At 53.9% G+C, this 57,671-nt stretch carries 50 protein-coding genes (2 of these 50 running past the window's edge); 21 read left to right on the forward strand and 29 right to left on the reverse strand.

Annotation, left to right across the window (positions count from 1 at the left end; translation table 11 throughout):
- Positions 1 to 266 carry the beginning of a tRNA (N6-isopentenyl adenosine(37)-C2)-methylthiotransferase MiaB gene (gene miaB, locus NST26_RS17905; RefSeq protein ID WP_339310055.1) on the reverse strand. 1,285 nt of this gene lie to the left of the window's left edge, so the window shows 266 of its 1,551 coding nt (coding positions 1-266); its start codon is at positions 264 to 266; the stop codon falls past the left edge of the window.
- 168 nt (positions 267 to 434) lie between these two features.
- Here miaB and NST26_RS17910 point away from each other — a divergent pair, with 168 nt between their 5' ends.
- Together NST26_RS17910 and NST26_RS17915 are read left to right on the forward strand one after the other, a co-directional pair.
- Positions 435 to 1,220, forward strand: a complete 786-nt coding sequence (locus NST26_RS17910) for a MerR family transcriptional regulator (protein ID WP_340958038.1) — start codon at positions 435 to 437, stop codon at positions 1,218 to 1,220.
- Entirely contained in the window at positions 1,213 to 1,689 is a 477-nt protein-coding gene (locus NST26_RS17915; RefSeq protein ID WP_340952260.1) for a hypothetical protein, read from the forward strand. The genes NST26_RS17910 and NST26_RS17915 overlap by 8 nt, the downstream gene beginning before the upstream one ends.
- Before the next feature lie 526 nt (positions 1,690 to 2,215).
- Here the strand turns inward: NST26_RS17915 and NST26_RS17920 are convergent.
- From NST26_RS17920 to NST26_RS17945, 6 genes are all read right to left on the reverse strand, one after another.
- On the reverse strand, positions 2,216 to 3,196 hold the full coding sequence (locus tag NST26_RS17920; protein WP_340952257.1) for a BclA C-terminal domain-containing protein: 981 nt from the start codon (positions 3,194 to 3,196) through the stop codon (positions 2,216 to 2,218).
- A 225-nt stretch (positions 3,197 to 3,421) separates the two neighbouring features.
- Positions 3,422 to 4,516 carry an NADH:flavin oxidoreductase gene (locus NST26_RS17925; protein ID WP_340952254.1) on the reverse strand — a complete coding sequence of 365 codons (1,095 nt, stop codon included), beginning with the start codon at positions 4,514 to 4,516 and terminating at the stop codon, positions 3,422 to 3,424.
- A 121-nt stretch (positions 4,517 to 4,637) separates the two neighbouring features.
- On the reverse strand, positions 4,638 to 5,483 hold the full coding sequence (gene rhaD, locus NST26_RS17930; RefSeq protein ID WP_339248978.1) for a rhamnulose-1-phosphate aldolase: 846 nt from the start codon (positions 5,481 to 5,483) through the stop codon (positions 4,638 to 4,640).
- An 87-nt stretch (positions 5,484 to 5,570) separates the two neighbouring features.
- On the reverse strand, positions 5,571 to 6,827 hold the full coding sequence (rhaA, locus tag NST26_RS17935) for an L-rhamnose isomerase (RefSeq protein WP_340952252.1): 1,257 nt from the start codon (positions 6,825 to 6,827) through the stop codon (positions 5,571 to 5,573).
- 11 nt (positions 6,828 to 6,838) lie between these two features.
- A complete protein-coding gene (gene rhaB / locus NST26_RS17940; protein ID WP_340952250.1) occupies positions 6,839 to 8,314 on the reverse strand; it encodes a rhamnulokinase in 1,476 nt (491 codons plus the stop codon).
- Between the two features lie 29 nt (positions 8,315 to 8,343).
- Positions 8,344 to 9,495 (reverse strand): iron-containing alcohol dehydrogenase, encoded by a 1,152-nt coding sequence (locus tag NST26_RS17945; protein ID WP_340952248.1) that lies wholly within the window; start codon positions 9,493 to 9,495, stop codon positions 8,344 to 8,346.
- 264 nt (positions 9,496 to 9,759) lie between these two features.
- Here NST26_RS17945 and NST26_RS17950 point away from each other — a divergent pair, with 264 nt between their 5' ends.
- Both NST26_RS17950 and NST26_RS17955 read left to right on the forward strand, forming a co-directional pair.
- The gene (locus NST26_RS17950) at positions 9,760 to 10,515 is read left to right on the forward strand and encodes a DeoR/GlpR family DNA-binding transcription regulator (RefSeq protein WP_340952247.1); all 756 of its coding nucleotides are present in this window, start codon (positions 9,760 to 9,762) and stop codon (positions 10,513 to 10,515) included.
- A 38-nt stretch (positions 10,516 to 10,553) separates the two neighbouring features.
- Positions 10,554 to 11,609 (forward strand): ankyrin repeat domain-containing protein, encoded by a 1,056-nt coding sequence (locus NST26_RS17955; protein WP_340952245.1) that lies wholly within the window; start codon positions 10,554 to 10,556, stop codon positions 11,607 to 11,609.
- Between the two features lie 31 nt (positions 11,610 to 11,640).
- Here the strand turns inward: NST26_RS17955 and NST26_RS17960 are convergent, their stop codons facing one another.
- The 7 genes from NST26_RS17960 to NST26_RS17990 all read right to left on the reverse strand — a co-directional run bounded on the left by NST26_RS17960 (position 11,641) and on the right by NST26_RS17990 (position 19,101).
- Positions 11,641 to 12,933, reverse strand: a complete 1,293-nt coding sequence (locus NST26_RS17960) for an L-cysteine desulfidase family protein (RefSeq protein WP_340952242.1) — start codon at positions 12,931 to 12,933, stop codon at positions 11,641 to 11,643.
- Between the two features lie 99 nt (positions 12,934 to 13,032).
- Entirely contained in the window at positions 13,033 to 13,227 is a 195-nt protein-coding gene (locus tag NST26_RS17965; protein WP_036724838.1) for a hypothetical protein, read from the reverse strand.
- A gap of 216 nt (positions 13,228 to 13,443) precedes the next feature.
- A complete protein-coding gene (gnd, locus tag NST26_RS17970) occupies positions 13,444 to 14,337 on the reverse strand; it encodes a phosphogluconate dehydrogenase (NAD(+)-dependent, decarboxylating) (protein ID WP_036724835.1) in 894 nt (297 codons plus the stop codon).
- Between the two features lie 68 nt (positions 14,338 to 14,405).
- Positions 14,406 to 15,944: a glucose-6-phosphate dehydrogenase gene (zwf, locus tag NST26_RS17975; protein ID WP_051477972.1), complete on the reverse strand. Its 1,539-nt coding sequence runs from the start codon at positions 15,942 to 15,944 to the stop codon at positions 14,406 to 14,408.
- 186 nt (positions 15,945 to 16,130) lie between these two features.
- A complete protein-coding gene (locus NST26_RS17980) occupies positions 16,131 to 16,361 on the reverse strand; it encodes a hypothetical protein (protein ID WP_235191856.1) in 231 nt (76 codons plus the stop codon).
- A gap of 6 nt (positions 16,362 to 16,367) precedes the next feature.
- Positions 16,368 to 17,591, reverse strand: coding sequence for a Ger(x)C family spore germination protein (locus NST26_RS17985; RefSeq protein ID WP_339248989.1), 1,224 nt, complete (start codon positions 17,589 to 17,591; stop codon positions 16,368 to 16,370).
- Position 17,592: 1 nt separating this feature from the next.
- The gene (locus tag NST26_RS17990; protein WP_340952238.1) at positions 17,593 to 19,101 is read right to left on the reverse strand and encodes a spore germination protein; all 1,509 of its coding nucleotides are present in this window, start codon (positions 19,099 to 19,101) and stop codon (positions 17,593 to 17,595) included.
- A 177-nt stretch (positions 19,102 to 19,278) separates the two neighbouring features.
- Here NST26_RS17990 and NST26_RS17995 point away from each other — a divergent pair, with 177 nt between their 5' ends.
- The 3 genes from NST26_RS17995 to NST26_RS18005 all read left to right on the forward strand — a co-directional run bounded on the left by NST26_RS17995 (position 19,279) and on the right by NST26_RS18005 (position 22,575).
- Positions 19,279 to 20,379, forward strand: a complete 1,101-nt coding sequence (locus NST26_RS17995) for a GerAB/ArcD/ProY family transporter (protein WP_340952236.1) — start codon at positions 19,279 to 19,281, stop codon at positions 20,377 to 20,379.
- 112 nt (positions 20,380 to 20,491) lie between these two features.
- Positions 20,492 to 21,349 (forward strand): AraC family transcriptional regulator, encoded by an 858-nt coding sequence (locus tag NST26_RS18000; RefSeq protein ID WP_340952233.1) that lies wholly within the window; start codon positions 20,492 to 20,494, stop codon positions 21,347 to 21,349.
- 119 nt (positions 21,350 to 21,468) lie between these two features.
- Positions 21,469 to 22,575, forward strand: a complete 1,107-nt coding sequence (locus NST26_RS18005) for a glycoside hydrolase family 88 protein (RefSeq protein ID WP_036724826.1) — start codon at positions 21,469 to 21,471, stop codon at positions 22,573 to 22,575.
- A 259-nt stretch (positions 22,576 to 22,834) separates the two neighbouring features.
- On the opposite strand, the gene NST26_RS18010 is transcribed toward NST26_RS18005, so the two are convergent.
- Positions 22,835 to 24,952, reverse strand: a complete 2,118-nt coding sequence (locus tag NST26_RS18010) for a glycoside hydrolase family 52 protein (RefSeq protein ID WP_339248993.1) — start codon at positions 24,950 to 24,952, stop codon at positions 22,835 to 22,837.
- A gap of 175 nt (positions 24,953 to 25,127) precedes the next feature.
- Here NST26_RS18010 and NST26_RS18015 point away from each other — a divergent pair, with 175 nt between their 5' ends.
- The 4 genes from NST26_RS18015 (at position 25,128) to NST26_RS18030 (ending at position 28,472) form a co-directional block, all read left to right on the forward strand.
- A complete protein-coding gene (locus tag NST26_RS18015; protein ID WP_051477971.1) occupies positions 25,128 to 26,093 on the forward strand; it encodes a helix-turn-helix domain-containing protein in 966 nt (321 codons plus the stop codon).
- A gap of 13 nt (positions 26,094 to 26,106) precedes the next feature.
- Positions 26,107 to 26,457: a cupin gene (locus NST26_RS18020; RefSeq protein ID WP_036724822.1), complete on the forward strand. Its 351-nt coding sequence runs from the start codon at positions 26,107 to 26,109 to the stop codon at positions 26,455 to 26,457.
- Positions 26,458 to 26,852: 395 nt separating this feature from the next.
- Positions 26,853 to 27,605, forward strand: a complete 753-nt coding sequence (locus tag NST26_RS18025; RefSeq protein ID WP_339314894.1) for a YdcF family protein — start codon at positions 26,853 to 26,855, stop codon at positions 27,603 to 27,605.
- A 51-nt stretch (positions 27,606 to 27,656) separates the two neighbouring features.
- Positions 27,657 to 28,472 carry an aminoglycoside phosphotransferase family protein gene (locus NST26_RS18030; protein ID WP_340952224.1) on the forward strand — a complete coding sequence of 272 codons (816 nt, stop codon included), beginning with the start codon at positions 27,657 to 27,659 and terminating at the stop codon, positions 28,470 to 28,472.
- A 52-nt stretch (positions 28,473 to 28,524) separates the two neighbouring features.
- Here the strand turns inward: NST26_RS18030 and ybaK are convergent, their stop codons facing one another.
- The 4 genes from ybaK to NST26_RS18050 all read right to left on the reverse strand — a co-directional run bounded on the left by ybaK (position 28,525) and on the right by NST26_RS18050 (position 32,703).
- Positions 28,525 to 28,995 (reverse strand): Cys-tRNA(Pro) deacylase, encoded by a 471-nt coding sequence (gene ybaK / locus NST26_RS18035; protein WP_340952223.1) that lies wholly within the window; start codon positions 28,993 to 28,995, stop codon positions 28,525 to 28,527.
- A 12-nt stretch (positions 28,996 to 29,007) separates the two neighbouring features.
- Positions 29,008 to 29,280, reverse strand: a complete 273-nt coding sequence (locus NST26_RS18040) for a YolD-like family protein (RefSeq protein ID WP_268748447.1) — start codon at positions 29,278 to 29,280, stop codon at positions 29,008 to 29,010.
- 85 nt (positions 29,281 to 29,365) lie between these two features.
- Positions 29,366 to 30,790: an aspartate ammonia-lyase gene (gene aspA, locus NST26_RS18045; protein ID WP_036724812.1), complete on the reverse strand. Its 1,425-nt coding sequence runs from the start codon at positions 30,788 to 30,790 to the stop codon at positions 29,366 to 29,368.
- A 239-nt stretch (positions 30,791 to 31,029) separates the two neighbouring features.
- The gene (locus NST26_RS18050) at positions 31,030 to 32,703 is read right to left on the reverse strand and encodes a hypothetical protein (protein WP_051477970.1); all 1,674 of its coding nucleotides are present in this window, start codon (positions 32,701 to 32,703) and stop codon (positions 31,030 to 31,032) included.
- A gap of 225 nt (positions 32,704 to 32,928) precedes the next feature.
- On the opposite strand from NST26_RS18050, the gene kduI reads away from it, so the two are divergent.
- The 4 genes from kduI (at position 32,929) to NST26_RS18070 (ending at position 36,334) form a co-directional block, all read left to right on the forward strand.
- Positions 32,929 to 33,762: a 5-dehydro-4-deoxy-D-glucuronate isomerase gene (kduI, locus tag NST26_RS18055; RefSeq protein ID WP_340952221.1), complete on the forward strand. Its 834-nt coding sequence runs from the start codon at positions 32,929 to 32,931 to the stop codon at positions 33,760 to 33,762.
- Positions 33,763 to 33,796: 34 nt separating this feature from the next.
- Positions 33,797 to 34,552 (forward strand): DeoR/GlpR family DNA-binding transcription regulator, encoded by a 756-nt coding sequence (locus NST26_RS18060; protein WP_340952219.1) that lies wholly within the window; start codon positions 33,797 to 33,799, stop codon positions 34,550 to 34,552.
- 38 nt (positions 34,553 to 34,590) lie between these two features.
- The gene (gene kduD / locus NST26_RS18065; RefSeq protein WP_036724808.1) at positions 34,591 to 35,346 is read left to right on the forward strand and encodes a 2-dehydro-3-deoxy-D-gluconate 5-dehydrogenase KduD; all 756 of its coding nucleotides are present in this window, start codon (positions 34,591 to 34,593) and stop codon (positions 35,344 to 35,346) included.
- Between the two features lie 352 nt (positions 35,347 to 35,698).
- Positions 35,699 to 36,334, forward strand: a complete 636-nt coding sequence (locus tag NST26_RS18070) for an NUDIX hydrolase (RefSeq protein WP_340952217.1) — start codon at positions 35,699 to 35,701, stop codon at positions 36,332 to 36,334.
- Between the two features lie 106 nt (positions 36,335 to 36,440).
- Here NST26_RS18070 and NST26_RS18075 read toward each other — a convergent pair whose 3' ends face one another.
- Positions 36,441 to 38,519 carry a beta-galactosidase gene (locus NST26_RS18075; RefSeq protein ID WP_340952216.1) on the reverse strand — a complete coding sequence of 693 codons (2,079 nt, stop codon included), beginning with the start codon at positions 38,517 to 38,519 and terminating at the stop codon, positions 36,441 to 36,443.
- Positions 38,520 to 38,709: 190 nt separating this feature from the next.
- On the opposite strand from NST26_RS18075, the gene NST26_RS18080 reads away from it, so the two are divergent.
- Positions 38,710 to 39,582 carry an AraC family transcriptional regulator gene (locus tag NST26_RS18080; protein WP_340952215.1) on the forward strand — a complete coding sequence of 291 codons (873 nt, stop codon included), beginning with the start codon at positions 38,710 to 38,712 and terminating at the stop codon, positions 39,580 to 39,582.
- 80 nt (positions 39,583 to 39,662) lie between these two features.
- On the opposite strand, the gene NST26_RS18085 is transcribed toward NST26_RS18080, so the two are convergent.
- The 3 genes from NST26_RS18085 to NST26_RS18095 all read right to left on the reverse strand — a co-directional run bounded on the left by NST26_RS18085 (position 39,663) and on the right by NST26_RS18095 (position 44,384).
- A complete protein-coding gene (locus NST26_RS18085) occupies positions 39,663 to 41,402 on the reverse strand; it encodes an ABC transporter ATP-binding protein (RefSeq protein ID WP_209879558.1) in 1,740 nt (579 codons plus the stop codon).
- The gene (locus NST26_RS18090; RefSeq protein WP_340952213.1) at positions 41,399 to 43,138 is read right to left on the reverse strand and encodes an ABC transporter ATP-binding protein; all 1,740 of its coding nucleotides are present in this window, start codon (positions 43,136 to 43,138) and stop codon (positions 41,399 to 41,401) included. The genes NST26_RS18085 and NST26_RS18090 overlap by 4 nt, the downstream gene beginning before the upstream one ends.
- A 157-nt stretch (positions 43,139 to 43,295) precedes the next feature.
- Positions 43,296 to 44,384: an RNA-guided endonuclease InsQ/TnpB family protein gene (locus tag NST26_RS18095; RefSeq protein ID WP_340952210.1), complete on the reverse strand. Its 1,089-nt coding sequence runs from the start codon at positions 44,382 to 44,384 to the stop codon at positions 43,296 to 43,298.
- Between the two features lie 141 nt (positions 44,385 to 44,525).
- Here NST26_RS18095 and NST26_RS18100 point away from each other — a divergent pair, with 141 nt between their 5' ends.
- Complete coding sequence (locus NST26_RS18100) at positions 44,526 to 45,395, forward strand: LysR family transcriptional regulator (protein WP_339310111.1); 870 nt, start codon at positions 44,526 to 44,528, stop codon at positions 45,393 to 45,395.
- A 198-nt stretch (positions 45,396 to 45,593) separates the two neighbouring features.
- Here the strand turns inward: NST26_RS18100 and htpG are convergent, their stop codons facing one another.
- On the reverse strand, positions 45,594 to 47,477 hold the full coding sequence (gene htpG / locus NST26_RS18105) for a molecular chaperone HtpG (protein WP_036724793.1): 1,884 nt from the start codon (positions 47,475 to 47,477) through the stop codon (positions 45,594 to 45,596).
- 228 nt (positions 47,478 to 47,705) lie between these two features.
- On the opposite strand from htpG, the gene NST26_RS18110 reads away from it, so the two are divergent.
- Positions 47,706 to 48,164, forward strand: a complete 459-nt coding sequence (locus NST26_RS18110; protein ID WP_340952207.1) for an AraC family transcriptional regulator — start codon at positions 47,706 to 47,708, stop codon at positions 48,162 to 48,164.
- A gap of 901 nt (positions 48,165 to 49,065) precedes the next feature.
- On the opposite strand, the gene NST26_RS18115 is transcribed toward NST26_RS18110, so the two are convergent.
- The 4 genes from NST26_RS18115 to NST26_RS18130 are packed head-to-tail and all read right to left on the reverse strand — an operon-like array spanning position 49,066 to position 54,235.
- The gene (locus NST26_RS18115; protein WP_340952205.1) at positions 49,066 to 50,436 is read right to left on the reverse strand and encodes an MBL fold metallo-hydrolase; all 1,371 of its coding nucleotides are present in this window, start codon (positions 50,434 to 50,436) and stop codon (positions 49,066 to 49,068) included.
- A complete protein-coding gene (locus NST26_RS18120) occupies positions 50,433 to 52,118 on the reverse strand; it encodes an ABC transporter permease (protein ID WP_340952203.1) in 1,686 nt (561 codons plus the stop codon). Before NST26_RS18120 ends, NST26_RS18115 begins: the two co-directional genes overlap by 4 nt.
- A gap of 24 nt (positions 52,119 to 52,142) precedes the next feature.
- Positions 52,143 to 53,228, reverse strand: a complete 1,086-nt coding sequence (locus NST26_RS18125; RefSeq protein ID WP_340952201.1) for an ABC transporter substrate-binding protein — start codon at positions 53,226 to 53,228, stop codon at positions 52,143 to 52,145.
- Positions 53,229 to 53,230: 2 nt separating this feature from the next.
- Positions 53,231 to 54,235 (reverse strand): ABC transporter ATP-binding protein, encoded by a 1,005-nt coding sequence (locus NST26_RS18130; protein ID WP_340952199.1) that lies wholly within the window; start codon positions 54,233 to 54,235, stop codon positions 53,231 to 53,233.
- Positions 54,236 to 54,404: 169 nt separating this feature from the next.
- On the opposite strand from NST26_RS18130, the gene NST26_RS18135 reads away from it, so the two are divergent.
- Both NST26_RS18135 and NST26_RS18140 read left to right on the forward strand, forming a co-directional pair.
- On the forward strand, positions 54,405 to 55,295 hold the full coding sequence (locus NST26_RS18135) for a LysR family transcriptional regulator (protein WP_340952197.1): 891 nt from the start codon (positions 54,405 to 54,407) through the stop codon (positions 55,293 to 55,295).
- Between the two features lie 119 nt (positions 55,296 to 55,414).
- A complete protein-coding gene (locus NST26_RS18140) occupies positions 55,415 to 56,284 on the forward strand; it encodes a hypothetical protein (RefSeq protein WP_340952194.1) in 870 nt (289 codons plus the stop codon).
- A 130-nt stretch (positions 56,285 to 56,414) separates the two neighbouring features.
- On the opposite strand, the gene NST26_RS18145 is transcribed toward NST26_RS18140, so the two are convergent.
- Positions 56,415 to 57,311, reverse strand: coding sequence for a LysR family transcriptional regulator (locus tag NST26_RS18145; RefSeq protein WP_209879570.1), 897 nt, complete (start codon positions 57,309 to 57,311; stop codon positions 56,415 to 56,417).
- 119 nt (positions 57,312 to 57,430) lie between these two features.
- Here NST26_RS18145 and dapA point away from each other — a divergent pair, with 119 nt between their 5' ends.
- On the forward strand, positions 57,431 to 57,671 hold the 5' portion of the coding sequence (gene dapA, locus NST26_RS18150) for a 4-hydroxy-tetrahydrodipicolinate synthase (RefSeq protein ID WP_340952192.1). The gene runs 665 nt beyond the window's last position; the window shows 241 of its 906 coding nt (coding positions 1-241); the start codon lies at positions 57,431 to 57,433; the stop codon falls past the right edge of the window.

Consider the following 57,671-nt stretch of genomic DNA (forward strand, 5'->3'; position numbering starts at 1 on the left):
TCATGCTCATTCATCTGGCAGCCGTAGGTGGTAATATGATAGCTCTTGCCTGCACCGAAATCCGCCATCTCCGGCGGAATGTCGAAATGATACAGCACTTCAATCTCTTCCTTGCCCCGCCGCTTGCCTTCCTTGTAATCGGGCTGGCTATTGATCTGCACGTTCCTGCCTTTGATCCGGTAAGTGGTCTTGCCTTCAGTCTCGCTGACGATCTTGGCATCCGTGAAATCGAAATACTGCCCGTAATCCTTGCTCCCCTTCGCCATGCTAAAGTCACATCCTCTGCTGATGTCCCCATATTTTCCGTGCTTTCTAATGTAAAATTATATCATACCGCTCCCAAGATAATCCATTCTGAACATTTCAGGAGCTAGGGGCTTTACTGTAACGTATACGTTATCGTTTATAGTGATGATAAGGAGGGAGTCGTGACTATGATCCGTATTGGCGATTTAGCGAAGACAGCGAATATCAGCAAAAGAACCTTATACCACTATGAGCATATTGCACTGCTGCAGCCCACAAGGGTCTCTGAGAACGGTTACCGCTTCTACGATAACCAAGCTGTAATCCGGCTTCAAAAAATTCTGTTATTGAAATCGATCGGCTACACCTTAGAGCAAATAAAAGAGCTGTTACAGAATCAGAGCCCTGCGGATGAACATGACCATTGGATAGCATCATTGCATGAGCAGATCGAGCTGATCGAACAAAAAAAAGAAGAGTTAAGCCGCAAGCAGTATTATCTCAGGTCTACTCTTCATACCGTCCGGCTCAAAGGTACAGAGCATCTGCAAGATTTAATGCAGGTCCTTGCGGCTATGAATGACCGTCCTCTAAGCGATGGAATCATTCCAGCCGAATTCAGGGAGGAGCCGTCACTAACTGTTGAGGAGGTTGAGCTGCTTAAGCGTCTCCCTATCCTGGGCGGCGGCAGCAACAAAGCGGAGGAGCTTGTACGCCTTTTAGAGCAAGCCGTATCGTTGATGGCCTCGTCCCCCTATTCTTCAGAAGCTCAAATGCTGGCTGGCCGTTTATATAACATGGCGCTGGACCTTTTTGAAGGTAATGAGACGCTGCTGGATAGATATTGGGAAATGATCCGGCCCGCTGATGGTGCGACTCCTGTCGTGATGGGCATGGATAGCGCAATGATGTCTTTTATAGATGAGATGATCGGATATTATCTTGGGCATAGAGAGGAGAACCGGCATGAATAGAGGGCTACAATCACTGGGCATTCTTAAGAATCTTTGGATGCTGGCTGTACTGGCAGGAGTAGTGATCCTATTGTCAGCCTGTGGAACAGCTACAGATCCAATACCTGAAAAGAAAGCTGAGGAGTCAATAGCAACGGTTGAACCGGAAGCGGACGCTATACTCGTAGAGGTGCTAATTGAAAGTGATAGTGATGCAGCACTTAATCTGGAGGTGGAAGTCAATGCCCGTGACCATCCGCAGAGTGTGTATTTCGATTCTATCCAACTCCCTTACAGAGAGGAATTCGCTGTCCCCAAAGACACGTTCATACCGTTAACCTCTACTAGGGTACAAGCTGAAAAGGATGCCGATGCCACTTGGATAAGCTGCACAATCCTGTATGACGGGGAGGTAGTGGCGACCCACAAATCCCGAGGGGATAGCGCAATGTCTGTATGCGAGAAGAAGTTCCTCCTGGGGCCGGGATAAGGAGTACGATCGGGAAATCCGGTCCTACCGCGCGGCGGCAGGAAGAGAGGGCAAGTCAGTAGTCCGACTATTGCTTCTTGTATAGCATCAGATTTAAAATAACTTCATTGCTTAGAGCTTCAGTATGAGGCACGCAACTCAGGAGTATCTCCAGCGCAAGTGGAAACGCTTTGCCGTCCTTTTAAAGGACGGTACCGTTTCAGCGAGAAATGTGCTGCGCGCTAGCAAATGTATGCTGTTTTTCACATACATTCGGACCATCAGCCTACACGCCAGCAAATGTATGCTGTTTTCCGCATACATTCGGGCCACCAGCCTGCGCGCCAGCAAATGTATGCTGTTTTCCGCATACATTTTGAGCTCCTCATATACTCATGCGGCCTCCGGATCATTCAAAGAGTACTTCTTCCCACGCTATGCCTCTTATCCACAACAGACGGATAATATAAGTTCCTATACGACAAAAAAGCCCGGCCTATGTAAGGTCCCGGACTTATTTATTACAACCAGCTTGCCTCCGGACGTTTTAACCCCCAAGCCTATAGATCAAAATCGATGCGTTGGAGTTGATCTGCGTTCCTCCGGCTAAGGTCTGTAAATTGATTGCAGCGGCACTGGAATGGTTCCTTAAAGTGATTACATCGCCGGGGACTACAGAGATAATAACCATCCCGGGGTTAGGCTGTGTTCCCGCTCCTGAACCATAGACGCTGCCACCTACAGGTGCACCGTTCAGATACAAAGTGAACTGATTCGGTTCCACTGCGGTGATAATGAAGATTACCGCATAATCTCCTGCGTTCTCAACATTAATCTGAGCTGTATTAGGGGTATGCGAGAAGCCGACAAGACTCTCATTGCTGTCAAAAGTAACATCCGCTTCGGTAGCCACGGTCTGAGCCGCCGTATTGAAAATATAAGCATAAGATGACGCCAGTACGCCTGTGACTCCCGTTACACCAGTCACACCTGTTGCACCCGTTACTCCAGTGGCACCCGTTACCCCCGTTACCCCCGTCACACCCGTCACACCCATCGCACCCGTCGCACCCGTTACTCCCGTCACACCCGTTGCACCCGTCACACCTGTGGCTCCCGTTACTCCTGTGGCTCCCGTTACTCCTGTGGCTCCGGTGACTCCTGTTGCCTCTTCTCCCAGCAACTCCTGCGAGACCAGACGGTGTGCTGTCACCAGCTGCCCGCTGGCATTTTGGCCCCATAGGGATACCTGCGCCTCGGAGACTGCTGTTCCTGTCGTGTTGAACACGAATTCAAAAGCATCCAGGTCCGCATAGTAAATTTTGGTAACCACTTGGGAGGGGGCCACACTGATCTCCTCCTGCACATATAAGGTGCGTATGCCGTTCAGGGTATAACCCAAAATAAGAATATCGAAGAATCCGGTTATATTACGGCCGTCTATTTTGAGTGTTACCCTTTGAGTCGGGCGGGTCCCCGTATTGCTTGCAATATTATTCTCAATCGGTCCTGTAGATAAAATGGCCATTTTCCAGCTCCCCTCTCAAGCTAAATCCAGCTATATTAATAGCAGTATTCGAGAGAAAACAGAAGAGTGTTGGCATATTGACATTATTATAAGAAACAGTAACAATCAGTACATCTTCAAAGATTCACCCGCAAAAAAACACCCCATGCAGGCAGCCATGAGCTGATAGACTTGAAGTCTAACCTAATGGCTTGGCACAGGGTGTTACAGATCAAGCTCTATTGATTAATACAATGTCTTGGTAGACTCCGAGGTGAACGGAATAATCTCGTTAATCTTGCCTGCCTGTACCTTGGCAGGCCAAGCCGGATCGCTGATCAAGGCTCTGCCTACCGCCACCAGATCGAACTCTCCCTTATCCAGCCGGAGCAGCAGCCGCTCAAGGTTGTTATCCTCATTCTTCTCCATAACCGCACTGGTGAATGCGCTGTCCAGGCCGACAGAGCCCACTGTAATCGCTGGTTTGCCCGTAATTTTCTTCGTCCAGCCCGCCAGATTCAGCTCAGAGCCTGCAAATTCAGGCTCCCAGAACCGCCGGGTGGAGCAATGGAAGATATCTACCCCGGCATTGCTGAGCGGGGTCAGGAAACGGGCCAGATCCTCCGGCGTCTCCGCCAGCTTAGCGTCATAGGCCCCGCTCTTCCACTGCGAGAAGCGGAGTACGATCGGGAAATCCGGTCCTACCGCACGGCGGCAGGCATCGATCACTTCCACCGCGAAGGTGGTGCGCGCTTCCAGATCGCCGCCGTATTCATCGGTCCGGCGGTTGGTCTTCTCCCAGAAGAACTGGTCGATCAGATAGCCGTGGGCACCGTGCAGCTCAATGCCGTCGAAGCCAATGGCTTTGGCCGCCTTCGCTGCCTTGGCAAAAGCACTGACGATGGCCTGAATCTCGCTCTTAGTCATCGGCTCTGTGACTTGCTCTCCGGCCAGATTCAGCCCGGACGGACCGATCGGCAGCGCCGAAGCATTAGGCCCCTCACCGATCTTGCGGGCCATGCCGACATGCCAGAGCTGAGGCATAATCTTGCCTCCGGCAGCATGCACCTCATGCACGACCTGCGCCCATCCCGCAAGGGAGGCTTCGCCATGGAAGTTCGGGATATCCTGATGGCTGACTGCCGCCGGATGATCAATGGCCGTGCCTTCGGTAATGATCAGACCCACCCCGCCTTCCGCGCGGCGGCGGTAATACGCCGCCACTTCAGGGCCAGGTACGCCCTCAGGAGAATGCACCCGGGTCATCGGCGCCATCACCACACGGTTACTGAGGGACAAGCCTCCGTATTCAAAAGGTTCAAACAATGCAGCAGCATTCATAATTCACTAGCCTCCATTTCATACGATGATTACTTACTTGATGATTACTTTAAGTAAGCATAGTATGACGGTTCCCGGCGGCAAATGCAAATGACTGCCAGTTCAAGAGATTTGAAAAGTCTTATAAGTCCAGCACTCCGGCTTTTGGAGTCACCCGGAAGGCTGCAGCCAGATCTGCCAGCTGCTGATCGGTGATCTTCTGCCGAATCTCTCTTCCGCCGATCAGGTTATAGACAATCGCAGCCTTTTCAATCGTTTCAACCAGTCCGAAGGTGGCATCCATCGTCGCACCAGTAACAAATATCCCATGCTGCGGCCAGATGACCACGCGGTATTCCTTCATCCGGTCAGCGGTGGCCCGGCCGATCTCGCTGCTCCCCGGCACCATCCAGGGAATGACGCTGACGCCATCCGGGAAGACCACCAGACATTCTGTGCACATCTCCCACAGCGTCTTGGTGAATTTCAGCTCATCCAGATCATGGGTGAAGGTCATGGCAATTACATTTGTTGCATGGGTATGCAGCACAATCCGGTGCGCCGGATCTACCTTCAGCCGTTCGATATGGCTCATGAAGTGGGAAGCCAGCTCACTGGTCGGAACAGCGCCATTACGCAATCCCCATAACACCTCCACACTCTCGCCGCTGCTGCTGACACGCAGCACACCCAGATTGGCCTCCGGGTCCTTGATCACATTACGGAAATACTTGCCTGATCCGGTAACGATGAAGTATTTGCCCGCCAGCTCGGCTACAGGGAAGGTAAGGCTGATCGTGCGCAGCGGCTCGCGGATATTGATATACTTGGCTACCTCTTCTTCATCCAGGAGGTAACTGACGTTGCCCCCGTTCAGCTCATCCCAGCCCAGCGACCACATGTGATGGGTAATTTCGGACATTTCCTCGATAAAAGGCGCGGTGACGCCGGATATATACCCTTTGGATTCAATTACGGAAGTACTCATATGCTCTCTCCTTCTATATGCACCCTAAGCGTGCGGGTACTTGTTATTTATTATTTCAGCAGTCATTGTGATTTCAGCAGCCTGATCTTATCTTAAAGCCAATACATCCTGTTCATAGCGCTTCACTTCAGCCAGCCACCCCTCGCGGACCGGGGTCCCCTGCGAAGCGCAGTAGTAATCCCAGACAGCACCGAACGGGTAGGACTTGAATTCTTCCACCAGGGCCAGCCGTGAGGTATAATCTCCGGCCCGCTCAATGGCACGAAGCTCCTCTACCGGCTCCAGCATAGCGCGCAGCAGCGCCTTGATCGTATTGCGCGTGCCGATTACCCAAGCCGCCAGGTGATTGATACTGCCGTCGAAGAAGTCGAGGCCGATATGCGTACGCGGCAGCAGATCCCCGCGAACCAGCTCGCGGGCAATCTCCAGCAGCTCATCGTCCATCGTGACCACATGATCGCTATCCCAGCGGACCGGTCTGCTGACATGCAGCAGCAGCTGCTCGCTGAACATCAGGATAGAGCTGAGCTTGTTCGAGATCACTTCCGTCGGATGGAAATGCCCGGCATCCAGGCAGATGGCCTTACCGCGTGTCAGGCCGTAGCCCATGTAGAACTCATGCGAACCGACAACGTAGCTCTCCGAGCCGATACCGAACAGCTTGCTCTCCACGGCATCGATAGTGTACTGCGGATCCATCTCCTCGCTGAAGATTTCGTCCAGCGATTCCTTCAGTCGCATGCGCGGTGCCAGCCGGTCTACCGGAGTATCCTTGTAGCCGTCAGGCACCCAGAAATTCGTCACACACGGCTGGCCCAGCTCGCGGCCGAAGTGCTCGGCAATGCTGCGGGAAGCCTTGCAATGCTTAATCCAGAAGCTGCGGATCTCTTCGTCCGCATGGCTGAGGGTGAAGCCGTCAGCCGCCTTCGGATGCGAGAAGCAAGTCGGATTGAAATCAAGGCCTAAGCCCTGCTCCTTGGCCCATTCCACCCAGTTGGCGAAATGGCGCGGCGCCAGCTCATCCAGATCCACCTGCTCCTTCGTATCGGCATAGATCGCATGCAGATTGACCTTATGCTTGCCGGGAATCAGCGAGAGGGCCTTCTCCAGATCCTGACGCAGCTCATCCGGTGTACCGGCCCGTCCGGGGTAGCTGCCGGTCACGGCAATGCCGCCGCTCAGCTCTTTATCCTTGAACAAAAAGCCCCGTACATCATCGCCCTGCCAGCAGTGCAGCGATACTTTGATCTGCGCCAGCTTCTCCAGTACCTCATCCGTTTGAATTCCATGGGCTGCATATAATTTTTTGGCTTCGTTGTAGCTGTTAATGATGCTCTGATCCATGCTGTTGCCTCCTAATACGTATTGTGAACATCCGCTCCCGGATGAAGCTGCTCCCAGCGGACCAGCAGCTCCGCCAGCTGAGGAACCGGCTGTGGAAGATAAGACTGAATCGCGAAGGACTGTGAGATGATCTGCCGGGCTTCATGGATATCTGCCATGCGCCCCGCCTCAATCATCTGCACAGCCAGATTACCCAGGGCTGTGGATTCGGTCGGTCCGGCCAGCACCTCCCTGCCGGTAACATCTGCCGTCAACTGGCATAGCAGCCCATTGTTAGCGCCGCCGCCGACAATCTGCAGCACTTGAGTTAGCTCCCCGGTGAGTTCTTCCAGCTCAGCCAGATGACTGCGGTAGGATAACGCCAGACTGTCAAAGATACAGCGGGCCAGCTCGCCCGTAGTCTGCGGCACAGGCTGGCCGCTCTCCAGGCAGGCCTGTCGGATCTCCTGAATCATATCGTCCGGGTTCAAAAACCGCGGATGATTGCAGGGAATCAGGCTGCGGAAGCCTGGGCATTCACCGGCCTGCTCTGCTAGTTCCGCGAAGCTAAATCTTCCGCCGTCAAGTCTGCGCACTTCCTGAATCAGCCAGAGGCCCATAATATTCTTCAGGAACCGGTAAGTCCCGTAAGCGCCCCACTCGTTGGTATAATTAGCGGCCATCGCTCTGCTGTTATTGATCGGGTGATCCAGCTCTACTCCCAGCAGAGACCAGGTTCCGCTGCTAAGATAGGCTGACGCACGGTCCTTCTGAGCAGGCACACCGAGTACCGCAGATGCTGTGTCATGCGTAGCCACGCAGATCAGGCGGCATTCCGGCAGATCATACTCCGCGCGCAGCTCCTGCGTAATGAAGCCGAGATCCTCCCCAGGCTCGGTTAACGGAGCGAACTGTTCACGCCGCAGACCCAGGAATTCCAGCAGCTCGGCATCGAAATCACGGGCCGCAAGATCCAATAGCTGCGTCGTGGATGCATTGGTAACCTCGTTCATCTTACGTCCGCCGAGCCGGTAGTAGAGATAATCCGGCACCAGCAGAATCTGATCGGCCGCCTTCAGTTCTTCCCGGTCATGCGCATATAGCTGATACAGCGTATTGAAGGGAAGCTGCTGAATGCCCGTTTTGGCGTAGACCTTCTCGGGCGGAAGGAGCCGCCCGACTTCTTCCATCACCCCGTCGGTCCGGTGGTCACGGTAGGCATAGACCCGGCTTATCTGCTTGCCTTCGGCATCCAGCAGCACATAATCTACCGCCCAGGTATCAATGCCGAGGGTGCATTCGTGAATGCCTCTTAGCTTCGCCTGCTGCAGACCGTTAATAATTTCATTCAATAAATAATCCATATCCCAGAAGCAGGAGCCTTCCTGCTCCGTGAAGCCATTGCTGAAACGGTGAATCTCCTCCAGTTGGAGGCTCCCGTCCACGAGCTGTCCGAGCACCAGCCGTCCGCTGGAGGCGCCGATATCGACGGCGATATGATAGGTCATAGGGAATCTCCTATTCTATGGGAGGTGATTTACAGAATTTTGCGGAATAACGCGATTACTTCATCTTTGGTAGGAATAAAAGGATTACCGGGCGCGCAGGCATCCTTCATGGCGTTCTCAGCCAGCAGATCGAGATCTACTTCCGCTACACCCAGCTCGGACAGCTTGGCAGGAATGCCAACCTCTTTGGACAAGGCCTTGATCGCCTCAATGACGTAATCCGCACATTCCTTGTCGCTGCGTCCTTCAGTCTGCATACCGGCCGCTCTGGCAATTGCTCTGAACTTCTCCGGCACATGCTTGGCATTCTCTTCTTCCACGTAAGGCAGCAGCATTGCATTGCACACGCCGTGCGGCAGATCATACACCCCGCCAAGCTGATGGGCCATGGCATGCACATAGCCTAAGCCTGCATTATTGAAGGCAAGGCCGCCGAGGAAGATCGCATAGACCATCTGCTCACGCGCTTCAATATCCTGTCCGTTCGTTACCGTCCGCGCCAGATTGCCGAAGATCAGCTCCACCGCAGCCAGTGCCGTAGCATCGGTTACCGGATATGCGCCTGGAGTGACCAGCGCTTCAATCGCATGCGTCAGTGCATCCATGCCCGTAGCCGCCGTCAGCGCAGCAGGCTTATCGACCATCAGCTCCGGATCATTCACCGAGATGGTGGCGATACTGTTCTTGTCTACCATGACCATCTTGATCTTGCGCTCTTCATCTGTAATCACGTAGTTGATCGTCACTTCACTTGAAGTCCCGGCCGTCGTGTTCACCGCGACAATCGGCAGAGATTTATTCTTGGATTTGTGAACGCCTTCATAATCGGCAATATGCCCCCCGTTGGTGGCAACAATGCCGATGGCCTTAGCCGTATCCTGCGGCGAGCCGCCGCCGATGGAGATCAGATAGTCACATTCGTGCTGCTTCAGGAAATCTACGCCGTCATGAACATTTTTGCAGGTAGGGTTCGGCTTCACTTCATCATATACCACATACTGAATCCCCGCCTCCTCCAGCACAGCCAGCAGCCTTCCGGCGATTCCGCTCTTCATCAGGAACTTGTCTGTGACCACAAGCGCCTTGTTCAGCTTCAGCTCTTGAATGTACGGGGCGATGTCCTTCAGACAGCCCTTCCCCATCATGTTAATCGACGGCACATAATAGACATGAGTACTCATTGCTTAACCAGCCTCCCGGGCACGTAAATAGTTAATGAACACTGTAAGCGCACATCTCCCTGTTGACCTTCTCATCGTATCGCCGTTAATCTGTGTTGTCAACACTTTAAACACTAAATAAGTTGTTTTTATTTGTTTATTGTTTGTTTTACGGGAAATAAGCAATCATTATTGTGGGTTTCAGAGCAAATCAGGTGAATTGTGTTGTACAACACAGAAATAACAGGCTATATTAAGACTATCAACTCTGGAAAGGTGATACGTATGCTCGCTGCCGAAAGACGCAAAAAAATAATCGACCTTGTCCATCAGGACAAGCGTGTGCTGGTGTCCGATCTGAGCCGGATGTTCGAGGTGACAGAGGAGACGATCCGCAGAGATCTGGAGAAGCTGGAGAAGGATGGCATTGTAAGCCGGACCTACGGCGGAGCCATGCTGAACAGGCATACCAATGAGGACCTGCCTTTTCTGACCCGGGGAGCACTCAATACGGATATCAAACGCGCAATAGCGATCCAGGCGCTGGATCTGATTAATGACGGGGATACGCTGATGGTCGACCCCAGCTCGACTTCGTTTGAATTCCTGAAGCTGCTGGGTAATAAAAGTAATCTGATGATCATCACCAATTCGATCAACATTCTCCATGAGTTCGCAAGTTCGAGCCACAGCATTATTTCTACAGGCGGCTCACTCCGCCACCGTTCCCTGTCGCTTGTCGGCCCCGTAGCCCATGAGACCATTCAGCGCTACAATGTGGACACCGCCGTAATCAGCTGCAAGGCCCTCGATATGGACCGCGGGGTCACCGATTCCAATGAACCGGAATGTGAGCTGAAGAAATATATGCTGCGCCAGGCACATAAGGTTGTGCTGCTCGCGGACCATACCAAGTTCGACCAGACGGCCTTCGCGAGGCTCGCAGAGCTAAGCCGGATCGATGTGCTGATTACCGACCGCAAGCCTTCGGAGGCGTGGCTGAAGCTGTTGTCCGAGAAGAATGTGGAAGTGCTGTACTAAGTTCATGGGAAATCATTTTAGGGAGGAGAAATGGGCAAATGGGCAAAAAGAGAAAAACCTTACCCGCCGACTTCGGCGAGCTGGTTAAATCAGGGGATGTCGATGCACTAAAGGCTGTTTTTGAAAAATGTGATTGGGATGCAACCTTGGGATATTACAAAGAACCCGCGCTCAGCATGCGGCAGATTCCGGATGAGCTGGTCCGCTGGCTGGTGGAGCAGGGTGCCGATATTAATGCGAGGGACAAATACCAGCGTACCCCGCTGTATTCCCAGGCTGGAACCTGGTCCGGCAATATTCCATTATTCCTGGAGCTTGGTGCAGAGCTGGAAGCCCTGGATTATCAGAACCAGACCCCGCTGCACGCTGCGGTTAACTATTACCGGACTCAGGCGGTACGGGATCTGGTGGCCCATGGCGCAAATGTCCATGCGGTAAATAAGTCGGGGAACACCCCGCTGTCCAAAGCTTTATTACAATGCCGGAATAGCGATATCGATAGCATGCTGGAAATCTCGCAGATCCTGCTTGATGCCGGAGCGGAGATCACACCGGAGATGAAGGAATCCGTGAGTAAGATCGGCAAAGCATTTGAATTCGCCAGATCCAATTTCAATAAAGAGCGCTTGAGTGAAACCGCAGATGCACTCGAATCCCTGTACAAGCTATTCGATGTGGAGCCTGTAGCAGCGCGGGTGATGCATGACGGCGTTTCCAAGATCGGGGTAAACAGCACAAGATGGCAGGATCAGCACCAGGAGCTGTGGGAATTACTAATCCCGGCGTCAGGACATGCGCTCACCGTGCAGGGAGAGGTCATTCGCATCACCGGCCGGATCTCACATGAAATCATGAATAACGGCGGAGGCAACTGGGATGCCGATTTCCGTAAAATGCTGAATGCGCTGCTCCGGCACTTCGCCTCGGGCACACCTCTGGACCCTGCGCACCTCAAGGAAGCGGCGGAATTAGCCGGTTACCTGCGCCATGGCAACGGCAATGATGAGCCGGCCAGATTATGCGAATTGGCCGTGAATTGGGTACTTGCCAATCCACAGCCCGTTTCGTTGCCGCAGCCGGATTACAAACGCTAAATGCTGAGACATCCAGCACTTGTCCTGCTCCCTATGAAGAAGCGGCTCCCTTGGAGAGCATAATATTCAGAATCGCCTGGTCTGTGGCGGCAAGCCCTTCCTGGACCAGGGTCTCCATATTCTTGATCGTATCCTCCACCTTCTCGAAAATGACACCATCACTCGGACTCGCGGAGATATTGTTCATGGCGAGAGTAGCAGACTGGATGGCCGCGTTGGTGGCCGTTGAGATTTTGAGCGCACAGGTTGGCTTGGCACCATCGCAGATCATGCCGGAAGTAGAGGCAATCGTATTCTGGATGGAGTGCTTGATCTGCGCCAGCGTCCCGCCCATCAGATAGACAATGCCGCTGCCCGCCCCCACTCCACCGGCAATGCCTGAGCCGCAGAGCGGGGACAGACGGCCAATGTAATGCTTCACATGGATGGTAATCAGATTGCTGAGCGCCATCGCTCTTGCCAGGGTCTCCTCATCCTTGCCGAGCAGCTCGGCCAGGGCAATGACCGGCATGGTACAGGCAATCCCCTGATTGCCGCTGCCCGCCGTCGTCATTACCGGCATGGCACTGCCGTCCATCCGTGCATCGGATGCGGCTGCCGTTGCGGCAATGATCCGGTTCGCCACATCCGCGCCGAACAGATTGAGGGCGGATTGCTGACTCATTTTCCGGCCCACCTGGAGACCATACTCCCCGCGCAGCCCTTCCTCCGAGATCGCCTTATTCATAACCGCTCCCTCCAGCAGGAAGCGAAGATCCCCGAATGGTGTATTCTGAACGAAGGCATAGATATCTTCGAGTGAGACCGAGTATACCTCGGGGTCCAGACTAAGCGGGTCTCCGCAGTCGGCCTTGTCCATTTTCGGCTCAAGCCGCTGGCCATCCTTCGCCAGATACTGCACATTCGTGTGCTCTTTTACCAGGATCGCTGTGGCGGTATGGTTCTTGCTGTGTACTCTCGCTTCTATATATAGCTTCTCCGGCGTATCCTTCAGCTCAACCTCCAGCAGCTTACGCTCCAGCAGTCCCTCTGCACTTGCCAGCTCCGCCGGGGTCAGCCCGGACAGAATCTCCAGCTTCCGCTCCGAGCGGCGCACCACCGCACCCAGGGCAGCCGCTATCGGCAAGCCCGTCTGGCCTGTACCAGGAATCCCCACACCCATCGCATTCTTGATGATATTGCCGCTGAGGAACAGCTCGATTCCTGTAATCTCTTCCTCAACCAGCTCAGCCGCCAACGAGACGGCATAAGCTACCGCAATCGGTTCAGTGCAGCCTTCTGCCGGCATAATTTCTTTGTGTAATACTTCCAGTAGGTTAACCATCTGTGCATCACCATTCCCTCTGTCTGTCTATCTATGTCTAATCTGTTTCTATATATAGTACATCAGATAGACAATCCGGGGAATCCCCGTTATTACCCATCACCCGCCCAGCTTCACCAGCCGCTTCAGCCCTTCCGTACAGGCCCAGCCGCCCGCCCCCGCCAGAATCGCATTATGACAAAGGTTCAAAGCCAGCTTATACGTCATACTGCCGATAATGATTTCAACCACGACAAACCGTAAAATATCTCTCTTCGTGACCAGATAGACTCTGAATTCCTGATTGCGGGACACCTGCCATCTCCCCCGTCCATTTTCATGTTTCTGTACTTATATGCTTCGGGCGGGTTGTCTGATTCTCTGTGCAGGCACAACAAAGAGCAGTACTTCTCCATTGGCGGGAAAAGCACTGCTCCGCCCAAAGCCGAAATAGTAGAGGCTGCCCAAACAGCCATTTCATGGCTTTGGGACAGCCCCCTGATATCACCGCTTCAGCCTAATTGCCGCTGCTTACTTCGACTCCACCGCATGGCCGCCGAATTCGTTACGCAAGGCGGCGACGACCTTGCCGGTGAAGGTGTCGGTCTCCAGCGACCGGTAGCGCATGAGCAGAGCCATGGCTATGACCGGAGTCGCTGCCTGGAGATCGAAGGCGGTCTCCAGTGTCCAGCGTCCCTCCCCGGAGGAATGCATGACGCCCTTGATGTCTTCCAGCTTGGCATCCTTGGAGAAGGCGCGCTCGATCAGCTCCATGAGCCAGGAGCGTACGACCGAGCCGTTGTTCCAGACGCGGGCCACCTGCTCGAAGTCGAAGTCATATCCGCTTTTCTCCAGCACCTCGAAGCCCTCACCGATCGCAGCCATCATCCCGTATTCAATGCCGTTATGCACCATCTTGAGGAAATGTCCGCTTCCGGATTTGCCGGCGTACAGGTATCCGTTCTCTACCGCAGTGTCACGGAACAGCGGCTCGACCACCGCCCACGCTTCCTCATCGCCTCCAACCATATAGCAGGCCCCATTGCGCGCGCCTTCCATTCCGCCGGAGGTTCCTGCATCCAGGAAGTGAATTCCGTGGGCACCCAGCTCCTCATGACGGCGGATCGACTCTTTATAATGAGAGTTCCCGGCTTCAATAATGATATCTCCCTTGGATAATAGCGGCGTCAGTTCAGCAATTACTGAATCCACAAAAGTATGGGGGACCATGATCCAGAGAACGCGCGGAGAATCAAGCTGGCCCGTAAGCTCCTCCAGGCTTGCTGCCCCGGACGCACCGCGTTCGGCCAGTTCCTGCACCGCAGCAGGATTCACATCATACGCTACCACTTCATGGGCATGCTCCAGCAGGTTCTGGCCCAGATTGAAGCCCATTTTGCCAAGTCCGATTAAACCGACTTTCATTACGAATCCCTCCGAATTGTGTAGTCATATATAAGCTAACTCTGTCCGCTTGCTGTTACCGCCGCCGCTTACGCTCCCGGCCGGATGACTTCCGGCTCTATCCCGGCTGTACGGTGAACGCGTGCAGGCTCTGCATTCTCCGGCTCATCCAGCCACCAGTGGAACTCGCCAAGGAGCTGATCTGCCGCCGCCGGGCCGTTAGATCCGGCAGGATACAGGTGCAGCGGCAGGCTGCCATCTGCTGTTGCTTCGATTATAGGCTGAACCCACTGCCAGGACAACTCTACTTCCTCCCAGTGGGCAAAGAACGTAGCGTCGCCGAGCATAGCATCATAGATCAGATTCTCATAAGCCTCCGGCACATCAGGATTGCCCGGCTCATGCTTAATGCTAACCGGCTCAAGCTTCCCGTGCTGAAGCGGATTCTTGGTATTCAGAGTCAGAGAGATGCCCTCATGCGGGCCAATATCAATCACCAGCAGATTAGGGTCAAGCGGCAGCTTGTTACGGTTCTTGTTATGCACATCATTAAACGGCTCTTTGAATTCTATAACAATCCGCGTGGATTTCTCCTTCATGCGCTTACCTGTACGAATGTAGAACGGCACATCGTTCCACAGCGGATCTTCAATCCATAGGCGTGCTGCAATATACGTCTCATTCTGTGAAGTGGCTGCGATGCCCGGTTCAGCGGTATACGCAGGCACTTGCTGTCCGCGCATCTCCCCCGCTGCATACTGGCCGCGCACTACATGTTGTGATACCTCTTCGGGCAGCAGCGGACGGACGGAACGGATGACATGCCGTTTTTTGCTGCGGACGTCCTCCGGTGTACTGCCCTTCGGAAGCTGCATCGCCATCATCATCAGCAATTGGAGCATATGGTTCTGGAACATGTCACGCAGCGCCCCAGCCTTATCATAGTAACCCGCCCGCTCTTCCACACCCACCGTCTCACTGGCGGTAATCTGGACATTCGCGATATACCGGTTCTGCCACAAGGCCCGCAGCACAGGGTTAGAGTATTTCAGCACCTCCAGGTTCTGTACCATCGGCTTGCCGAGGAAGTGATCAATCCGGAAGATTTCCTCCTCTGCAAAAGCTGCGCTCAAGCTCTCATTCAGCACACGCGCCGACTGCAGATCCCGTCCGAACGGCTTCTCGATGATCAGACGTTTCCAGCCCTTGGTATTCCCGAGTCCGCTGGCATTGATATTACCGGCAATCTCCCCGAAGAATTCGGGACCGACTGACAGGTAGAACATCCGGTTCTGCGGAAGCCCCAGCTCTTCCTCCCGGCGCTGTACATGCCCAAGCAGCTTCACATAATCCTCAGGACGCCCAACATCCAGCACACTATATTCAAAAGCCTGCAGGAAATTCTGCAGCGCCGCTGTATCCTCTACCGAACGGCGCGAGAAGGTGCGCAGGGAGTCCAGCACCTGACGCTGGAACGTCTCATTAGTGAGCTCCCTTCTGCCCAGTCCAATGACTGAGAGAGGACCGGAAAGCTTGCCATCAGTGAACAGGTTGTATAGAGCGGGGAAGATTTTCCGCTTCGCCAAGTCCCCGGTTGCGCCAAAAAGTACAAATGTAGATGATTCCACTTTCATTCCTCCCGTTGTTATTATTTTATTATATAGTTACTTATTAATACTCAGGAACTTTATAACACATCATACGACTATAAAATCAATTCGTCAATCTCAATTCGACATTTACGAAAAACTACCGGTGCATGACAAATAACAGGCCTTCAACGAGAAGGCCTGCCGGGATTTCCGAACTCATGATCAGAACCATGAAGATACCAAATCATTGATCGGCTTGTAGATGAATATAATCAGCAGCAGCGGGCTGGGAACCTGGATTTTGAGCAGCGTGCATATCGTGGCCGCCATTCCGCCGATCCAGAGCAGACCCCACACCACACGATCGCGCTGCTTCTGCCTGCCCTTCAGGGAGGACAGATCCATGGCTGCACAGCCTGCGGCAATCAGAGCAAACATCAACACCAGCAGCATACAGGCTCACTCCTTAATATCTTCATAAAATGAATTATCAATTGTACCGATCCGGTTGATCGTCACACTGGCCTCGTAATGGACAGGCAGGGTCTTAAGATAGCCTTCTCCCTTCCGTTCCTTCAGCCTCTCCCATGCCTTGGGGCTCTTGCGGTAAATGGATTGCCCGAAGCCGAAGATATCCACATTGAACTGCCTGCTGATTCCCTCTACAGCATCTTTCATCCGCTTTACAACCCGTTCCTCTGTCTCCTCTTCCAGTGATATGATTTTGGCCTCCGTATCCAGCTTATCCGCGCCTTCAACCTCCTGCACATTGCATAGTGTTTCGGCGCTCAAATATATATGTGGCTCGCCGTCTATGATTTTCACCTTCCGTTTGGTAACGGAAGTAAGCGCCTCTATAATGATCAGACCTCCGGCTTCGTCTTTGAAGTGTCCCGTATTTTTGGTGACATTATCAGTCACGTAATTGAAGCCAACCGTATAGTCATCATCTATCCAGCCAAGCAACTTGTCCCCTTTGAATACGGCAACACCCTCATAGCGAAGTTTCGTCCTGGGGTCTGTCCGTTCCACGTTGCTTTTCTCGCTGCCTGCCTCGGGATCACCCTCCACCTCCACTCCGGTTAACACCGGACTCTCCCCTTGGAGGAGCAGGTCCTCGATGAATTGATCCAATGTGACCGCGACGGTCTTGGATGAAATCCTGTAGGACTTGTCCAGGGAGCTGAATAATTTAGTGGCCGGCAGCCGGTCCAGCGGGGTCAGCACCTTCAGAACGTTCTCGGCGGTAGTCTTCCGTGCAACCATCACATAGAAGTCCATACGCGGCTCCCGGCTTCTTTTAATCACATCCAGCGTCTCGCCTACCCCTTCCCGTGCCAGCTCTTCTCCGATCACCAGCACACGAATATGGCCCAGATAGGGAGAACGGGAGCTGATCAGATTGAACTTGCGGAGGGATTCATAGACTGTTGGCACTGTGAAATTATAGACAACTACGGGAACCCCGCTCCCCCCTGTTCCTCCTGAATTCTGTGAAGAGATAGAAGAGGGGATGACCACCTGCATCGTTACGTTGTAGCCGTTCTCCGCTTTATCAAGGCCCAGCGCCAGCACAAAAGCCAGTTCATTCAGCTCCTTCCTCTCCCAGCACCCGCTAAGCAATAGCGAAAGCAGCAGCAGGGAAAGGCAAGCAGCGACGGCTCTCTTTATACGGCTTGTCATATCAGGAACCTCCGCGTTTGGATCTGTTCTGGCGATGCAGATTCTGTGTTCTATTCTCTTGCGGTCTTGTTCTCAGGAACGGCCAGGGGAACCTGAAGAACGAATCCTTAAGGTCTGTTGGCCTGAAGGGCCCCAGCGGACTCATATAAGGAACGCCGAAGGAGCGCAGGCTGACGAGATGCAGCACCACTATGAATACTCCGCACAATATTCCGTACAGCCCCATGAACCCGGCCAGTGCAATCAGGAAAAACCGGATTATGCGTGCAGCGATGGACATCCCGGCTTCGGGAATCACAAAGCTCGAGATCGCTGTTATGGATACAATGATAACCATCGCCGAGGAGATGAATCCCGCCGCAACAGCCGCTTGCCCGATGACCAGCGTACCGACGATGGAGACAGCCTGGCCCACGTTTTTAGGAATACGTACGCCTGCTTCCCGCAGAATCTCATAGGTCAATTCCATCATCAGCGCTTCGACAAAAGTCGGAAACGGCACCGTCTCCCGCTGGGCGGCCAGACTGATCACCAGATTGGTCGGGATCATCTCCTGATGATAGGTTGTGATAGCCACATAGAACGCAGGGGCAAACAAGGTGATAAAAAAAGATAGAAACCGGATGAACCGCAGCAGGGTAGAAATATCCGCCCGCTGATAATAATCCTCCGCCGACTGAAAGAAGGAGACAAATACGGTCGGGGCCAGCAGCACAAAAGGGGTTCCATCGACCAGGATTGCCACCTTCCCTTCCAGGATGCCTGCCGCAATGGTATCCGGCCGGTCACTGTTATAAATCGTGGGAAAGGGGGTCGCCACCTTGTCCTGAATAAATTCCTCGATATAGCCGCTCTCCAGAATACTGTCCGTATCGATGCTGTTCAGGCGCCGCTTCACCTCCTGCACCAGCTCTTTATTCGCAATGTGGCTGAGATACATAATCGAGACACTGGTCTGGGTGACGCGGCCGATCTGCATCGTTTCCAGCCACAGCTGACTGTCTTTGATTTTGCGGCGGATTAGCGCGGTGTTGGTCCGCAGATTCTCACTGAACCCCTCCATCGGTCCGCGGACCACAGACTGCGAGCTCGGCTCACTTACACCCCGGTCTTCCCAGCCGGGCAGCCCGATCCGCAGCGCTGATGCCGTCCCCTCCACCATCAGCATCACGTTGCCGGATAACAGGTCGTGTACGAACTTGGCGTAATCCTGAACCACGGTAAGATCACCGGCCATTAGCACACGGCTGGTCAAGATTTCTATTTTCTTATCAGGGTCCTGTTCTTCCAGAAGAGCCGTGGTCCGTCCCTCCTGAAGCGAATACAGAATCGAATTATGCAGCAGCTGATTATCTATCAGGCCATCAATATAAAAAATAGCCAGCTCCGTATGCTCTCCCAGCTTCAGCTGTTTTCTCACCAGGTCAGTGCTCTCGCCCAGCAGCTTGTACAGCTGTTCATTATTGACCTCCAGCCGGCTGGATAACTTCCCCTCCACCGTACTCTTCATCCAGGCCACTTCTCCTTCCCGTGAACCTTCTATTCAGGTTAGTTTGGTAGCATTTCTTGATAATTATTCCTCAAATTCAGACCTGTACTTGATTCACATAATTCTGGAAGGGGATGCCATACTAAGAGGGTTCCGGGTTCATAGGCCCTGGAGGTCACATGTAAAGGGGGGATAGAGATGAGTATTGAAAAAGAGCGGATCAGCACAGCGCAGTTGGTAATCCTCGGTCTTTTCACCTTTATCGGGGATATGGCCCTGGTCTATCCTGCAGCCATGACTTCCGAAGCCCATCAGGATGCCTGGATCGCCGCCCTGATCAGTATACCGCCAGGGATTGCACTAGTCTTCCTGTTTGTTATAGTAGCAAATATCAGTCCGGACCAAAATATTATTGAGATCAGCCGGCAGGTGCTAGGGAAATGGCTAGGCAGCGCGGTAGGCGGGTACTATCTGTTCTTCTTCATCATCGCGGCCTCTACGTATGTCCGGGAAATTGAGGATTTCATGTGTACCCAGATCTACGAGGGAACTCCCGGCGGAGTAATCCGGTTCATGAGCATTGTTCTGCTGGTGTACGGTCTGCGTCTGGGGCTTGAGACGGTCGGCCGGGCAGCGCAGGTGTTCTTTCCGCTGTTTGCCTTATTCCTGGTGGCCCTGATGCTGCTCTTATTTCCGCAGGTCCGGCTGGAGCGTGTCTATCCCATGATGACTACACCCCTGCCGGATATGCTGCATTCGATCATGATCGGTGTATTCTATCCCTTCGGAGAGATCTGCGTATTCTTCATGATCTACCCTTACACCCGCAAGAACAGTAAGATTAACCGTGATATCTTCATCGCGCTCTGCATAGGCTCCGTAGGTCTGAACCTGATTCTGTTTCTCTCGCTGACCGTTCTTGGCGTCTATTTCTCGGAGCATAGTTTCTATGCCGCCTATATCCTGGCCCAAAAAATCAATATCGCCAACTTCTTGCAGCGGCTTGAAGCGCTGATGGCTACCGCCTGGATTATCACGACCTATTTCAAAACAGCACTCTACTTCTATGCCTTTGTGCTCGGAATGGCGCAAATATTCAAGCTGAAAAGCCACCGCCCTCTAATCTTCCCTGTCGCGTTCCTGATCTACGGACTTTCACAGCTCATCTCCAAGGACATCATCTTCTATGTCAAAGAAATCCCCCCTTACTGGGTGGACTGGAATTTAACCTATTCGCTCGCACTTCCACTGCTTATTCTCGTAGTACACAAAGTGAGGCAGCGGCGCGCTGCCTCCTAAGCTAATCCATAGAGTGAAGCTCCTGTTTTATTGTAGCGCCCTGGTGGGGTCAACGTTATAATAGAAACCATTAAATATCTTTATTTTGTCATGACAGGAGCGTAAACCAAGGATGAAACAGCTATTCGAGCCTGTTCTGTTTGCGAACCGGCAGTCGCTGATCTGGGACTACCGCATCTATACCGACGATCATTACAAGGGATATTACCACTGGCATCAGTGCTGTGAGATCATGTTCGTACACGGCGGGCAGGGCAGCATTGTTGTGAATCAGCAGATGTATGATATCCGGCCGGGCATGCTTTTCTTTTTCCAGCCGTATCAGCTGCACCGGATTTCTTCGGACGTCTCACCCGAATGCCCGTTCATACGGACGATCTTCTATCTCGACCCCCTGACAGCAGAGCATCTGCTGCAGGGCTTCGCCAAACGTAAAGCGGTGTTCAATGCGTTATGGCAAGGCAGCAATCCCTATTGCGGCTTCGATCTTGGTGACCGCCTGGAGACTATGGAATGGATCTATGGGAATTACAACCAGTGCCGGAGCAAATCATCCGGGGAACATACCGAGGATATCACGATGCTGCTTCTGCAGTTGTTAAGCTGCCTGGGAACAGGGGAGCAGTCACTGATTCATACCGGAGAACGGCGGAAGCTCCGCTATTCGGAGCAGATCATGAACTGGATTGAAGCGCATTATCAGGAAGAGGTGAATCTGGAGCAGCTTGCGGAGGAGACTCACCTCTCGAAATCCTATGTCTCGCGGATTTTTCATCAGGAAACAGGCGGCCGCCTGGTCGACTATCTTACCGCCCGTCGTCTCAAGCAGGCCTGCCGGCTGCTCGAGACGACGGACCTGACGGTGGAGCGAATCGGCAGCGCTGTCGGATTCCCGAATCCTTCCTACTTCAACCAGCTGTTCAAGCGGGTACTCGGCCTTTCTCCGCTGCAATACCGCAAGGGAACCTGAGAGCCTACTTGCGAGGAATAGGACAATATAACAACATTTCGTGATATCAAATGACAACTTCCAGTTCGCCAGAGGCGTTATACTGAGGCCATAATCTAATTCAAGTGGAGGCATCAGCGATGACTACAGCTTATTGGCAGGAAGTAATGAACCGTCTGGAACCGAAAGTAAACGGCATGATCAAGGCGCTCGGGAAGCGGAGTCCTCATGCTGCGGGAGCAGACGGCAGATTCGATAATCCCGGGACTGACTGGTGGACCTCCGGCTTCTGGCCGGGAATACTCTGGGTTATGTATGATATGACCGGCAAGGATGCTTATAAGGATACTGCCTGGCCCTGGGACGAAACGATTGGACAGTGGTTCGCGAAGCCGACCGAAGAGCTGCATCACGATGTCGGCTTTCAGTTCCTGGCTACTGCGGTGATCAAGCATACGCTTACAGGTGATGCAGAGGGCTTGCGCCGGGGACTTGAAGCGGCTAACTACCTGGCTGCACGTTATAATCCGGCTGGCCGGTTCATCCGCGCCTGGAACGGGGACAAGCACGGCTGGGTGATCATCGACTGCATGATGAACATCTCGCTGCTCTTCTGGGCCAGCCGGATCACCGGCGATCCGCGCTACAGCCATATTGCTACCCGCCATGCGGAGACAGCAATGACCTATGGTGTGCGCGAGGACGGGTCCACCAGGCATATTCTGTCCTTCGATGCAGAGTCCGGCGCTTATATTGAGAACTTCGGCGGACAGGGATATTCCCCTGAATCCTGCTGGAGCCGGGGTTCAGCCTGGGGGCTGTACGGCTTCACGAACACCTACCGTAACACCGGGGACGTGCGCTTCTTGAATACCGCCAAGCGCATCGCCCATTATTTCATCGCGGCTCTCCCGGAGGATCACGTGCCGCACTGGGACTTCCGGCTTGCAGATGACAAGCGCATGTTCAGAGATAGCTCGGCCGCAGCAATCGCCGCCTCTGGCCTGCTGGAACTGGCAGAGCTTGTACCGCCGGGCGAGAAACGCGTGTATGCGGATGCCGCAGAGCGCATACTGCGTTCACTTACAGAGAATTATGCCACCTGGGACCAGCCGGACCATGAAGCCATTCTGCTGCATGGAGCCGCCAGCGGCGATTCGCTCACAGATGTGTCGCTGATCTATGGCGACTACTACTATGTTGAAGCCGTAGCGAAGCTCAACGGCTGGAAGCACCGTATTTTCTAGTCTGGTAATGGCATAACAACAAACAGCGGGCCTCCCTATCATTGGGGATTCGCACATAATACAAACAGCGAACCCCCGCACCCGGGAGGCTCGCTGTTTGTAATTTTAAACGTATGCTTCTTGAAAGCTCACCCTATAATCCTGCGTATCCACATCTGCGCTTCAAAATCCTGCAAAGAATGCAACTTATAATGTTTAACACGTTCCTTCACTTGTGCAACGTTCGATTCTTCCCTTCGCTTATACGGCGTACGAATGCTTACCCACGCTGCTCATCCAGCCACAGAATGGCCGTCACACCGCGCGGATAATATTTGCTGCCGGTGATCTCGCCGGAAATAATCTGGTCACTCCAGCTCCAGATCGAGAGCTGCGGATGCGTAAGCCAAGCCGTATGGGCCTGATCTGCCGCGCGTCCCTGCTCATCCCATTTCAAGCCGAGAATTTCTCTGGCGATGAACTGGGAGAGATAGATTTTGCTCAGCCAGCTGTTATTGCTGGTGGAGGAGATTTTCCAGCCGCCGTCCTCGAACAGGCAGACTCCCTCTACAAGCACAGCCTTCAGATGAGTGTCCAGTGCCTCGAGATATTCGCCGAACCGTCCTCCGCGTTCCAAGGCTTCCTTGCAGCCGGTGAAGTAAGGGAATACCAGACCCTCGATGGCTGGGATAATCTTCGAGTCATTGCCTTCTCCGATTACTGCCGGGATATAGCCGCCTTCGGTAACACTGCCCACGATGGTTGCTGCGCAGAGCTCGGCCTGTCTGCCGGCAGTCTGTGACAGCTCCGTATTGCCGTTATCGCGGAAAATCTTCTCCATCGCCAAATATGCTGCCCAGCACTTACCCGCCAGGTAAATATTGTTGCGCGCCTGGCCCAGGGAGACATCCAGACTGTCATAGGTCGTGATCTCTGCACCGCCCATGGTCCGCGAGCTGTCGAGCGCCATCACGCCATTGCGCTTCGCCGGGTCCGGATGATCCCGGTTGAGCATGCTCTGCAGGCAGCTCTCCAGTACGGTCAGATTGCGCTCCATCCAGCTGCGGTCGCCCGTGTGCTCCACATAGGTTGCTGCAGTGAGAATCCAGTTGACCAATTGCTCGTGGGTCATATGCGAGAAGCAGCCGTCAATGCCGTACAGCTCATAGGAGGAGTACCCCGGACGCGACACGGCGTTGGCTACTCCCATATCATGCGTGAAGCTAAGTCCGCCCGGATACTCGGTGCTATCTCTCGGGAAACGGACAGTGTCCACATAACTGAACCGGTCCACGAACATATCCAGCTCATTGCGTACGGTCCACGGGTTCATCTTCAGCTCGTAGAACAGCTGGTCTACCGTAAGATCGAAGGTGTTCATCATCCGGTATTCGCCTTCGTTGACGACCCAGAACGGCTGGCCTCTGTACTCCAAGAGTTCGGTGGAGCCGTAATAGCTGCGGATGGCGTGAGCAAGCATGAAGGTCTGGTCGTCACTTAAGCCTGTTCCCTCCAGCATCCCGTTCGCCTCTTCGGCCTGCTTCTTCAGCGTGTCGAACCGGGATAACGCATATTCCGCAACAGCTTCAACATTGCTGTAATAACGGTTATAGTAATAGCTCGCATCCATTCCTGAAGTCACATAACCGGAGCGGTGGAAGCAGACCGCGAACTGGTACACCTTGCGTTCGCCGGCTGGCACATCCATAATAAGCGCGCCAACCTGACCCAGCCCGAACGTCCAGTTCTCCTCCAGCTCCGCTGCAAGAATATCCTCCATTGTAAAATGCATTGCCGCCTTAACACTTCCCTGCTTCGCGGCAATCGCCAGGAACCGGCCCTGGCCGACACCCGTCAGCTCCTCCTTGCCTCCATCGAATCTTCTCAGGGCGCTATACGGGTCATTCCCCTGGAAGCCGAAGAAAGCACGACGCGCAGAGCTGCCCGCTGTGTTATCGACTTCAAGCTCTACCAGCACGGCTGGCAACAGCACTTCCTTCATCTCTGCATCCGAAGCCGTCCCCGGGTCCGGAACGGGCCGGACTGGTGACAGAATGCGGAAGGTCAGATCGCCTGCCTGCCAGCTGTCGGTGGTCAGCCGGAAATCGCGCGTAATCTCGTCTTCCCCGAAGTGAAACAGAATCTGCGGCTTATCCGGGCTCGGGTCCGGGTTCTCGATGTCGTAGCGCTTGCTCTCATCGTCGCTGCCCTGCTCGTGGAAGGGCAACGTATCGTAACCGCGGCCATCCTTGCGTGCAAGGCCGATATATATGTTCTGTCTCGGCGGCCTGCCGAGTTCGAGGTCAAAGCCGCCGGACGCTCCTTGAAATCCGAGGGTGAAGCTTGAGAATGATCCTATCGGTGAATGATGGGCATTGAAGAATTTGTTCGTTGGCATACAGTATATACACTCCCTCCAGCTTGTGTCCCGGCCGTGCCGGGCTCTAGCTCTATGTTAGCGCTACCCTCCCCTCAGGCAACAGGCGCAAAGCCGCCAATTATTTGGACAAATCAATCGGACGCAGCGGCCTATGCTATAATAGATCCATCTTTTAACAAAGAAGAGGTTGAACATGAACGTATTAGATCCCGGCACACAGCATTCTATGGATGGACGCATGTCCCCGGATGTTCAAGCTGCCTTTCATCTCTTTGCCGCCCACTGGCGCAAGGTGAACAAGGAATGGCAATATCCGGCACACACTCACCCGATGTTCGAGATCAACATCGTTCTGCAGGGCTCGCAGCACATGGCCGTAGGCGGACAATCCTACATCCAGAAGAGCGGCGACATTCTGTTCATCCGCCCCGGTGTGCTGCATTCCAGTCTGGGCGCAGCCGCAGGGGATGAGATGTCTTATTATTGCCTGCACTTCGACATTGACGATCTGGTTCTGCGCCGCTCCTTGATGACGATGGACACCGTCAGTCTAAGCGGAGACACCCCGGAGCTGAAGGCAATCCGTTCCTCCCTGGATGACATCATCCGCTCGACCATTCTCCCGGAGGCCAGTGATGCACAGCGGGGCCGGCTCGTGATGCTGAACGCATCGCTCCAGTTCTTCGCCGCCCTTACCGGCTGGGTGCTGGCTGCCCTGCCTTCCCCTGCCCGGAGCACCCTGCCGGGAGTGACGGAGAAGACCGTTGCCCTGGCGAATGCCATTGAAGGGCTGCTGCAGGAATCCGTCTTCACGGCAGCGGCAACCGGCAGCAGAGCCGGAAGCATCGAGGAGATCGCAGCCAGGCTCGGCTATAGCCCCAACCACTGCAACCGCGCCTTCCGGCAGATCTATGGCCTCCCGCCAAGGCAGTATCTCTCCGATCTCATTATCCGCCATGCCAAGCTGCTGCTGCTGGATAACAGCCTGTCTGTGGAGAGCATCGCCTACCGGCTGGGCTACCGAGATGTGTCTCATTTCAGCAAGCAGTTCAAGCGCTGGACCGGCCTGCCCCCCATGGGCTACCGCCAGCTTACGGAGGAGCCGGGCAAGGCAGGCGACGGAGCGCCCCTCCCACACTCAGGGGGAGGTACATCTTAGGAGGAGTTACATAATGAAGATATACCATTTCAAACCAGAATCCGGCAAACCCATAGCAGCCTTTAATTCCGATTTCATCATATCCCGGATTATCCAGACTGAGGGGTTAACACATATCGGCTGCGTATATCTTGGACACCAGGGAGTAATCGGCTTTCATCAGGCGAGCTGTCCGCAGCTGCTGCTCATTATGAACGGTGAAGGGGTTGTGCGCGGAGAGGAAGCTGAATTTACAGCTGTGAGTGCAGGTCAAGCCGTCTTTTGGGAGCAAGGGGAATGGCATGAGACCCGTACGGATTCAGGACTGACTGCGATTATTGTTGAAGGTGATTCGCTGAATCCCGCCGCCTACATGACTCTCTAACTGAACATTAAGAGGACTGAGATTCCGCTATATGAGCAAATCAGGTGAAATTCCGGGCTAAGCGGACAGAGAATCCTTTATGCGTCCTAACATGTGTCCTTAGAGGCTCAAAAGTACAAGATAGCGGAATCTCAGTCCGTTTCGGCATTATCAACCTTAATTTTGGAAAAATAAAGGAATCTCAGTCCACTTCAGTTGTAAGCTCACCAAAAGCGCGCATGGAGGGCGTGTAAAGCGCGAAGCACAAAACAGCGCAGCGCCGGATCGCCAAAACAGCCGGGTGAAGCCGGGAACTCCAGCCGGACCCGTGGTACCCTGCAACTGGAATGGACCTGCTATGCAGGTGATTTTTTTGTTAAATGTCTTATATCCTATGTTTAAAAGTTGGTGACCGTATGATCTACCTCATTAAATTCGTATACAGCTTTGTCCTGCCGCCCGGGTTATTCGTCCTGCTGCTGCTGGCAATGGTGGTCTGGCTGTGGAGAAGCAGCCGCCGTCCCGCAATCGTGCTGCTGGCGGTCACGCTGCTGCTCTATCTGTCGATGACCTCTGCCGTCAGCGACACGCTGATCGGAAGCCTGGAGCGGAAGTACCCTCAGCCTGCTTCCGCAGAGGGGGATGTGATCGTAATCCTCGGCGGCGGGGCCACCTCCGGCACCCCGGATCTGGACGGGCAGGGCAATATGTCCGGTCCGGCAGCGAACCGGCTGCTGGCAGCTGCGCGGCTGTACCGCGAGACCGGCCTGCCGATTATTTTCTCCGGGGGACAGGTATTCGCCGACAGCGGCAATGAAGCGGATATCGCCCGGCGGCAGCTCATCGGCCTCGGCATCCCCGCAGAGGACATCCTGCCGGAGAACCGCTCGCTCAATACAGAGCAGAATGCGGTCAACACCGCGAAGCTCATGCAGGAGCATGGCTTCAGCCGTCCCGTTCTGGTGACCTCGGGCTTCCATATGCCGCGCAGCATGGTCCAGTTCGGGCATGCCGGACTTACGCCGCAGGCTTTTCCGGTAGATTTCCAGGCCAGCCGTCCTATGTCACTCTATGTAAGCAAATTCACTCCGTCTGCCGGAGCCGTCTCCACAACCGGGCTGGCGCTGAAGGAGTATCTGGGGTTAATCGCTGCGAAGCTGCTGCCTTGACCCCTGCAGCTGGCTGCACGCTCATCAAAGAAAGCGAGGTACCTTTAACCAATGAACCCGTACGATGAAGAGAAATTAACCGGCGGAAATGTAAATGAGATCATCCGCAAGGCAGACACCGTCCGCCGTCCCACAGGGAGCTGGAGCACAAGTATTCATGCACTTCTACAGCATTTGGAGCAGCAGAATTTCGCAGGAGCACCCAGATTCCTAGGCGTAGATGAAGCAGGGCGCGAGATTCTGTCCTTTCTTCCCGGCGAGGTTCCGGGCAACGCTTATCCTGAGCTGGAGCCGTACATGTGGTCTGAAGAGACCCTTACGGGCCTGGCACGCCTGTTACGCAGCTATCATGATGCAACAGAGGGCTTTGTACCGAATAGTATACATACGGAGTGGCAGCTTCCCTATGCCGATCCTGCCGCACATGAAGTGATCTGCCATAATGACGCGGCGCTGTACAACGTGGTGTTTCAGCATGGTGCGCCTGTGGCGCTGATTGATTTCGATATGTCTGGTCCAGGCCCGCGCCTATGGGACATTGCCTATAGCCTCTACACCTCAGTTCCGCTCGCCGGTTTTGCTCCTGACTATCTGACAGGCTCCACGGTACCTTACCAGGCAGACCTGCATGCAGCAGACCGGCAGCGGCGGATCCAGCTGTTTTTTGAAGCCTATGGACTCCCTGTCCCGGAAGATCTGCACGACTGGTTGACCCGGCGGCTCACGGCTATGTGCGATACGCTGAAGAAGGAGGCCGGGGCGGGCAATCCTGCTTTTGTCACAATGGTGGAAGAAGGCCACCTGGCCCACTACGAGCGCGAGCTGCAATTCATAGCGGAGCATTTCAGCGAATGGACTACTGCTTGAAGCAAAAGCCGGAACCCTACACACATAGGAGTTCCGGCTTTATTCGTTACATTTACTCTTTAATCAACTCTGCAAAAACTGCAGACACCTCTTCAGCCAGCAGCTTCGGCTCAAGCTCCATCTGAACGCCGATCCGGCCTGCGCTGACCGCGATTGTCTCAAGCTCCGCCGCACTGCTGTGAATGAACGTAGGGTAAAGCTTCTTCATCCCGACAGGGGAACAGCCCCCGCGGACATATCCCGTGTACTTCAGCAGGTCCTTCAGCGGCAGCAGCTCAATCTTCTTCACTCCGGCGGCTCTGGCGGCTCTCTTCAGATCCAGCTCCTCAACAACCGGGATCACATAGACATACGGCTGCGGTCCGCTGTGTGCGACCAGTGTCTTGAATACTACCTCAGGAGGCAGGCCAATCTTCTCAGCAACCGCTGTTCCGTGAATCAGCCCGTCCTCATTGTCGTAGCTATGAATGGTGTAGCTTATCTTCCTTGCATCCAGTATGCGCATGGCATTCGTTTTGTTCATCTGCCGCTCCCCCTAATCCCGGGGATAATTGATTTGCATAATGTCCATGAACGGCACTTTGATAATCTCTTCGTTATTTCTGACATGCACCCTGCCGGTACGCGAATCCATCTCTACAATCACCCCGCGCACCTCTTCTTCCTTCCCCCAGACTGTCAGCAGAATCTCGGAATCCTCCTGCTTCGCCTCTACCAGCTGGTTGCCCAGCTCCTCAAGCACGAATTCGTCGCGGGTGGGACGTTTTGCCACTTTTGCCTTCGCCACACTTTGCCTCCAGTAAGCCATTACAGAATATAGGATAATGCCCGGTGTAAATGCTCGTGTCTATTATACCATGAGAGGAAGCCTGATTTTACACAAATCACGATTATTATTCATGATTCAATAGCGCTGCCCCCGCGATGCCGGGATGGGTCATTTCATACGGGTCCAGAATCAGGTTCAGCTCTTCCTCGCTAAGCACATTGTACTTCAGACACAAGGCCCGCACCGATTCTCCGGTCAGAATAGCTTCCCTGGCAATCCTCGAGACGACCTCATACCCCAGATGCGGGTTCACGGCGGTAATGATACCGACGCTTCTCTCCACCTCACGCGCAAGCTTCTCCTTGTTGGCTTCAATCCCTGCCAGACAATAGTCGGTGAACACCCGAAAGGAATTGTTCATGATGCTGATCGACTGAATCAGATTGAACACCATCACCGGCTCCATAACGTTCAGCTCCAGTTGACCGGCCTGAGCGGCGAGGCAGATCGTGTGATCATTGCCAATCACCTGAAAAGCCACCTGGTTAATCACCTCGGCCATCACCGGATTCACCTTACCGGGCATGATGGACGATCCCGGCTGGCGGGCCGGCAGCGTAATTTCATTGAAGCCGGAACGCGGGCCCGAGGCCATCAGGCGCAGATCGTTGGCGATTTTGGACATATTCATCATGCAGACCTTCAGCGAGGCCGAGACTTCGGTATAGGCATCCGTATTCTGCGTAGCATCCACCAAATGCTCGGCGCTGACCAGCGGCAGCCCGCTGATCTCAGCCAGCAGCTCAACGACCCGCGTAATATACCGGGGATCGGCGTTCAGTCCGGTACCCACGGCGGTAGCTCCCATGTTCACCTCATAGAGATGGCCACGCGTATGCTCGATCCGCTGAATATCACGCTCCAGCACCCGGCTGTACGCCTCGAATTCCTGTCCCAGACGGATTGGCACCGCATCCTGCAGGTGGGTCCGCCCCATTTTAATGACGGAATCGAATTCAGCAGCCTTCTGCAAAAATACACCGTGCATCGTCCGCATCGTGATCAGCAGCTGCTCCAGCAGCGATAGCGTGGCAATATGAATTGCCGTCGGAAAAGCATCGTTCGTCGATTGCGCCATATTCACATGAGTGTTCGGACTGAGCTGCAGGTAATCCCCCTTGGCCTTGCCCAGCAGCTCCAGCGCACGGTTCGCAATCACTTCATTGGCATTCATATTCAGCGAGGTGCCTGCGCCGCCCTGAATCGGATCAACGATGAACTGCTCATCCCAGTTCCCCGCGATCACTTCGTCTGCTGCTTGGACAATCACCGCACCCAGGCCCTTATAGAGGCGGCCGATTTCCATGTTGGCGAGCGCAGCGGATTTTTTGACAATCCCCATCGCCTTGATTAATTCATGATGCACACGGTAGCCTGTAATCGGGAAATTCTCCACCGCCCGGAGGGTCTGTATCCCGTAATAGGCCTGATGCTCCACCTGCTTGCTGCCCAAAAAATCCTTCTCCAGCCGATATTCCGTCTCTGTCATCCTGCTCTCCCCCATGTCTTCAGTAGTAGATCCTCTGCTGCAAATTAGTCAACTTATTCTTTCCTTGCAGCGCCAAAGATATTACCTTCATTGCTGCGCCATGCTTAAGGCCTATGCGGGTAGCGCAAAGAACCCGGCAGCCATTGCTGACCCCCGGGCTCTATGTCATTGTAGCTTAAAATTTAAGATAGTTCCAATCCGAAAAAATCTTCATATCCCCAGGCAGCGAAGCATCCCGTTTAGACCTTATAATGTTCAAATGATACCGGTTTCCCGTTAATCAACGCCTGTATTCCCGTATGCTTATTGTCTATCCTGAGCTGTAGGCGCTCATTCCCGCTCCAAGCCGTATACGCTGCCGAGAGGATCTCTCCTTCCGTAAATTCCGGTGCCCGCTGTATAGCGGCTGCGGTAAATTCCTCAAGACAGTGTATCCCCAGCTCCGCCGCCTGATCTGTGCTTAGCGCTTCAACCACGACGGCTCCGGGCATGTTCTTGGACGTTACCTCCAGATAGGATGGCCGCTCCAGCAGTTCATATTCCTGTGATACATAGACGGCAAAATACACATTGCCCGCATAGCCAAGCAGTGCCTTGGGCTGCCTGATCCATTCGCCTAACGGGAGCACCCCGACGATGGCTGTATCCTTTCCTTCGGGCACCGGGAACAGCGACAGGATCGTGTTCTGATGATACAGCACCTCCATATAAGGACTCTGGTGCCGGGGATCTCCTGGCTGATAGCCTTGACCCGGATGGAAAAAATAAAGCCGGTTCACGCCCGCCGCCGCCGGAACCGGGAGCGAGAAGGCCCAGCGCAGCTGCTCATTGTCGAATTCCTCCACCCGCTCCCACATCCCGCCTGCCGCGTAATCCTTCGTCAGATAGGCGTAGGAATGCAGCGCCGGCTGGCGCTCCGGGGAACCGGCAACCACCTTCTCGGTCTTCTTGCAGACCTCTACCGGTATCTGGCGGTTCAGGGCAGCGGAACGCGCCTCCTCCGGCGCTTCATAATAGAGGAACCCTGCATATTCGGTGCGCGGCATCTCCTCCGGCAGCGCGAAATCGCCGAACTGGACATAATCATGCAGCAGATTGCCGTCTGCCGGAACATCATGCGGCCAGCCCCGGGAATGGGCGCCTGCCCAGGCGCCTTTAAGGTACCACAGGCTCCGTTCGCTCCAGAGGTAGTCCAGCATTTCCCCAAGTGTAGACTTCAGGCTGCTGTCCTCTTCCAGCTCCCAGGCGCAGGTGAACGCCTGAATCCAGTGCCAGAACCACGGCAGGCTGCCATATTCCGGCATTCCCTTCGCCCGGATATGTGCCAGCGTCAGCTCCAGACTGTGCCGCCCGTCCTCCCTCAGCAGATCATCCTCGAACAGCCTGCCGAAGATCAGCTTCGCGGCCGTATATTTGGCTTCATGATGGCCGAAGGTCGCTACCTGCTTACGGAAGAAAGCGCTGCGGTAGATATGGCCGATAGCCGTATGGAACGCCACCCGCAGTCCCGCGCTGAACCGGTCGCAATATTGCCGGTTGAACCAGACCATCAGGCTGCCCATAATCTCAACCGGCAGCTCATGCGGTGCAGCCTCTCCCGGAGTGGGATGCAGCCCCAGCGGCCAATGTCCATACAGGGGGGTCCCCGGCATCCGGTTCTGAAGCCTAACGGTTTCTAATAGTACAGACTCGGCTTTCCGCTTGGCATCCTCCTTGCCAAACGGCAGCTCCAGGGTGTCATCCACCGCAGCGGCAAACAGATAAGACGCATAATAGAAGTTGTTCCGCACATCATCATGGAACCAGAGTCCGCTGTACAGCAGCGGGCGGCGCTCCGCCTCCACCGCGATAGCGGATATAATCTGCCGCTGGCGTATTTTAGAAGTCGTCTGTTGCTGAGGCATATCTGCCATCTCGTTCACCCTCCGTAGGTATGAATTCCATATTTTCAATCCTGAATAATTCCCCTGTACTCCAGCTCTATTGTGCACGCTTTCAGTTCAGATGGCAATCTTATTCCCGAACAAATAAACTAAAATAAACGTACTAAAAAAGATTATGCTTGATATATGAACTTAAATGGATTAAGTTGTACCTATACGAACGAAAATATATTTTCTAAGGAGACTGAATATTCGATGGAAAGACGTTTTGCATCACATCCGAATGAAGTGAAGCAGTTTGACACTGAGCGCCTGCGTAAGGAGTTCCATATCCCGGTTATCTTTGCACCAGACGAGCTGAAGCTTGTCCTGACCCATGAAGACCGCATGATCGTTGGAGGAGCGAATCCGGTGAACGGAGAGGTAACTCTGACTACGGACCTCAAGGAGCTTGGCGTAACTTACTTCCTGGAACGCCGCGAGCTGGGAATCATCAATGTCGGCGGCCCGGGTTCGGTTGTTGTGGACGATACTGAATATGAGGTTGATTTCAAGGAATGCCTGTATGTGGGCCAAGGCTCGAAGGATGTTATTTTCAAGAGTGCGGACAGCGCTAAGCCGGCAAAATTCTATCTGAATTCCGCTCCGGCACACCAGTCTTACCCGACTACGAAGACTACGCTGGCTGAATCCGAATCCGGAGCCATGGGCGGTCTGGAGAATTCCAACGAACGGACGATTCACCGCTTCATCCACACGAACGGCGTGCAGAGCGCACAGCTTGTAATGGGGATGACTCAGCTGAAGCCGGGCAGCATGTGGAACACCATGCCATCCCACACGCATCCGCGCCGGATGGAAGCCTACTTCTATTTCGATCTGCCGGATGATTCCATCGTCTTCCACCTGATGGGCGAGCCGACCGAGACCCGCCACATCGTAATGCACAATGAACAGGCTGTCATCTCGCCAAGCTGGTCCATTCACAGCGGTGTCGGTACACATAACTATACCTTCATCTGGAGCATGGCCGGAGACAACAAGCGGTATGATGATATGGACCCCGTAGGGATGAAAGAATTACAATAGTAGCAAATCAACTACGGAAAGATGAGGCAGGCGGATGAACCCGATACGGCGGCACGAGATGATTATGGAAGTTATGCTGAACCAGAAGGATGTAACCGTGAATGAATTGAGCGACAAGCTCCAGGTCACCGGCAAAACGATCCGCGAGGACTTAAGCAAGCTGGAGGAGCAGGGACTGATTATGCGCGTCCACGGCGGTGCCGTGCTGGCACAGAGCGATCAGTTCGGCATTCTGCCCTTGCGCAATCCGCTGGATAAATACGCCGAGGAGAAGACGGAGATTGCCCGGCGTGCCCTGGCGCATATCGCTCCGGATGACATCATTGCCCTGGACGGCGGAAGCACAACGCTTGAGATTGCCCGGCGGCTTACGAATATGCCTCTTACGGTCATTACCAATGATGTCTACATCATCAGTGAGCTGGTCCAGAGAGATAACATCCGTCTGGTCGTACCCGGCGGCTACCGTGTCCGCAATATGCTGGCCGGTCCCGAAGCCGTGTCCTATGTACAGAAGCTTAATATTCAAAAAGCCTTTCTCTCGGCCACAGCCGTTCATATTGAACACGGCCTGTCCATCTATACCGGCGATCTTATAGATTTCAAACAGGCGTTAGTCTCCACGGCCCGCCAGGTGTTCGCCGCTTGCGATCATCACAAGTTCGGACAGACCGCGCTGCGCACCTTCGCCTCCCTGCGGGAGGTCGATGTGCTGCTGACAGACAGCGGGCTTGCCCCGGAGACCGCAGAGCTGTTCCACAAGGCCGGCGTCAACATTGAATGCGGCTAATTTCACAATTCAAATCGCTCAAAGGAGAGAATAATCATATGTCATCTTTATTCAGCTTGGCAGGTAAGACAGCAATCGTAACAGGCGCAGCGCAAGGTCTTGGACAAGGCATTGCCATCGCCTTCGCAGAAGCCGGTGCAGACGTAGTCTCCGTATCTCTTAATTCCAGTGACGAGACCGTAGCAGCCTGTGAAGCTTTTGGCGTCAAAGCACTGAGTATCGCCACAGACCTCAGCGACCATTCCAAGCTTCAAGGCATGTTCGACGAAGCCGTTGCCTTCACCGGCAAAGTGGATATCCTCGTCAACTGTGCAGGCATGATCCGCCGTACTCCGGCCAAGGACCACAGTGAGAAAGACTGGTTCGATGTCATTAACCTCAATCAGAACACTGTCTTCCTGCTGTCGCAGATTGCCGGACGTCACTTCTTGGAACGGGGGAGCGGTAAAATCATCAACATCGCCTCCATGCTCTCCTACCAGGGCGGCATCAACGTGCCGGGCTACACCGCAAGCAAGCATGCCGTAGCCGGTCTGACCAAAGCCTTCGCCAATGAATGGGCAGGCTCGGGCCTTAACATCAACGCGATTGCTCCGGGCTACATGGCTACCGAGAACACCGCTCCGATCCGTGCGGACCAGAGCCGCTCCGACTCCATCCTTGAGCGTATTCCAGCCGGACGCTGGGGAACTGCCGATGACGTGAAGGGCCCTGCCGTATTCCTGGCCTCCGCAGCATCCGACTACCTGAACGGCCACATTCTGAATGTGGATGGCGGCTGGTTGGCTAGATAAGTACAGCCTAGTATACGGCCATTACAAGATTTAATAGAGAAAGACCCCCGGGGCTTCGATTGAAGCTCCGGGGGTCTTTTGCCACTTATAAGGATCAGGCTGTGTTACCAGCGTCACTAATGTTCCTCCTCAATTGTTATACATATAGAACAGGAATCCGGCCAGAGCGAAGCCGAAGCCACAGCCTTCATGGCGCCCCCGTTCATCCATCATGTGCTCTAGGGCTCTATCCTCTAATTTACTGGATATTATTGTATTTCCTTATTTATGGTAAGATGTTTATAACTTATCGTCAACCCCTGCGCGGTATCGTGCACGGGATCAATTAGCATTTTGTGAAGGAGCAACTATTATGGTTCAGGAAATACTTACTACGTTTGATGAACAAGGGAACCGGACGGGGACGGCTCCCCGCGACGAGGTTCACCGCCAAGGACTCTGGCATGAGACCTTCCACTGCTGGTTTGTCCGCAAAGCTGACAGCGGGCTGAGGATCTGCCTCCAGCTGCGCAGTGAGCAGAAGCGAGATTATGCCGGGCTCCTCGACATCACCGCTGCCGGACATCTGCTGGCTGACGAGACCGTTATGGACGGTATCCGCGAGGTACAGGAGGAACTGGGACTTTCAATTGCTTTTGACGAGTTGCAGCCGCTGGGGGTCATCCCCTACCAGATGGATTCCGCCGGATTCATGGACCGTGAACGGGCGCATGTATTTGTCTACGAGAACCGCTATGCACTAAGTGAATTCACCCCGCAGCTGGAAGAAGTGGCTGGAATCGTAGAGGCCCGCTTCGCTGACTTCCGCAGCTTCATCTCGGGAGCAGACAGCAAGCTTCATGTGCAGGGCTTCCAGGTCACCGGGAACAGTGAACGAACGGACATCGACGAGCTGGTGGACTTCACGCACTTTGTCCCGCATGAGCGTGAATACTTCAGGCAGGTGATTGAGGGGATTGAGCGGTTGTACGGTCCAGCCACAACCTAAAGCATACTCAAAAGGCAGAACCCGTCGATGGGGTTCTGCCTTCTTTTGTAACTCACTCTATCTGTGCTGATACTTGTAACTATATTACGCGATTTAGCTGCTTCACTTATGCTTTGGCCGCTGCACGCTTCAGAATTGCCAGTCCATTCACTGCCAGCTTCAGCTCGGCCGGAGCCGCTGCGCCGGATTCTACATCAGTATAGGCTTGTCCGTCCAGCGTCACTACTTGCTCGGAGCCGCTGAAATTCTGCACGAATACATACTCATGCTCACCATCGGAACGCAGCTGGGCAGTTACACCGGTCGGAAGCTCAGTGTTCAGTGTGCGGCTGATCCGCTCTTTTCCGGTAATTGCGGCGTACAGATCCACATAGAACTGCGCGTCCTTCACACGTGTTGCCAGATGATAAGCCTTACCCGCTCCCAGCTTATTCACAGTGAGTGCAGGTCGGCCAGCATAGAAGTCGCTGCGGTAATGACCCAGCGCCTCCGCGCCTTCGAGATGAATCAGCTCGGCGATCTCATGCGCATCGTATTCCCCGCTCAGCTTCAAGCTGTTGCCAGGGTCCAGCACCAGACCATTCAGGTCGCGGCTATGCAGCCCTTCTGTCTCTTCGGCCCAAATGCCCAGTGTTCTGCGCAGCGGTCCAGGGAAGCCGCCCAGGTGACACAGATCGGTCTCGCCGACCACTCCCGACCAATAGGTGGCAAGGAAGGTGCCGCCTTGCTCTACGTACTTCTCAATCCGCTTCCCGTTCTCTTCGCTGATCAGGTACAGCATAGGAGCAATCACCAGCTTGTAGCCGGACAGGTCATCGCCTGAGCCTACCACATCCACCGGAATTCCCAGCTCCCACAGTCCCCGGTAATGCTGAAGCACCGTCTCTTCATATTTCAGGCCGGAATTGCGGATACCTTGGGCATCCTTCACCGCCCAGCGGTTATCCCAGTCGAACAAAATGGCTGTCTCAGCAGGAGTTGTTGTACCTACAACATCCTCCAGTCCTGCCAGGGTACGGCCTACCTCAGCTACATCCCTGAAGACACGGGTCTCCGTGTGTCCGCTATGGTCGATCACAGCGCCGTGGAATTTCTCGCTGGAGCCGCGGCTTTTACGCCACTGGAAGTACTGTACAGAATCTGAACCATGCGCTACTGCCTGGAGTGAGGACAGCTTGTGCATTCCCGGACGCTTCAGCTTGCTGACAATCTGCCAGTTCGTGAGGGAAGGCGTGCTTTCCATGAGCAGGAAAGGCTTCTTTTTGAAGCTGCGGTACATATCATGGTGCATCGCTGTCCAAGCGGCCAGACGGGCGTCATCATCGTCCTCGGTATATCCCCAGTCCGGGTAAGCATCCCATGATACCACATCAAGAATCTTCGCCATGTTACGGTAGTCTACGCCGTCAATCATATGCATGTTGGTGGTCACCGGCAGGTCAGGGTTAAAGCCCCGCACCGCGTCAATCTCATGCTGGCAGAAGTTGATCGTCTGATCGCTTACGAACCGGCGCCAGTCCAGGTTAAGCCCGTGAACCTGAGTCTCACCATGCGGAGCAGGGGACTCGATCTGTTCCCAGGAAGTATACGTATGGCTCCAGAAGGTAGCCCACCAAGCGTGGTTCACCTCATCCAGATCATTATTGTACTTCTCCTTGAGCCAGTCTCTGAAGGCATCCTGACAGTAATTACAGTGACATTCGCCGCCGAATTCATTAGAGATATGCCAGCCGATCACTGCCGGGTGATGCGCATAACGCTCAGCAAGCTTGGAGTTGATCAGCGCTGTTTTTTCACGGTAGACCGGAGAAGTGAAGCAGTGATTATGACGGACGCCATGCAGATTGCGCACCCGGTTCCGTTCCACCCGCAGCACTTCAGGATACTTCTCGGACATCCATGCCGGACGCGCACCGCTCGGAGTAGCCAGGAACGCATAAATACCATTCTCCGCAAAACGGTCCAGCAGCTGGTCCATCCACTCAAAGTTAAATACCCCTTCTTCGCGCTCCAGGGAGATCCAGGAGAAAATCCCGACAGACATGACATTACAGCCTGCCAGCTTCATCATACGGATATCTTCTTCCAGCACCCCCGGATATTTCAGCCATTGCTCGGGATTATAGTCGGCGCCGTGAAGCATTACAGGAGCCTTGCTGCTGATTGCAGGAACTTTGCTGCTCATATTATTTCATCCTCTCGTTTAGGTGTGATGGTAGATGTCAGGATGGGACTTTTCACTGATACAATTTCTTCTGCGGCTCTGTCCCTCTTGCTTATAACGATTTACACTATTTATAATAAAGGATAATCCGTGATCAATGGTAGGATAATTATAGCGTTTGCATAGCACAAAATGAATATGAGGTGTTCGTATGCTCCCCTTCTCTCTGATTGAAATGCCGCGTGACCTGAATGCTTTCCCTCTCTATCCGTACTCTGTCGGCCGTCATATCCAGTATCACCATGTGCGTCCTGCCGGATTCCCGGTGCATCAGATTTTCCTGATCCGCAGCGGCAGCGGGCGGTTCCGTGACCTGGAGGACGGCACCGAAACGGTGCTGCAGCCTGGGATGGCCTATGCATTTCCGCCTGACCGCGGGCATGAATATTATCCGTTATCCCACGAGCCGTGGCATGTCGGCTTCATCGGGTTCCACGGCAGCCAGTCTGCCTCCGTTCTGGAGGGTCTCAGCCTGCTGCCGCCAGCCCCGTTCCGCCTCGAACGGTTCGAGGAGTGCTGGGAGATGCTGGGCGGGATCTGGCACACGGTGAATGGGAACAGCTCGGCGCGTCAGGAGGAACAGTCGATGCAGGACTTGTCGGTGACGCTGTACCGGCTGCTGCTGATGCTGCGCAGAAGTGAAGTCTCCACAGGTGCAGCGACCCGGCTGGAGAACGAAAACGTCCGCAACGAGGCACTGAACAAAGCAGTCAGCCTGATCAACGAGCATTTCACCGAGCCGCTGCTGATCACCAATCTGGCGGCGGCTGTCGGTTATTCCGTCCAGCATTTCCAGCGTCTGTTCCTGCAGGAATACGGGGTCACTCCGCATAAGTATCTACAGAACCTGCGGCTGCAGCGCGCCATGCAGATGCTGACCGAGGACCCTGAACGTCCCGTGCAGGATATCGCCCTCAACCTTGGCATGGAGACCAATTACTTCATCCGGGTCTTCCGCAAGGCCCATGGAGTGACTCCAGGGGTTATGCGCAACCAGTTGCATCCGGGCAAGGATCATACCTGATCTGCGCAGGGCTAAAAAATAGCTGCGGCACACTTCCGGAGAAGTGCTGCCGCAGCTATTCACGCTAGCCGTATTCCTAGTTACACCGCCGTAAACTGGCTGTTGTACAAGCGGGCGTAGTAGCCTCCGCTCTCCAGCAGCCCGTCATGCGTTCCGCTCTCCACGATATCTCCATCCTTCATGAACAGGATGAGGTCCGCCTCGCGGATCGTGGACAGCCGGTGGGCAATGACGAAGCTGGTCCGCCCGGTGATCATCGCCAGGAAGGCCTTCTGTATCCGCGCCTCTGTCAGCGTATCAATGCTGCTGGTCGCCTCATCCAGAATGAGCATCGGCGGATCAACCAGCATTACGCGGGCAATGGTGAGCAGCTGCTTCTGGCCCTGGGAGAGATTATCTCCCGAGGTGCTGATCCTGGTGTCATAGCCTTCAGGGAGGCGCTTGATGAAGCTGTGCGCATTCGCGGCCTTGGCGGCCGCAATCACCTCCGCTTCGGAGGCCTCCGGCTTGCCGTAAGCAATGTTGTCGCGGATGGAAGCCCCGTACAGCCAGGTCTCCTGCAGCACCATGCCGAAATTGCGCCGCAGACTGTCGCGGGTGATGGAGGTAATATCTACTCCGTCAATCCGGATCGTTCCGCTGTCTACTTCATAGAAGCGCATCAGAAGGTTGACCAATGTGGTCTTGCCCGCCCCGGTCTGGCCGACGATTGCCACGCGTGTGCCCGGCTTCACCTCCAGGCTGAAGTCCTTGATCAGCGGGCGCTCCGGTGTATAAGCGAAGCTTACCTTGTCGAAGGTGATCGTCCCCCGGCTGTTCTCCATCACATATGCATCCGGCTGGTCCGGGGCTTCCTGCGGGAGATCCAGAATGGTGAAGATCCGCTGCGCCGAAGCTGTGGCGGACTGCAGCTGTGTGATCACACCGGTTATCTCATTGAACGGCTTCGCGAACAGACTGGAATAGATCAGGAAGCTGGACAGGTCCCCTACGGAGAACAGGTCTCCGATAACAAGCACACTTCCGATCATCGCAATCAGCGAGAAGGTGATATTATTAACCAGCCGCGTAGTCGGGTTCGAGAGCGAGCCATAGAACTGCGATTTCGTCCCTGTCTTGTACAGCTCATTATTCCGCTCCGCAAAGCCTGCAAAGGAGCGGTCCTCGTAATGATAAGCCTGCACCACCTTCTGCCCGCCGACGATTTCCTCAACATAGCCGTTCAGCCCCCCGAGAATCTTGGCCTGCTCACGGAACAGCTGCTGGGAGCGCATCGTAATGAAGCGGGCAACGAAGAAGGTTGCCGGGGCAGACAGCAGCACCACCAGCGTCATTATCGGGCTGATATAGAGCATCAGCCCGATGGCCCCCGCAATGGTTACGATCCCCGTCAACAGCGTAGAGAAGCCCTGCAGCAGCCCGTCAGAGACGGCATCCATGTCGTTCACGAACCGGCTGATGCTGTCGCCCTGGGGATGGTTATCATGGAACTTCAGCGGCAGGGCGTCCAGCTTGTCAAACAGCTCGCGGCGCAGGTCATAGACCGTGCGGAACGCCAGCTTATTCGTATAATAAGTGAGCAGCCAGCCGAAGAAGCTGCCGACCAGATATACACTGCCCAGAATCAGCAGCAGGCGCAGAATTTCCGGGAACTCCACCCGATCCGGTCCGATCATATGGTCGATGGCGCGGCCAATCAGGAGCGGCCCGATCAGGCTGGCAACCACGCTCAGGATGGCGCAGAAGATAGCTCCATACGTTATTTTCCGGTACTCACGGGTATATTGAAACAGACGTTTCCAGGTCATTGTACTGGTCATTGTAAAGCCTCCTCGCTTGAGAGCTGTGACATGCAGATTTCCTGATAGACTGCGCAGCTCTCCAGCAGTTCCTCATGCGTACCGATTCCGGCAATCCGGCCTTCATCGAAGACGATAATCTGATCAGCCTGCCTTACTGTGCTCACCCGCTGGGATACAAGCAGTACGGTCATATCTGTACTGTTCTTGCTTAGTGCGCGGCGCAGTGCCGCATCCGTAGCGAAGTCCAGCGCACTGGAGGAATCATCCAGGATGAGAATCGGCGGACGTCCGACGACAGCGCGGGCAATGGTCAGGCGCTGCTTTTGGCCACCGGACAGGTTATGCCCGCCGCGTACCACCAGCGTATCCAGCCCTTCCGGCAGCCGGGTGATGAACTCCTCAGCCTGGGCAACGTCCGCTGCAGCCGTGATCTCGTCCCGGGTAGCAGACGCCTTCCCCCAGCGGATATTCTCGGCAATCGTCCCAGTGAACAGCACCGCCTTCTGCGGCACAATGCCTATTCTGCTGCGCAGCTGCTCCAGCCGATAGTCCCGTACGTTTACACCCTCGACCCTAACCTCCCCTTCCACAACGTCGTAGAAGCGCGGAATCAGATTCACGAAGGTGCTCTTGCCCGAGCCGGTACTGCCGATTAATCCTACCGTCTGCCCCTTGAGGATATCTACAGAGATATTTTCCAGGGCCAGCTCACCGGTCGTGTTATAGCCGAAAGAGACATTGCGGAAGGAAATCACCGGCGCTGCTCCGTCCCGCTTCGCAGCAGGTGCATGAGCAGGCACTTCAACAACCGAAGCTGTCATCGCCAGCACCTCATTGATGCGGCTGGCAGACGACGAGGCTTTGGTGAACAGAATGACCAGATTGGAGACTACGATCAGGGCCAGCAGGATTTGGGTTACATAGTTAATGAATGCAATAATCTCACCCTGCGACAGACTCCTGGCTTCAATGTGAATGCCGCCTGCCCATAGAATGGCAATAATCGCCGCGTTCACTACCAGTGTCGTCATCGGTCCCAACCAAGCGGAGATCCGTCCGACACGGATGGCCGTCTGCGTCAGATCCTCAGAGGCTTCATTGAAGCGCTGCTTCTCGCGGCGGCTCTCGGCGAAGGCCCGGATCACCCGGATGCCTGAGAGATTCTCGCTGAGCACCAGCGCCAGAGCGTCCAGCTTCGCCTGATATTTGCGGTACATCGGTGAACTGCGCGTAATGATGAAGTACAGAATAACACCGAAGACCGGAGTGGCGGCAATCAGGATCAGCGACAGGCGGAAATCCAGAATCATCGCCATAATAATAGCCCCGATACAGATGAATGGCGCACGGATGACCAGCCGGATGAGCATGGCTACTGCCAACTGCAGCTGGTTAACGTCGTTCGTGATCCGGTTGATCAGCGAAGGCGTGCCGATGACATCCAGCTCGGCATACGACAGCGAAGAGATGTGCTTGAACATTTTGTTGCGCAGCGTAGTGCCGAACCCCTGTGAGGCCCGCGCCGCATAATATTGACATACCATGGAGCAGCCGAAGCCCAGAATAGCCATCAGCACCATCAGGGACCCCATCCGGTAGACGTAGCTGCTATCCTGCTTGCCAATTCCGTTGTTGATGATCAGGGCTACAATCGTCGGCAGCAGCAGCTCGAGAATCGCCTCCAGCAGCTTGAAAATCGGCCCAATTGTCACTTCTTTCTTGTACGGTTTTAAGAATACTGCAATTTTGCGCACATTCATCCTCACCTAACTTAGCGTAGTATTTGAACTTCCACACCCTTAAAAGGGTGGGATTCTTAGCTAGTTAGCGGGCGCATACGTTTCCGCTTTGCCCTACTGCTAAGTTAAGGGCGAGTTCATTCGCCCATCCTAGATCAGAGCTTATAGCTATCTAGGCTGGCAGACTGTTACCATCTGCCACAGGTTGACGCATGATGTTGATGGCACCGACCCGATCCCGATGTGCTGTATACCCGCAGTTGCAATGATACGTTCGATCCTTTGCTTTGTTCCGCTCTCCACAAGAGGGACAGGCTTGCGAGGTGTATGCCGGATTCACTTCAACCACTTGGATTCCAGCAAGTGTCGCCTTATATGCGATGAACATTTGCAACTGATAGAACGACCATTGATGTAGATTTTTAGCGTTTTTACGACTTGTTCTTGTCGTCTTACGAATATTCGTCAGTTTCTCTAGCTTGATGACAGACACCTTTTCTTGAATCGCCATATTCACGATCTGGCGGCTGATTTTGTGATTCTGATCTTTCATAAAACGACTTTCCTTGTCGCTCTGTTTACGGATCGCGGATAACTTTTTAAGCTTTCCTAATTTGCGGCGATAGCTGCTGTACTTACGGCGAACAAATTTGTTTTTACGTCCATTTCCGCAAAATTTGGTCTTGCCACTTGAGGTTACGGCAACAGCAGGCACTTTCAAGCCTAGATCAATCCCCATCACTTCATCACCATCGACTGGTTTGGTGAGGCGTTCGATTGAAATTTGAACAAACCATTTTGCTGATTTTTGAACCACGCGCAGAAGTCCAAGCTTCCCATTCGAAAGGATGTCTCGCTCCCGATCCGAAAGAAGCGCAGGAACCGCAAGACGTTGTACTTTTCCATCCAGGATCACCGGGAAAGAAATGGTGTTGCCCCAAATCGTATAATTTTGATTGTTCACGTAGTACACCCTCTTTTGGAGAAGAGGTCGCTTCTTCGTTTTCTTGAACCGCTGAAATAGGCTTTTGGCATCTCGAATCACTTGATTCTTTACAGCAGAGGGGAGATTGGCATGAACGGTTTTTGAAGTTAGTTTCGGAAACGTTCCAGATCTTTCTGCTTGCTCCGTTAATTCGTTGACGGTTCGAATATATTCGCCCCCCATATCCACCAGTACAGACGGACGGGGTGGAAAAATGCGGATTTGAATCGTTACGGTTTGCAGGGTCTCACCCCCTTGTTTATTGTTCCTCAACATATCGTTTCTGTTATCCTTCTTGAAAAAAATAAAAGACCCGTTATGATTATGTCATACCCGCTTACATATTCATAATATTGGTTTCGTATCTATCCCATATGGATAACGTATGTCATAACCCTTACAAATGGAGGCTCAACCATGGATATCCGCCAATTAAAGTATTTCCTGGCGATTGCCGAGGAAGGACAAATTACATCCGCAGCCAGGAAGCTGCAAATGGCCCAACCGCCGCTCAGCCAGCAGCTCAAGCTGCTGGAGGAGGAGCTCGGAGTCAAGCTGGTGGAGCGCGGACCGCGCAGCATCCAGCTGACGGATGCCGGAATCATTCTGCGTAACCGGGCCCAGCAGATCCTGGAGTTAACGGACTCCACCGCCCGGGAGATCAGCGACTATGCCAAAGGACTAAAGGGGAGCCTTACCATTGGAACGGTCTCTTCATCAGGCGCTACCCTGCTGCACGAGCCGCTGACAGCGTTCCATAAGCGGTATTCGGGCGTAACCTTTGAGATTCATGAAGGCAATACGTTCATGATTATCGACTTGTTGAACAAGGGCATTGTTGAGGTGGGCATTATCCGCACCCCGTTCAACACCAGCAATCTGGAATGCCTGTATTTCCATTCGGAGCCGATGATCGCGGTGATGGCCGCTGATTATGACTGGGCCCCTAGCCAGAGTGCTGCTCAGCTTGGCGAGCTGCAGGACAAACCGCTGATTATCTACCGCCGCTTCGAGCAGCTCATCCGCGAGACCTGCCTGGAGCACGGCTTTGGGCCACAGATCTTCTGTATGAATGATGATGCCCGGACCACGCTGCTCTGGGCCAATGCAGGACTCGGGATCGGCATCGTGCCCAAGTCGGCGTTCGAGCTGGCTAATCACAGCAACCTGATCTACAAAGAGATCCTTTGCGAGACCCTGCGCACCCGCGTAGCCGCCGTATGGATGAAGGATAAATATTTGTCGTCCATGGCTACCAAGTTCATCGAGACCTTCAAGTCACTGTGAACACGCTCAGGCCCCTTCCTTCTGGAGGATGTCCATTATCTGCGCCGGTCATCCTGCCGCAGGACGCTTTCCATATATGCACTAAATAACCCCACAAAACATATAAATTCTTTCCAAAAAGACCCCGCGCCGGCCTAAGCAGCCAGTCGCGGGGTCTTTTAATCAGTCAAGGTCAACAGCCCGGCGGCAGCGCCGGTGTTAGACCATGATTTTACAAATATCGTTCGTGAACTGCACCGGATCATTAACCTGCAATCCTTCGATCAGCAGCGCCTGGTTATACAAGAGGTTGGTGTACAGACCCAGCTTCTCCTTGTCGCCTTCGGCAGCCGCTTTCAGGGACTTGAAGACATCATGGTGAATGTTGATTTCCAGCACCTTGTCCGCTTGCACATCCTGGCCGCCGTTAGGCATGGCCTTGAGGATTTTCTCCATCTCGATCGTGAGCTCGCCTTCAGTGGACAGGCAGACCGGATGGGATTTCAGCCGTTTGGAGGCTTTGACTGCCTTCACTTTGCCGGACAGAATGCCCTGCATAGCTTCGAACAATCCCTTGTTCTCGTTCTCTTCCTCTTCGGATGGCTTATCCTCGGCACTCTCTTCAATCCCCAAGTCGCCGCTGGAGACATTTCTGAACTCCTTCTCCTTATAAGCCATGATCATCTTGATTGCGAATTCATCGATATCATCAGTGAAGTAGAGAATCTCATAGCCCTTGTCCAGCACCATTTCGGTCTGCGGCAGCTTCTCGATGCGCTCTACCGATTCACCCGAAGCGTAGTAGATATATTTCTGGTCTTCCGGCATTCTCTCAACATATTCAGCCAGCGTCACCAGCTTCTTCTCCTTGGAGGAGTGGAACATCAGGAGGTCCTGCAGTGTTTCTTTTTCCATACCGTAGTCGTTATAGACCCCAAACTTCAGCTGTCTGCCAAAAGACTTATAGAACGTCTCATACTGCTCACGCTCATCCTTCAGCAGGCTCAGGAGCTGGCTCTTGATCTTGCTCTTAATGTTCTTAGCAATCATCGTCAGCTGGCGGTCATGCTGCAGCATCTCACGGGAGATATTGAGCGACAGATCCTCGGAATCGACCATCCCCTTGACGAAGCTGAAGTAATCCGGCAGCAGATCGGCGCATTTGTTCATAATCAGCACGCCGTTGGAGTAGAGCTCCAGGCCTTTTTCATATTCCTTGGTATAGTAGTCAAACGGAGTATTCTCCGGAATGAACAGAATCGCGTTGTAGACCACTGCGCCGTCCGCACTGATGTGGATGTGCTTCAGCGGCTTGTCGAACCCGTAACGCTTCTCTGCATAGAAGTTGTTGTAATCTTCTTCGGTCAGCTCTTTCTTGTTCTTGCGCCAGATCGGCACCATGCTGTTGACCGTCTGCTCTTCGGTGACATCGATGAATTCATTCTCAGCATCTTCCTTAGGCTGTTTGCTGGTAATGTCCATCTTGATCGGGAAGCGGATAAAGTCCGAATACTTCTTGATGATTGATTTCAGACGGTATTCTTCCAGGAATTCGTCGTAGTTATCGTCCTCGGTGTTCTCTTTGATCTTCAGCGTAATTTCGGTACCGACCGTATCCTTCTCACAAGGCTCAATCGTGTAGCCGTCCGCACCCTGGGATTCCCATTTGAACGCCTGCTCGCTGCCCAGCGCCTTGCTGATTACGGTCACATCGTCCGCCACCATGAATGCGGAATAGAATCCGACCCCGAATTGTCCGATGATGTTGTGTCCATCCTTAGCTTCATTATCCTTCTTAAAAGCAAACGAGCCGCTGTTCGCGATAATCCCCAGATTGTTCTCCAGCTCTTCCTGCGTCATCCCGATGCCGGTGTCGGCAATGGTTAACGTGCGGCTATCCTTGTTGGCGCTTACTTTAATGTAGTAGTCCTCTTTATTGAACACCAGACTATCATCGGCCAGTGCCTTGTAATAGATTTTATCGATGGCATCACTTGCATTGGAGATCAGCTCCCGCAGAAAAATCTCGCGCTGCGTATAAATGGAGTTAATCATCATTTCCAGCAGTCTTTTGGATTCAGCTTTAAACTCTTTTTTAGCCATGAATAAATAAATCTCCTTTCAAAAGTAACCTTCGGATTGCGAGCATCGTTTAGCACTCCACTCACTTGAGTGCTAACACTCCCTTTTATATACCATATTCTAGTTTTTGATGTCAACATCTTGCCGCCTAGTAAGCCCACAAAAAAAGAAATGCATTCTATTTTAGTCCATGTTAGCATTCGGGTTGTACTCCATTTGACCACTTAACCACAGAAAGGATAATGATTAATGATGAACATTCAGCTCGAAAGCATTCCGGCAACACGTATAGCTTATGTACGGCAGACAGGCCCCTACGGCCCCGGCAACGCTCAGGCGATGGAACAATTGAAGCTGTGGGCGCGGGAACAAGGCTTGCTTCAAGGCTCGGCGGTGCTGTTCGGCATTCCGCAGGATAACCCTGCAACTACAAGGCCGGAGCTTTGCCGATATGATGCCTGCATCAGCCTGCCTGAGAATCCTCCCTCCGGGGCCTCAGTACCTTACGGCGAGCTTCCCGGCGGAGCCTACGCAGTGGTAACCCTCCAGCATACGGCTGAAGCTGTCGGACAAGCATGGGCCGAGATTCTCCCGGCGTTGTCACGCAGCGGCCATAAGCTTGATCCCGGGCGGCCAGTTATGGAGAGATACACGGAAGACATGGTCAGCAGGCATCTTTGTGAGCTTTGTTTTCCTGTATTTGAATAAGGGCAGGAAGGCGCTTTGAAAAGCGGAAGTCCCAAATGCCATGAACGAGGCAGGATCAACATAGGCGCTTGTGTAGACGCTCCGCAAACAGAACGTTGTTCCCATCGCTGTTGTGTCCAGATTTTTTCATTCCCCCTTAGCGGTGAAAATCCGGACACAAAGGCGAACGCTCCGCTTTTCCACAATCATTCTGCCCGCTCCGCTGTTTATGCGGGAAGCAGACAAAATCCCCCTAACGGGCGAAGTATACTGGTGCCTCATCGCCTTCTGGTGATATACTTCCAGCCCATTTTCCTTTTACACACCTCGTAGTCGATTTTCGCATACGTCCTAAAATCTTTCTTCCTTTTCTGGCGGTGTTCCGCCCATCTCTCACCAATTCTGAGCGTTTTCTCTCACCAACCGCTTGTATGAAGCAGCATTGTTGCACATTTTGCAGGACTTCACTAAAAAAGTTACTGGTTGTGGTACATTGTTGCATCATTTGCAGAAATTCCGGTGTTCAGAGCAAGTTAACACTAGCTTTGTTGCATTTCCTGCAGGAATTTAGCATCAGTCGTTTCTATTCGGCCGTATTGCTGCACTTCTTGCAGGATTTTTCTAACAATGTTACAGGCTGCGGAGCATGGGGTGCATTCCTTCTCGCAGCAGCAACGATTGTATTCGAATTTCCGCATACATTGGGTCCACGCGCCTCCGCACTGCCCAATGTGTTCGGTTTTCCGCCTACATTTGGCCCACGCGCCGCCCCCCAACAAGTTGTATTCGGTTTTTCAAATACATTCCATCCGCTCCCCTTTAGACATCCGAAGAAATTCATAATTTCCTAAAAAATAAGAAAAGAGACCATCTCTATAAGCAAATTTCCGCTTACGAGACAGCCTCTTTCATCTTTTCATAGTTAACCCAAATCCAGCGTTTCCCCCGGTCCCATAGAATGCAGCGTGCAGCCCGTCAGCTGCCCGCCCTGGATCAAGGCTTCACGGAGCTTGTCGGTCTCTGGCTTCGCGGCATGAACCAGTACGGCGTGCCGGACCGGAAGAGACTTCAGCATACGCTGCACATCTTCCAGGCCCTGATGCACCTTGTAACGCAGCTTAAGCACTTCGCATACTCCATGCTGTCCCGGTTCATGCAGCAGCTTGTATCCGAAGGTACCGGCCGCTACATGACCGGTGATCAGCACGGAATAGGTTGAATGGGACGCCCACCTCGCATAGTACCAGCGGGACAAGGACGATTGCATCATGCCATCCGGCACGAACCACAGGGAAGGACCGGAGCCTGACAGCAGCTCCTCCCGTTCCACCTCGCTCTGCGGCATCGTCCAGCGGCGGGCGGCAAGAAAGTCTGCTATGTGATCCGCTGCGGAATACCCCCCTGTTCGCTCAGCACTCCTAAGCCAGAACGGCGAGGCTGCCAGCCGCCCCATCCCCTCTATCAGCTTCGCTTCCACTACCATCGGCAGATCACCGAACAGCTTGGCGGCCCACAGCATCATCTCCTGGCCGCGTCCGCCTGCCGGAACCGGGAGCAGCACCTTGCCCCCCCGTGCCGCAGTCCTGCGGATGGCCTGCTCCAGCTGCCTCAGCTTATCAGACTGGCTCTCCTCGTCCATTCCGTACGCCGCATCGGCAACCGCCAGATCAAGACGCTGGCCGCACGACCATACCCTCAGCCTCTGGTCCGCATCCGGGATGCCTCCGGCTGCTTGTATCGCCTCAGCTGGTGAATCAGCCGCAAGTAACAAGGATTCCGCCGTATAATCACCGGAATAGAACATTGAGTGCCCTTCCGCAGCGATCAGGAACCATACAGATCCCGCCAGATGCCCGCTTCGTCCCCACATGACCTGAACCCCGGGAATCAGTCTGAACCAGGACAGGCAGTTGCCCTCCTCCTCCAGATACCGGTAACGGATCGCTTGTTCATCTGCTTCAGTGTATGGCAGTTCATGGCCCTCACGGTTAATATTCGAACGCCAGGAGCGGAAATAGGCATCCAGCTGCGCCCGCGTTTCCCGCGTTGTCCATACCTCACCCTTGTAACCCTGCGCATACAACAGCGGCACCGCTACCGAATGATCCTCATGGGCATGAGAGAGCAGTACCATGTCCAGCATTGCCGCCTGCCCGGGTTCGATGAGGGGATATTGTCCGGCTCCGCCTTTTTTGACGCCGCAATCAAGCAGCAGACGGTAGCCCCTTCCACTCAGGAGGTAAGCGGAACGCCCGTGTTCACCGGCTCCGCCCCATATGGTCAGCTTCGTCATAATCCGGTCCACTTTGTTCTGGAATTCAGCAGTTCAATGCCGAGCAGCAGCAGCACCGTCAAGCCAACCGATACCACCGCCATGGCCATGCCAAGCGATACCTGCCCCTGTTCGAACTGGGCAAAAATATACGTAGCCGAGGTCTGCATCGAAGGCGGCAGAATCAGCAGCGATCCAACCAGCTCCCGTACAGATATGGTGAAGGTCATCATCCAGCCTGCCAGCATACCGGGCATAATGAGCGGAAGCAGAATCCGCCGCAAGATATAGAACGGGCCTGCTCCGCTCACCTGGGCCGCTTGAAACAGCAACCCGTTAATTTGCGAGAAGCTGGACTTCACATACTGCACGGTATAAGGAAGAAACAGCACCACATACGTAAGCACTACCATCCCGTAGGTGTTGTAGAGCGTGAAGGGCATCCATGGCGCATTCCAGAGCAGAATCAGCCCCACCACCATTACAATGCCCGGAACCGTATTAGGCAAAAGACTCAGCAGATCAATGATCCGCTGCAGCCGCCCCGAAGACCTGCCGATGGCCAGGGCAAGGCCGGCTCCAAGCACGACAGCCACCGATGCTGCGGCAAGCGACAGCCCCAGACTGTTCCCAATCGCCTTCAGGCTCGCCGATCCCCAGGAGAGCAGCTCCCTGTAATGATCCAGCGTCAGATTGTCCAGCGACAGCCCGGAACCGCGCAGCTTCATCAGCGAGGCGGCGATAATCGAGAAGTAGGGGATGCCTATGGATAATAGCAGCAGGGCAGCCAGATACAGGCCCGCTAGCCAGCCTGCACCGCCGCGCAGGGAATACATCTTGGAGCGCTGTCCCTTGCCCCCCACCAGACGGTAAGTGAACCGGCGGCTGACCGCCGACTGCATGTACCAGATGACCAGACAGACCGACAACAGCACCGATGCGAGCGATGTAGCCTTGCCGAAGTCAATCGGCCAGCTGGAAATATATTTATGAATTTCCGAGGTCATGACATAATAGCCGATCTTGCGGCCGAAGGTAGCCGGTGTTCCGAACTCCGCAATCGTCTTGACGAAGACGAGCATCACCCCCATGCCATAGGCCGACAGCAACAGCGGCATGATGATCCGCCGGAAGCGGTAGCCTGCCTTTGCCCCGTGCACCGCTCCCGCCTCTTCCAGATTGCCGCCTATGCGGATAAGTGCATCCCGAAGCAGCAGATACAGGAACGGGAACAGATGCATGCTCATAATGAAGACCATTCCCCAGAAGCTGAAGAAAGAATCACTTAACGCAACCGCACCCGGAAGCCACTGCTGAAGATATCCGCCTTTTTGCATGAACAGAATCCAGCCCATGGAGCCGATATACGGCGGGGTCATGAATGGAATCAGCAGAATAACATCAATCCAGCGGTGCAGCCCCATGCGGGTCTTGGCCATCATCCAGGCCAGCGGCATCGCAAGCAGCGTAGTTCCTGCCACTACGCATATACCAAGCCATACCGAGTTCAGCAGCACCCCGGACAGACTCTGTCCGGTGATCGTACGGAGAGGGGCCATCCAGTCCAACCGCTGATCCGGGGTAACGCTTTGCCAGAAGATGAGCAGAAGCGGAATGCCGATGCTGACTGCCAGCAAAAAGAAGGAGAGCAGCAAGCCCGCTCTCCGAAGTATCCGGTTACTGTCCATGGAGACTGGACTCATTGCTTTCACCTCAACCTTAAGCCTTTATTTGTAAATTTCCGCGAATTTCGAAGCCGTCTCATTTCCATGCTCACTCATCCAGGTCCAGTCTGCCTTAAGCTGCGGGATGTCTTTCAGATTGGTCCGGTTCGAAGCTTCAATATCCTCGCGGCCCGGTATGAGATACGCATCCGCTACCAGCTGCTGAGCTTCATCAGACAACAGATAATCAATGAATGCTTTAGCATTGGCCACGTTCGGACTTGATTTAAGAATCGCTGCCGGTCTCGGACTTACCACCGTACCCTCCTCAGGATAGATAATATCCAGCGGCTCTCCTTTGGCTTTGGCCTTGTAGGCCATATAATCTACTCCAGCTGCCACAATACTCTTAGCTCCTGTAATCACCGGATCAAGCGCCTCCTGATTCGCTCCAGCCATGGCAACACCGTTCGCCTTGTAATTCTTGAACAGCTCCCAGCCCTGCTCGCCGTTCACACTCAGATAGCCTGTGATGAAATCCAGCGCCGAGCCTGACAGTGTCGGATCAGGAATGTTAACGGCATCCTTCCACTCCGCATCTGCCAGCTCTGCCCAGGTCTTGGGCGGATTCGCTACCAGCTTCGTATTATAGACAATCCCCAATGCTGATGCGCTTGAGCTGAAATAATTGCCTTCTGCATCCGACCAGTCCTGAATCAGCTTGTCCTTATTGGCCGCTTCCGGGTAGGGCAGCGTCAGCCCCTCCGCCTTAAGAGCCTGTGCGGAAGGCAGGGAAGCCAGAATCACCACATCGGCCACCGGGTTTGCCTTCTCCGCTTCCATCCGGGCCAGAATCTTGCCGGTCGTTCCCTGGAACATCTCCACCGTGACACCTGTCTTGGCCTTGAAGCCATTCACAATATTGTCTGCCAGGCCCTGCGGTCCGGCGGAATACAGCACCAGCTTGCCGCTTAACGCAGCTTCTGTAGCTTCAGGAGTTGACGAAGCTGCCCCAGTTGCCTCAGGTGTACTCGTGCTGGCCCCGCCGGCACTGGTGCTGTTGCCCGTACCACAACCCGCCAGACTCATACTCATCACAGCAGATAACAGCAGCATTGCCCCTTGTTTACGCGGTTTGTTCCATTTCATGGTTATAATTCGCTCCTTTTAGGTTCTTCTTCATTTGAATTCGAATTCATCCGGCATATCCGCCGCGGTGAGACATAGAGCTGAACCCTTTCTCCTACAGGAATCCGGTTGTTCAGATAGGCTGTCCATATTCCGGCCCCCTCCACCTCCGCACGGATCTCATAACGTTCTCCGACATAACTGACACTTCGTACAACAGCGGAATAACACAGATCATCGCCCGCCGTCCGGCTCCATCCGATATGCTCAGGCCGCACCATCTCCTGCTCCGGCGTAAGCCAGTTCGACTTGCCGATGAATGAGGCCACGAACGGTTCTGACGGTGCCTCATATACCGCTTCAGGAGTTCCAGTCTGCAATATCCGCCCGCTTTTCATAACGACAATCTCGTCGGACATCGACATCGCTTCGATCTGATCGTGGGTCACGTAGAGTGCAGTGAGACCCATGTCCCGCACCAGCGACATCATCTCCACTCTCATCTCTTCCCGGAGTACGGCATCCAGCGCGCTTAACGGCTCATCGAAGAGCACCACACCCGGACGGACAACTACCGCTCTGGCAAAAGCAACCCTCTGCTGCTGGCCGCCCGACAGCTGATGCGGATACCGGTTCTCCATCCCCTGCAGCCGGACCATCTCCAGTGTCTCCAGTACCTTGCTCCGCAGCTGCGCACGCTGCCCTGAGGCCTTCAGCCCGAAAGCCACATTCTCATACACCGTCATATGCGGCCAGAGTGCAAAATCCTGAAATACCATCCCGAAATTCCGCTTGTGCACCGGAACATCGATCCGCTGCGCAGCGGAGAAATAACATTTCCCGTCAGCGTATAATTCCCCGCCATCCGGGCGCTCAAGGCCCGCTAACATCCGCAGCAGCGTGGTTTTGCCGCAGCCGGAAGGCCCCAGTAAGGTAGTGAACTTACCGTGCTTCAATTCAAGCCCGGCAGGCAGCAGCGCCGGTTGTCCGCCAAAGCTTTTATGAATCCCCTTTATCTGAATATTCATTTCGATCCCTGCCTGTCTTCTTGAGCTGTCCTCAGTCTAACGTCTGTATTCGCAGGTTGTTTATTTTTCATGTAAACACGTAATTAACTTTATATATGAATTCTGTTAACGTTCATAGATAAAATCTATGGTGGGGGATATCCCACTAACGATTGGAAGAGGTAACTCCATGAATCTGATGAAACTGCAAATTATTGAACTGATCGACCAGCTGCACCATATGACCAGCGTAGCCGAGGTACTCGGGATCAAGCAGCCGACCGTAACCTTTCATATGAAGTCGCTTGAAGAAGAGCTCGGGGTCCGGCTGTTCGAGGCCCGCAGCGGCAAAACCTTTCTCACCGAGGCAGGACAAGCCCTCCTGCATTATTCCGTGAAGATTAATGCGCTTGCCCGTGAGGCCCGCCGGGTAGCCGGAGAATTCGACACCCTCTACCGGGGAACGCTGCTGATTGGGGCCAGTTATGTACCTGCAACCTATTTGCTGCCATCCATATTACATGCGTTCTCCCAGGAGTTCCCCGGCATCCGCATGGCTCTGTCTGTGAAGCCCTCCCCGGTCATCCGGGAGATGCTGATCCGCCACGAAATCGACTTAGGTGTGATCTCCTCCGAGCCTTTCACGGAGCCTGCCCTGCAGGCGGAATCGCTGATTACAGATGACCTCGTTCTGATCTGTTCTCCTAAGCATCCGCTCGCCCGCAAGACTCAGCTTAATATGGAGGAGATCAGTAAGACTCCCTTTGCGCTGCATGGAAGCGAATCCAGTACCCGCCGCCTGACGGAGCGCTGGTTCGGACAGCAAGGGCTGCAGCTGCGCAATACGATTGAGGTCGATTCACTGGAGGCCATCAAGCAGCTCGTGCAGCTGGGCGGCCACATCTCCGTGATGTCCCGGATGGCGGTACAGTGGGAGCAGCAGCAAGGTCTAATTCAAGTGCTGCCTATTCAAGGGGAGATGTCACCGCGTTATATCTATGCCGTGCATAACAAGGACCGGCATCCTTCAGTGCAGATGGAGAGCTTCCGGAGCAGCCTGCTGGCCACCAAAAACTGTTAGCCGTCATTGAGTAAGTCTATGCAGGATTAACGCAATTCCCCTTTCACTTTAACTGCTCCCATATACTCAACCCGTAAAGTGGGTCATGTACCCAAACCTGATCATAGGAGTGATGATGCTTGAGAAAATGGAAAAAGCTTACCCTGTCCTTCATGCTGAGTATTGTGGCAGTAGGGGGTGGAATGGCCGGACAGGGCATCCTGCTGCCGGAGCGCGTCTCAGCCGCAGCTAACGCCGTTCCAGCCTATGAGGTGAAGTTTCTGGCAGACCCTGATCTTGTACTGGACAGCAGCGGATCACCGCGCAGTGAGGTCGTGGATACATTCGACCTGAATTCTACTCCACAGGCAATTCGAGTCGGGTATTTCGATACCGACACGCTTGAGCTGAACAGCAAGGGGTGGGATATACGGCTGCGCAAAAAAGAGAACAAATCCGATTATGAATTGACCTACAAGAAACGTTATCCTGTCGTGAACGGAAATATCCAGGCAGCGCTCACCTTGGCGAATCAGGAGGGCTTCGACGCCTCAGATGATAACTATGAAGCAGAGGTGGATTGGGGGTATGGCAAGCAGACCCTTAGCTTCTCTAATACCAAGAAGGTCAGCACCAAAGCTGCCGGAGCCGTACTCCCTTCTGAGGAAGAAGCCTTGAAGCTGCTGCTGGACAAGCTGCCGGGCAAATTGAAGAACTGGTCTGCATCGAACTGGGGGAAGCAGAAGCTGGCAGCCTCCCGGGCGCATGGCCCGTTGACCTTCGAGCGGTATACAGGCACCTGGAACAATCAGGAGATCACTCTTGAGGTATGGCCAGTGCGTGATGAGGCGGGAAGCGGCATCCAGAATATCGTGGAAATTTCGTTCAAAACCACCGATAGCACCAGTGTAACCGGGTTACGTGCCGGGCTGATGAGCCTGCTGAACGCCGAGGGCTGGCTTCTTCCTGCTGATGGCCTCAAGACCCAGCTGATTCTGGAAAGGTATTAAAGTAATCATCAATATTAGCTTATAACTCAAAAAGAGCACTGCCGCACCCTTCATGAGGGCGATACGGCAGTGCTCTTCTACTGATATGAATTTGTTACGAGACGGCTCCCCTCTGCTCCGTACGTTACTTTCACAGCGCAACAGTCTTCGCCTTGGCATCCTCAAGCAGCATCTGAATCAGCGACTGGAGCGGCAGGGACTTCCACTTCTTCGGATGCAGCAGCAGTTGCAGATCGAAATGAATCTCCGGGTGGGCAAAAGACAGCTCGGACAGGTTCCCCCGCTCGATCTCCTCCTCCGCCACAATCCGCGGCAGCAGCGCTATGCCCAGGCCATTGCGTACACAACGCTTAATCGCCTCCAGATTCGACAGCTCAAAACCAATCCGGAACACGATCCCGTGGTCCCGGAGCAGGTTCTCGAACAGGCTGCGGTAAATGCAGCTCTCCTCGGAGACAATCAGCTCGCAGTTGTTCAGATCCTGGAGGGTCACCTGCTCCAGCCGGGCCAGCGGATGGCTGGCTGGTGCCACAAGGACAAGCGGCTCATCGCGGATAATCGTTCGCGTAAGCGCGCTATCCACCGTGCTGCGGTCCAGCAGAAGACCGATATCAACCTCTCCGTCCCTGATTTTAGAGATCAGATTGGCCTCCTGCTCGGTCTGCAAATGAATATTCAGACCAGGGAACATCGTCCGCAGCTGCTGCAGGAACGGCGGCAAATAGAAGGCGGCGAGCGAATCAATCGTTCCAATCGTAAGCGTTCCGCCGATCTGCTGGGCGATTGTTTCCTTAGAGCGGTCATAGAGATCCAGAATCTCCACGAACAGCTTAAGCAGTTCCTCTCCCGGCGGTGTCAAGCGCAAGGCGCGGCCATGCCGTTCGATAAGCGGCACGCCGTATTCCTTCTCAATCTTCTGTATCTGCGTCGTGACGCTGGACTGTGCATAGCCCAGCTCTTCAGCCGCACGCGTGAAGCTCTGCCGCTTGGCCACTTCGCGGAAGGTCCGCATATACGTTAAATCCATCGTCTCACCCTAACATCAATATTATTGATAACCCACATCATTTATTATAGCTAACAACGATGTAATAATCCATGGTACAGTAGAACAAACGGATTTTACATTTTTGGAGGACGATATTCATGTTAACAGAAGAACAGATTTATGGAATTTATGTTCCCGTGGTCACCCCGTTCCATGCTGCTGGTGAGCTTGATCTGGAATCGTATCAGCGTTATGTGAACAACATCATCAAGAACAATATTCATGGTCTGGTCGTCAATGGAACCACTGGAGAATCGCCGACAGTCAATATACAGGAATTACAGTCGCTCGTGGATACCTCACGGGAACTTCTGAAGTCCAGCTCTATCCCGCTCGTGG

Origin of the sequence: Paenibacillus sp. FSL R7-0128, assembly GCF_038002245.1 — a bacterium.
GTDB classification, from domain to species: domain Bacteria; phylum Bacillota; class Bacilli; order Paenibacillales; family Paenibacillaceae; genus Paenibacillus_AQ; species Paenibacillus_AQ silagei.

What these genes read in the sequence shown, in the direction of transcription:
- NST26_RS17910 (WP_340958038.1), top strand. Translation starts at nt 435, where the DNA reads ATGATCCGTATTGGCGATTTAGCGAAGACAGCGAATATCAGCAAAAGA.
- NST26_RS17915 (WP_340952260.1), top strand. Translation starts at nt 1,213, where the DNA reads ATGAATAGAGGGCTACAATCACTGGGCATTCTTAAGAATCTTTGGATG.
- NST26_RS17920 (WP_340952257.1), bottom strand. Translation starts at nt 3,196, where the DNA reads ATGGCCATTTTATCTACAGGACCGATTGAGAATAATATTGCAAGCAAT.
- NST26_RS17925 (WP_340952254.1), bottom strand. Translation starts at nt 4,516, where the DNA reads ATGAATGCTGCTGCATTGTTTGAACCTTTTGAATACGGAGGCTTGTCC.
- rhaD (WP_339248978.1), bottom strand. Translation starts at nt 5,483, where the DNA reads ATGAGTACTTCCGTAATTGAATCCAAAGGGTATATATCCGGCGTCACC.
- rhaA (WP_340952252.1), bottom strand. Translation starts at nt 6,827, where the DNA reads ATGGATCAGAGCATCATTAACAGCTACAACGAAGCCAAAAAATTATAT.
- rhaB (WP_340952250.1), bottom strand. Translation starts at nt 8,314, where the DNA reads ATGACCTATCATATCGCCGTCGATATCGGCGCCTCCAGCGGACGGCTG.
- NST26_RS17945 (WP_340952248.1), bottom strand. Translation starts at nt 9,495, where the DNA reads ATGAGTACTCATGTCTATTATGTGCCGTCGATTAACATGATGGGGAAG.
- NST26_RS17950 (WP_340952247.1), top strand. Translation starts at nt 9,760, where the DNA reads ATGCTCGCTGCCGAAAGACGCAAAAAAATAATCGACCTTGTCCATCAG.
- NST26_RS17955 (WP_340952245.1), top strand. Translation starts at nt 10,554, where the DNA reads ATGGGCAAAAAGAGAAAAACCTTACCCGCCGACTTCGGCGAGCTGGTT.
- NST26_RS17960 (WP_340952242.1), bottom strand. Translation starts at nt 12,933, where the DNA reads ATGGTTAACCTACTGGAAGTATTACACAAAGAAATTATGCCGGCAGAA.
- gnd (WP_036724835.1), bottom strand. Translation starts at nt 14,337, where the DNA reads ATGAAAGTCGGTTTAATCGGACTTGGCAAAATGGGCTTCAATCTGGGC.
- NST26_RS17980 (WP_235191856.1), bottom strand. Translation starts at nt 16,361, where the DNA reads ATGCTGCTGGTGTTGATGTTTGCTCTGATTGCCGCAGGCTGTGCAGCC.
- NST26_RS17985 (WP_339248989.1), bottom strand. Translation starts at nt 17,591, where the DNA reads ATGACAAGCCGTATAAAGAGAGCCGTCGCTGCTTGCCTTTCCCTGCTG.
- NST26_RS17990 (WP_340952238.1), bottom strand. Translation starts at nt 19,101, where the DNA reads ATGAAGAGTACGGTGGAGGGGAAGTTATCCAGCCGGCTGGAGGTCAAT.
- NST26_RS17995 (WP_340952236.1), top strand. Translation starts at nt 19,279, where the DNA reads ATGAGTATTGAAAAAGAGCGGATCAGCACAGCGCAGTTGGTAATCCTC.
- NST26_RS18000 (WP_340952233.1), top strand. Translation starts at nt 20,492, where the DNA reads ATGAAACAGCTATTCGAGCCTGTTCTGTTTGCGAACCGGCAGTCGCTG.
- NST26_RS18005 (WP_036724826.1), top strand. Translation starts at nt 21,469, where the DNA reads ATGACTACAGCTTATTGGCAGGAAGTAATGAACCGTCTGGAACCGAAA.
- NST26_RS18010 (WP_339248993.1), bottom strand. Translation starts at nt 24,952, where the DNA reads ATGCCAACGAACAAATTCTTCAATGCCCATCATTCACCGATAGGATCA.
- NST26_RS18015 (WP_051477971.1), top strand. Translation starts at nt 25,128, where the DNA reads ATGAACGTATTAGATCCCGGCACACAGCATTCTATGGATGGACGCATG.
- NST26_RS18020 (WP_036724822.1), top strand. Translation starts at nt 26,107, where the DNA reads ATGAAGATATACCATTTCAAACCAGAATCCGGCAAACCCATAGCAGCC.
- NST26_RS18025 (WP_339314894.1), top strand. Translation starts at nt 26,853, where the DNA reads ATGATCTACCTCATTAAATTCGTATACAGCTTTGTCCTGCCGCCCGGG.
- NST26_RS18030 (WP_340952224.1), top strand. Translation starts at nt 27,657, where the DNA reads ATGAACCCGTACGATGAAGAGAAATTAACCGGCGGAAATGTAAATGAG.
- ybaK (WP_340952223.1), bottom strand. Translation starts at nt 28,995, where the DNA reads ATGAACAAAACGAATGCCATGCGCATACTGGATGCAAGGAAGATAAGC.
- NST26_RS18040 (WP_268748447.1), bottom strand. Translation starts at nt 29,280, where the DNA reads ATGGCTTACTGGAGGCAAAGTGTGGCGAAGGCAAAAGTGGCAAAACGT.
- aspA (WP_036724812.1), bottom strand. Translation starts at nt 30,790, where the DNA reads ATGACAGAGACGGAATATCGGCTGGAGAAGGATTTTTTGGGCAGCAAG.
- NST26_RS18050 (WP_051477970.1), bottom strand. Translation starts at nt 32,703, where the DNA reads ATGGCAGATATGCCTCAGCAACAGACGACTTCTAAAATACGCCAGCGG.
- kduI (WP_340952221.1), top strand. Translation starts at nt 32,929, where the DNA reads ATGGAAAGACGTTTTGCATCACATCCGAATGAAGTGAAGCAGTTTGAC.
- NST26_RS18060 (WP_340952219.1), top strand. Translation starts at nt 33,797, where the DNA reads ATGAACCCGATACGGCGGCACGAGATGATTATGGAAGTTATGCTGAAC.
- kduD (WP_036724808.1), top strand. Translation starts at nt 34,591, where the DNA reads ATGTCATCTTTATTCAGCTTGGCAGGTAAGACAGCAATCGTAACAGGC.
- NST26_RS18070 (WP_340952217.1), top strand. Translation starts at nt 35,699, where the DNA reads ATGGTTCAGGAAATACTTACTACGTTTGATGAACAAGGGAACCGGACG.
- NST26_RS18075 (WP_340952216.1), bottom strand. Translation starts at nt 38,519, where the DNA reads ATGAGCAGCAAAGTTCCTGCAATCAGCAGCAAGGCTCCTGTAATGCTT.
- NST26_RS18080 (WP_340952215.1), top strand. Translation starts at nt 38,710, where the DNA reads ATGCTCCCCTTCTCTCTGATTGAAATGCCGCGTGACCTGAATGCTTTC.
- NST26_RS18085 (WP_209879558.1), bottom strand. Translation starts at nt 41,402, where the DNA reads ATGACCAGTACAATGACCTGGAAACGTCTGTTTCAATATACCCGTGAG.
- NST26_RS18095 (WP_340952210.1), bottom strand. Translation starts at nt 44,384, where the DNA reads ATGTTGAGGAACAATAAACAAGGGGGTGAGACCCTGCAAACCGTAACG.
- NST26_RS18100 (WP_339310111.1), top strand. Translation starts at nt 44,526, where the DNA reads ATGGATATCCGCCAATTAAAGTATTTCCTGGCGATTGCCGAGGAAGGA.
- htpG (WP_036724793.1), bottom strand. Translation starts at nt 47,477, where the DNA reads ATGGCTAAAAAAGAGTTTAAAGCTGAATCCAAAAGACTGCTGGAAATG.
- NST26_RS18110 (WP_340952207.1), top strand. Translation starts at nt 47,706, where the DNA reads ATGATGAACATTCAGCTCGAAAGCATTCCGGCAACACGTATAGCTTAT.
- NST26_RS18115 (WP_340952205.1), bottom strand. Translation starts at nt 50,436, where the DNA reads ATGACGAAGCTGACCATATGGGGCGGAGCCGGTGAACACGGGCGTTCC.
- NST26_RS18120 (WP_340952203.1), bottom strand. Translation starts at nt 52,118, where the DNA reads ATGAGTCCAGTCTCCATGGACAGTAACCGGATACTTCGGAGAGCGGGC.
- NST26_RS18125 (WP_340952201.1), bottom strand. Translation starts at nt 53,228, where the DNA reads ATGAAATGGAACAAACCGCGTAAACAAGGGGCAATGCTGCTGTTATCT.
- NST26_RS18130 (WP_340952199.1), bottom strand. Translation starts at nt 54,235, where the DNA reads ATGAATATTCAGATAAAGGGGATTCATAAAAGCTTTGGCGGACAACCG.
- NST26_RS18135 (WP_340952197.1), top strand. Translation starts at nt 54,405, where the DNA reads ATGAATCTGATGAAACTGCAAATTATTGAACTGATCGACCAGCTGCAC.
- NST26_RS18145 (WP_209879570.1), bottom strand. Translation starts at nt 57,311, where the DNA reads ATGGATTTAACGTATATGCGGACCTTCCGCGAAGTGGCCAAGCGGCAG.